This is a genomic window from Rhodovulum sp. BSW8, assembly GCF_003314725.1.
Taxonomy (GTDB): Bacteria; Pseudomonadota; Alphaproteobacteria; order Rhodobacterales; family Rhodobacteraceae; genus Rhodovulum; species Rhodovulum visakhapatnamense.
In genome coordinates this window covers 1-54,144 of sequence record NZ_QNVX01000007.1, presented here as the reverse complement: position 1 = coordinate 54,144, position 54,144 = coordinate 1, and the positions used below count along the sequence as shown (strand labels likewise).

The 54,144-nt window shown below is 67.5% G+C and carries 58 protein-coding genes and 2 pseudogenes (1 of these 60 only partly in view); 26 read left to right on the top strand and 34 right to left on the bottom strand.

The window, feature by feature from the left end; translation table 11 throughout:
• The 5 genes and pseudogenes from leuD to DSD19_RS06025 all read right to left on the bottom strand — a co-directional run.
• Window positions 1–95: the 5' end (the start) of a 3-isopropylmalate dehydratase small subunit gene (gene leuD / locus DSD19_RS06045; RefSeq protein ID WP_075784421.1), read on the bottom strand. Its footprint begins 511 nt before the window's first position; only the first 95 of its 606 coding nucleotides appear in the window; it begins with the start codon at window positions 93–95; its stop codon lies beyond the left edge, outside the window.
• Between the two features lie 59 nt (window positions 96–154).
• Window positions 155–688, bottom strand: coding sequence for an HdeD family acid-resistance protein (locus DSD19_RS06040; protein WP_113668919.1), 534 nt, complete (start codon window positions 686–688; stop codon window positions 155–157).
• A 147-nt stretch (window positions 689–835) separates the two neighbouring features.
• Window positions 836–2,251 (bottom strand): 3-isopropylmalate dehydratase large subunit, encoded by a 1,416-nt coding sequence (gene leuC, locus DSD19_RS06035; protein ID WP_113668918.1) that lies wholly within the window; start codon window positions 2,249–2,251, stop codon window positions 836–838.
• Between the two features lie 56 nt (window positions 2,252–2,307).
• Window positions 2,308–2,487, bottom strand: coding sequence for a hypothetical protein (locus DSD19_RS21670; protein WP_165828057.1), 180 nt, complete (start codon window positions 2,485–2,487; stop codon window positions 2,308–2,310).
• 297 nt (window positions 2,488–2,784) lie between these two features.
• Window positions 2,785–3,155, bottom strand: a pseudogene (locus DSD19_RS06025) (IS5/IS1182 family transposase); the annotation flags it as partial.
• Between the two features lie 179 nt (window positions 3,156–3,334).
• On the opposite strand from DSD19_RS06025, the gene DSD19_RS06020 reads away from it, so the two are divergent.
• From DSD19_RS06020 to DSD19_RS05980, 9 genes are all read left to right on the top strand, one after another.
• Window positions 3,335–4,660 (top strand): mechanosensitive ion channel family protein, encoded by a 1,326-nt coding sequence (locus DSD19_RS06020; RefSeq protein WP_113668917.1) that lies wholly within the window; start codon window positions 3,335–3,337, stop codon window positions 4,658–4,660.
• Between the two features lie 32 nt (window positions 4,661–4,692).
• Window positions 4,693–5,283: a heme-binding protein gene (locus DSD19_RS06015; RefSeq protein WP_113668916.1), complete on the top strand. Its 591-nt coding sequence runs from the start codon at window positions 4,693–4,695 to the stop codon at window positions 5,281–5,283.
• A gap of 158 nt (window positions 5,284–5,441) precedes the next feature.
• Complete coding sequence (gene rsfS / locus DSD19_RS06010) at window positions 5,442–5,810, top strand: ribosome silencing factor (protein ID WP_113668990.1); 369 nt, start codon at window positions 5,442–5,444, stop codon at window positions 5,808–5,810.
• Complete coding sequence (gene rlmH, locus DSD19_RS06005) at window positions 5,810–6,280, top strand: 23S rRNA (pseudouridine(1915)-N(3))-methyltransferase RlmH (protein ID WP_113668989.1); 471 nt, start codon at window positions 5,810–5,812, stop codon at window positions 6,278–6,280. The genes rsfS and rlmH overlap by 1 nt, the downstream gene beginning before the upstream one ends.
• A 199-nt stretch (window positions 6,281–6,479) precedes the next feature.
• Window positions 6,480–8,000, top strand: coding sequence for a 2,3-bisphosphoglycerate-independent phosphoglycerate mutase (gene gpmI / locus DSD19_RS06000; RefSeq protein WP_113668915.1), 1,521 nt, complete (start codon window positions 6,480–6,482; stop codon window positions 7,998–8,000).
• A gap of 10 nt (window positions 8,001–8,010) precedes the next feature.
• On the top strand, window positions 8,011–9,180 hold the full coding sequence (locus DSD19_RS05995) for a murein hydrolase activator EnvC (protein WP_243627741.1): 1,170 nt from the start codon (window positions 8,011–8,013) through the stop codon (window positions 9,178–9,180).
• Window positions 9,181–9,195: 15 nt separating this feature from the next.
• Window positions 9,196–10,545, top strand: a complete 1,350-nt coding sequence (locus DSD19_RS05990; protein ID WP_075784429.1) for a S41 family peptidase — start codon at window positions 9,196–9,198, stop codon at window positions 10,543–10,545.
• A 44-nt stretch (window positions 10,546–10,589) separates the two neighbouring features.
• Complete coding sequence (locus DSD19_RS05985) at window positions 10,590–11,093, top strand: RNA pyrophosphohydrolase (protein ID WP_075784430.1); 504 nt, start codon at window positions 10,590–10,592, stop codon at window positions 11,091–11,093.
• A 187-nt stretch (window positions 11,094–11,280) separates the two neighbouring features.
• Window positions 11,281–11,541, top strand: coding sequence for a YjhX family toxin (locus DSD19_RS05980; protein ID WP_113668914.1), 261 nt, complete (start codon window positions 11,281–11,283; stop codon window positions 11,539–11,541).
• A 21-nt stretch (window positions 11,542–11,562) separates the two neighbouring features.
• Here DSD19_RS05980 and DSD19_RS05975 read toward each other — a convergent pair whose 3' ends face one another.
• From DSD19_RS05975 to DSD19_RS05935, 9 genes are read right to left on the bottom strand one after another with little or no spacing between them, the layout of a single operon-like run.
• Window positions 11,563–12,018, bottom strand: coding sequence for a thioesterase family protein (locus DSD19_RS05975; RefSeq protein WP_113668913.1), 456 nt, complete (start codon window positions 12,016–12,018; stop codon window positions 11,563–11,565).
• A gap of 14 nt (window positions 12,019–12,032) precedes the next feature.
• Complete coding sequence (locus tag DSD19_RS05970) at window positions 12,033–12,782, bottom strand: SDR family oxidoreductase (RefSeq protein WP_113668912.1); 750 nt, start codon at window positions 12,780–12,782, stop codon at window positions 12,033–12,035.
• Between the two features lie 27 nt (window positions 12,783–12,809).
• Complete coding sequence (locus DSD19_RS05965; RefSeq protein WP_113668911.1) at window positions 12,810–14,264, bottom strand: aldehyde dehydrogenase family protein; 1,455 nt, start codon at window positions 14,262–14,264, stop codon at window positions 12,810–12,812.
• 13 nt (window positions 14,265–14,277) lie between these two features.
• Complete coding sequence (locus tag DSD19_RS05960) at window positions 14,278–14,952, bottom strand: ABC transporter ATP-binding protein (protein WP_075784435.1); 675 nt, start codon at window positions 14,950–14,952, stop codon at window positions 14,278–14,280.
• A complete protein-coding gene (locus DSD19_RS05955) occupies window positions 14,952–15,701 on the bottom strand; it encodes an ABC transporter ATP-binding protein (protein WP_112316549.1) in 750 nt (249 codons plus the stop codon). Before DSD19_RS05955 ends, DSD19_RS05960 begins: the two co-directional genes overlap by 1 nt.
• Entirely contained in the window at window positions 15,698–16,699 is a 1,002-nt protein-coding gene (locus DSD19_RS05950) for a branched-chain amino acid ABC transporter permease (protein ID WP_207802423.1), read from the bottom strand. The genes DSD19_RS05955 and DSD19_RS05950 overlap by 4 nt, the downstream gene beginning before the upstream one ends.
• A 12-nt stretch (window positions 16,700–16,711) precedes the next feature.
• Window positions 16,712–17,617: a branched-chain amino acid ABC transporter permease gene (locus DSD19_RS05945; RefSeq protein ID WP_075784437.1), complete on the bottom strand. Its 906-nt coding sequence runs from the start codon at window positions 17,615–17,617 to the stop codon at window positions 16,712–16,714.
• Between the two features lie 59 nt (window positions 17,618–17,676).
• The gene (locus tag DSD19_RS05940; protein WP_113668910.1) at window positions 17,677–18,963 is read right to left on the bottom strand and encodes an ABC transporter substrate-binding protein; all 1,287 of its coding nucleotides are present in this window, start codon (window positions 18,961–18,963) and stop codon (window positions 17,677–17,679) included.
• Window positions 18,964–18,991: 28 nt separating this feature from the next.
• Window positions 18,992–19,957 carry a cyclase family protein gene (locus DSD19_RS05935; protein WP_113668909.1) on the bottom strand — a complete coding sequence of 322 codons (966 nt, stop codon included), beginning with the start codon at window positions 19,955–19,957 and terminating at the stop codon, window positions 18,992–18,994.
• Between the two features lie 190 nt (window positions 19,958–20,147).
• On the opposite strand from DSD19_RS05935, the gene DSD19_RS05930 reads away from it, so the two are divergent.
• Both DSD19_RS05930 and DSD19_RS05925 read left to right on the top strand, forming a co-directional pair.
• Complete coding sequence (locus DSD19_RS05930; protein WP_075784440.1) at window positions 20,148–21,272, top strand: zinc-binding dehydrogenase; 1,125 nt, start codon at window positions 20,148–20,150, stop codon at window positions 21,270–21,272.
• 36 nt (window positions 21,273–21,308) lie between these two features.
• Entirely contained in the window at window positions 21,309–22,235 is a 927-nt protein-coding gene (locus DSD19_RS05925) for a LysR family transcriptional regulator (RefSeq protein ID WP_113668908.1), read from the top strand.
• 7 nt (window positions 22,236–22,242) lie between these two features.
• On the opposite strand, the gene DSD19_RS05920 is transcribed toward DSD19_RS05925, so the two are convergent.
• From DSD19_RS05920 to dapA, 6 genes are all read right to left on the bottom strand, one after another.
• Entirely contained in the window at window positions 22,243–23,763 is a 1,521-nt protein-coding gene (locus DSD19_RS05920) for an AMP-binding protein (RefSeq protein ID WP_113668907.1), read from the bottom strand.
• A complete protein-coding gene (locus DSD19_RS05915) occupies window positions 23,760–24,176 on the bottom strand; it encodes a DUF3830 family protein (protein WP_075784443.1) in 417 nt (138 codons plus the stop codon). Before DSD19_RS05915 ends, DSD19_RS05920 begins: the two co-directional genes overlap by 4 nt.
• An 11-nt stretch (window positions 24,177–24,187) precedes the next feature.
• Entirely contained in the window at window positions 24,188–25,474 is a 1,287-nt protein-coding gene (locus DSD19_RS05910) for a TRAP transporter large permease (protein ID WP_113668906.1), read from the bottom strand.
• Window positions 25,474–25,989, bottom strand: coding sequence for a TRAP transporter small permease (locus tag DSD19_RS05905; RefSeq protein ID WP_113668905.1), 516 nt, complete (start codon window positions 25,987–25,989; stop codon window positions 25,474–25,476). Before DSD19_RS05905 ends, DSD19_RS05910 begins: the two co-directional genes overlap by 1 nt.
• 80 nt (window positions 25,990–26,069) lie before the next feature.
• Window positions 26,070–27,044: a TRAP transporter substrate-binding protein gene (locus DSD19_RS05900; RefSeq protein ID WP_113668904.1), complete on the bottom strand. Its 975-nt coding sequence runs from the start codon at window positions 27,042–27,044 to the stop codon at window positions 26,070–26,072.
• Between the two features lie 61 nt (window positions 27,045–27,105).
• Entirely contained in the window at window positions 27,106–27,987 is an 882-nt protein-coding gene (gene dapA, locus DSD19_RS05895; RefSeq protein ID WP_113668903.1) for a 4-hydroxy-tetrahydrodipicolinate synthase, read from the bottom strand.
• 118 nt (window positions 27,988–28,105) lie between these two features.
• On the opposite strand from dapA, the gene DSD19_RS05890 reads away from it, so the two are divergent.
• The 4 genes from DSD19_RS05890 (at window position 28,106) to DSD19_RS05875 (ending at window position 30,822) form a co-directional block, all read left to right on the top strand.
• Window positions 28,106–28,471: a hypothetical protein gene (locus DSD19_RS05890; RefSeq protein ID WP_113668902.1), complete on the top strand. Its 366-nt coding sequence runs from the start codon at window positions 28,106–28,108 to the stop codon at window positions 28,469–28,471.
• 67 nt (window positions 28,472–28,538) lie between these two features.
• A complete protein-coding gene (locus tag DSD19_RS05885) occupies window positions 28,539–29,681 on the top strand; it encodes an acyl-CoA dehydrogenase family protein (protein ID WP_113668901.1) in 1,143 nt (380 codons plus the stop codon).
• On the top strand, window positions 29,678–30,121 hold the full coding sequence (locus tag DSD19_RS05880; RefSeq protein ID WP_113668900.1) for a MaoC family dehydratase: 444 nt from the start codon (window positions 29,678–29,680) through the stop codon (window positions 30,119–30,121). Before DSD19_RS05885 ends, DSD19_RS05880 begins: the two co-directional genes overlap by 4 nt.
• Before the next feature lie 2 nt (window positions 30,122–30,123).
• Window positions 30,124–30,822: a GntR family transcriptional regulator gene (locus DSD19_RS05875; protein ID WP_113668899.1), complete on the top strand. Its 699-nt coding sequence runs from the start codon at window positions 30,124–30,126 to the stop codon at window positions 30,820–30,822.
• Between the two features lie 33 nt (window positions 30,823–30,855).
• Here the strand turns inward: DSD19_RS05875 and hydA are convergent, their stop codons facing one another.
• The 4 genes from hydA to DSD19_RS05855 form a co-directional block, all read right to left on the bottom strand.
• The gene (gene hydA / locus DSD19_RS05870; RefSeq protein ID WP_113668898.1) at window positions 30,856–32,268 is read right to left on the bottom strand and encodes a dihydropyrimidinase; all 1,413 of its coding nucleotides are present in this window, start codon (window positions 32,266–32,268) and stop codon (window positions 30,856–30,858) included.
• A gap of 79 nt (window positions 32,269–32,347) precedes the next feature.
• Complete coding sequence (locus DSD19_RS05865) at window positions 32,348–33,313, bottom strand: TRAP transporter substrate-binding protein (RefSeq protein ID WP_113668897.1); 966 nt, start codon at window positions 33,311–33,313, stop codon at window positions 32,348–32,350.
• A 41-nt stretch (window positions 33,314–33,354) separates the two neighbouring features.
• Window positions 33,355–34,635: a TRAP transporter large permease gene (locus DSD19_RS05860; RefSeq protein ID WP_075784454.1), complete on the bottom strand. Its 1,281-nt coding sequence runs from the start codon at window positions 34,633–34,635 to the stop codon at window positions 33,355–33,357.
• Window positions 34,632–35,153 (bottom strand): TRAP transporter small permease, encoded by a 522-nt coding sequence (locus DSD19_RS05855; RefSeq protein ID WP_075784455.1) that lies wholly within the window; start codon window positions 35,151–35,153, stop codon window positions 34,632–34,634. The genes DSD19_RS05860 and DSD19_RS05855 overlap by 4 nt, the downstream gene beginning before the upstream one ends.
• Window positions 35,154–35,401: 248 nt before the next feature.
• Between DSD19_RS05855 and DSD19_RS05850 the strand changes: the two genes are divergently transcribed.
• A complete protein-coding gene (locus DSD19_RS05850; protein WP_113668896.1) occupies window positions 35,402–36,199 on the top strand; it encodes an HpcH/HpaI aldolase/citrate lyase family protein in 798 nt (265 codons plus the stop codon).
• On the opposite strand, the gene DSD19_RS05845 is transcribed toward DSD19_RS05850, so the two are convergent.
• Genes DSD19_RS05845 through DSD19_RS05810 form a run of 8 tightly spaced genes read right to left on the bottom strand, consistent with a single transcriptional unit; the run spans window position 36,194 to window position 42,512 of the window.
• Window positions 36,194–37,120 (bottom strand): LysR family transcriptional regulator, encoded by a 927-nt coding sequence (locus tag DSD19_RS05845; protein ID WP_243627737.1) that lies wholly within the window; start codon window positions 37,118–37,120, stop codon window positions 36,194–36,196. The genes DSD19_RS05850 and DSD19_RS05845 overlap by 6 nt on opposite strands.
• 29 nt (window positions 37,121–37,149) lie before the next feature.
• Complete coding sequence (locus tag DSD19_RS05840; protein WP_075784457.1) at window positions 37,150–37,440, bottom strand: DUF4286 family protein; 291 nt, start codon at window positions 37,438–37,440, stop codon at window positions 37,150–37,152.
• Complete coding sequence (locus DSD19_RS05835; protein WP_113668894.1) at window positions 37,433–38,359, bottom strand: dihydrodipicolinate synthase family protein; 927 nt, start codon at window positions 38,357–38,359, stop codon at window positions 37,433–37,435. Before DSD19_RS05835 ends, DSD19_RS05840 begins: the two co-directional genes overlap by 8 nt.
• Window positions 38,359–39,288: a dihydrodipicolinate synthase family protein gene (locus tag DSD19_RS05830; RefSeq protein ID WP_113668893.1), complete on the bottom strand. Its 930-nt coding sequence runs from the start codon at window positions 39,286–39,288 to the stop codon at window positions 38,359–38,361. Before DSD19_RS05830 ends, DSD19_RS05835 begins: the two co-directional genes overlap by 1 nt.
• The gene (locus tag DSD19_RS05825) at window positions 39,285–39,719 is read right to left on the bottom strand and encodes a MaoC/PaaZ C-terminal domain-containing protein (RefSeq protein ID WP_113668892.1); all 435 of its coding nucleotides are present in this window, start codon (window positions 39,717–39,719) and stop codon (window positions 39,285–39,287) included. Before DSD19_RS05825 ends, DSD19_RS05830 begins: the two co-directional genes overlap by 4 nt.
• Window positions 39,720–39,725: 6 nt before the next feature.
• Window positions 39,726–40,115 carry a MaoC/PaaZ C-terminal domain-containing protein gene (locus DSD19_RS05820; RefSeq protein ID WP_075784461.1) on the bottom strand — a complete coding sequence of 130 codons (390 nt, stop codon included), beginning with the start codon at window positions 40,113–40,115 and terminating at the stop codon, window positions 39,726–39,728.
• 16 nt (window positions 40,116–40,131) lie between these two features.
• A complete protein-coding gene (locus DSD19_RS05815; protein ID WP_113668891.1) occupies window positions 40,132–41,292 on the bottom strand; it encodes an acyl-CoA dehydrogenase family protein in 1,161 nt (386 codons plus the stop codon).
• Window positions 41,293–41,297: 5 nt separating this feature from the next.
• On the bottom strand, window positions 41,298–42,512 hold the full coding sequence (locus tag DSD19_RS05810; RefSeq protein ID WP_243627735.1) for a CaiB/BaiF CoA-transferase family protein: 1,215 nt from the start codon (window positions 42,510–42,512) through the stop codon (window positions 41,298–41,300).
• A 222-nt stretch (window positions 42,513–42,734) separates the two neighbouring features.
• Here DSD19_RS05810 and DSD19_RS05805 point away from each other — a divergent pair, with 222 nt between their 5' ends.
• The 6 genes and pseudogenes from DSD19_RS05805 to DSD19_RS05780 all read left to right on the top strand — a co-directional run bounded on the left by DSD19_RS05805 (window position 42,735) and on the right by DSD19_RS05780 (window position 46,630).
• The gene (locus DSD19_RS05805) at window positions 42,735–43,379 is read left to right on the top strand and encodes an aspartate/glutamate racemase family protein (RefSeq protein ID WP_243627733.1); all 645 of its coding nucleotides are present in this window, start codon (window positions 42,735–42,737) and stop codon (window positions 43,377–43,379) included.
• 531 nt (window positions 43,380–43,910) lie between these two features.
• Window positions 43,911–44,153, top strand: coding sequence for a hypothetical protein (locus DSD19_RS05800; RefSeq protein ID WP_113668888.1), 243 nt, complete (start codon window positions 43,911–43,913; stop codon window positions 44,151–44,153).
• Window positions 44,154–44,455: 302 nt separating this feature from the next.
• Window positions 44,456–44,920: pseudogene (locus tag DSD19_RS05795) on the top strand (heavy metal translocating P-type ATPase); the annotation flags it as partial.
• A gap of 132 nt (window positions 44,921–45,052) precedes the next feature.
• Entirely contained in the window at window positions 45,053–45,946 is an 894-nt protein-coding gene (locus DSD19_RS05790) for an SPFH domain-containing protein (protein ID WP_075784467.1), read from the top strand.
• Complete coding sequence (locus DSD19_RS05785; protein WP_081382040.1) at window positions 45,946–46,212, top strand: hypothetical protein; 267 nt, start codon at window positions 45,946–45,948, stop codon at window positions 46,210–46,212. Before DSD19_RS05790 ends, DSD19_RS05785 begins: the two co-directional genes overlap by 1 nt.
• Window positions 46,202–46,630, top strand: a complete 429-nt coding sequence (locus tag DSD19_RS05780; RefSeq protein WP_075784469.1) for an NUDIX hydrolase — start codon at window positions 46,202–46,204, stop codon at window positions 46,628–46,630. The genes DSD19_RS05785 and DSD19_RS05780 overlap by 11 nt, the downstream gene beginning before the upstream one ends.
• 27 nt (window positions 46,631–46,657) lie before the next feature.
• Here DSD19_RS05780 and pyrF read toward each other — a convergent pair whose 3' ends face one another.
• Window positions 46,658–47,374, bottom strand: coding sequence for an orotidine-5'-phosphate decarboxylase (pyrF, locus tag DSD19_RS05775; RefSeq protein WP_113668886.1), 717 nt, complete (start codon window positions 47,372–47,374; stop codon window positions 46,658–46,660).
• 200 nt (window positions 47,375–47,574) lie between these two features.
• On the opposite strand from pyrF, the gene clpB reads away from it, so the two are divergent.
• Entirely contained in the window at window positions 47,575–50,190 is a 2,616-nt protein-coding gene (gene clpB / locus DSD19_RS05770) for an ATP-dependent chaperone ClpB (RefSeq protein ID WP_113668885.1), read from the top strand.
• A gap of 60 nt (window positions 50,191–50,250) precedes the next feature.
• Here clpB and DSD19_RS05765 read toward each other — a convergent pair whose 3' ends face one another.
• Complete coding sequence (locus tag DSD19_RS05765) at window positions 50,251–50,694, bottom strand: DUF302 domain-containing protein (protein ID WP_113668884.1); 444 nt, start codon at window positions 50,692–50,694, stop codon at window positions 50,251–50,253.
• A gap of 112 nt (window positions 50,695–50,806) precedes the next feature.
• Between DSD19_RS05765 and DSD19_RS05760 the strand changes: the two genes are divergently transcribed.
• The 3 genes from DSD19_RS05760 (at window position 50,807) to msrQ (ending at window position 53,885) form a co-directional block, all read left to right on the top strand.
• On the top strand, window positions 50,807–52,306 hold the full coding sequence (locus DSD19_RS05760; protein WP_113668883.1) for an FMN-binding glutamate synthase family protein: 1,500 nt from the start codon (window positions 50,807–50,809) through the stop codon (window positions 52,304–52,306).
• A gap of 65 nt (window positions 52,307–52,371) precedes the next feature.
• Window positions 52,372–53,277: a protein-methionine-sulfoxide reductase catalytic subunit MsrP gene (gene msrP / locus DSD19_RS05755; RefSeq protein ID WP_113668882.1), complete on the top strand. Its 906-nt coding sequence runs from the start codon at window positions 52,372–52,374 to the stop codon at window positions 53,275–53,277.
• Window positions 53,277–53,885 (top strand): protein-methionine-sulfoxide reductase heme-binding subunit MsrQ, encoded by a 609-nt coding sequence (gene msrQ / locus DSD19_RS05750; protein WP_113668881.1) that lies wholly within the window; start codon window positions 53,277–53,279, stop codon window positions 53,883–53,885. Before msrP ends, msrQ begins: the two co-directional genes overlap by 1 nt.
• The last annotated feature ends 259 nt before the right edge of the window (window positions 53,886–54,144 follow it).

The following is a 54,144-nucleotide window of genomic DNA, read 5'->3' as shown; positions in this document are numbered from 1 at the left end:
GTCTTGAGGAACTGCTTGGGGATGATCATGTCAGTGTCGATATTGACCAGATCAAGCGGCGCGGCGATGCCGGTGAGTTTCTCGAACTTTTCCATTCGTCTCAGATCTCCTAGCGCCGTCCGCGCCGCCCCCGGGGTCCGGTCAGGCGGTCGCGTCAGGCAGGTGTTTCAACGTGGCGGGGCCGCCGCGCGGCGATCCCGAAGGCCATCAGCCCGATCCCGTCCAGAACCAGCTCGAGCCCCACCAGCAGCCCCAGAAGCGTGGTGGCCGCGGCGAAGAAGTTCGAGAAGATCAAGGCCCCGATCAGGATGGATGCCGCCCCGGTCAGAAGCAGCAGCCAGAACAGGTTGGTGTCGCGGAAGGTGAAGGACAGCAGCAGGCGCATGCCGCCCATCACGACGAAGAGAAGCCCCAGAAGCAGCGTCATCCATGCCGCGCCGACCAGCGGGTTGATCAGGATCGACAGACCCGCCAGCAGGAACAGAATGCCGACGAAGCCGTTGAGCCAGCGGTGACTGTCGGGTCCGCCCCGCATCACCGTGATCATCTGGATCAGACCGGCGATCAGAAAGACGATGCCGACGATCTGGGTGGCCGCGATGGTGGCGGCGAAGGGGTTGGCCAGCGCCACGATGCCGCCGATCAGCAGCACAAAGCCGATCAGCGTGTAGATGAGCCAGTTTCTCATGGGAACCTCCTCGATGTGAGAGTTTGTCTCCACATCAACGGTCCGGGCGAGCGATGGGTTCCCGCGCACGGACCCCGCCCGACGGCCGCAAGGGCCGCCTGTCGAAGGGGAGGGGTCCGGCCCGTCATTGTCTTCCGCGCCTCCGGCTCAGACCGCTTCGGCCAGCAGGTCGCGCACGTCGGTCAGGTGCCCCGTGACCGCCGCCGCTGCCGCCATGACCGGGCTCATCAGATGGGTACGCCCGCCCCGGCCCATGCGACCCTCGAAGTTGCGGTTCGAGGTGGCCGCACAGCGTTCGCCCGGCGCCAGCTGGTCGGGGTTCATGCCAAGGCACATGGAACAGCCCGCAAGCCGCCATTCGAAGCCCGCCTCGGTAAAGACCTTGTCGAGCCCCTCTTCCTCGGCCTGCGCCCGCACGAGGCCCGAACCCGGCACGACCATGCCGCGCACACCCGGCGCCAGTGTCTTGCCCTTCAGGATCTCGGCCGCGGCGCGCAGGTCCTCGATCCGGCCGTTGGTGCAGGACCCGATGAAGACCGCATCGACCTTGATCTCGGTCAGGGCCGTGCCCGGCTTCAGCCCCATATAGTCGAGCGACCGGCGCGCGGCCTCGGCCTTGCCTCCCTGGAAGTCCTCGGGCGCGGGCACGGTGCCGGTGATCGGCAGTACGTCCTCGGGCGAGGTGCCCCAGGTCACCACGGGGGCGATATCCTCGGCGCGGATCGTCACGACCTTGTCCCAATGGGCGTCGTCGTCGGATTTGAGCGTCTTCCACCAGGTCAGTGCGGCTTCCCATTGCGCGCCCTTCGGCGCATGGGGGCGGCCCTTCACATACTCGAAGGTGGTCTCGTCGGGCGCGATCAGACCGGCGCGCGCGCCGCCCTCGATCGCCATGTTGCAGACCGTCATCCGGCCTTCCATCGACAGCGCGCGGATCGCCTCGCCGCAATATTCGATGACATAGCCGGTGCCGCCCGCGGTGCCGGTCTTGCCGATCACCGCAAGGGTGATGTCCTTGGCCGTGACGCCCGGCATCAGCTTGCCGGTGATCTCGACCTTCATGTTCTTCGATTTCTTCTGGATCAGCGTCTGGGTCGCCAGAACGTGTTCGACCTCGGAAGTGCCGATGCCGTGCGCCAGCGCCCCGAAGGCGCCATGGGTCGCGGTGTGGCTGTCGCCGCAGACCACGGTCATGCCGGGCAGGGTCCATCCCTGTTCGGGGCCGACGATATGGACGATCCCCTGACGGACATCCGAGACCGGGTAGTAGACCACGCCGAAATCGCGCGCGTTCTTGTCGAGCGCCTCGACCTGGATGCGGCTTTCCTCGTTGTCGATCTTCGTCTCCCGCCCTTCGGTGGTGGGCACGTTGTGATCGGGCACGGCGATGGTCTTTTCGGGCGCGCGCACGGTGCGGCCCGTCATCCGCAGCCCTTCGAAGGCTTGCGGGCTCGTCACCTCGTGCACGAGATGGCGGTCGATATAGAGAAGGCAGGTGCCGTCCTCGGCCTGGTCGACCAGGTGGGCATCCCACAGCTTGTCATAGAGGGTCTTGCCGGTCATGGAATTCTCCGCGGCTATGTCACTTGGCAAATGGAGAAACGGGTGCTGACGCCGCCTCAAAGGCGGGCGAGCACCGATCGGGTCGCGCCGAAGAATCGCCAGGGCAGGCGCGCGCGGTCGTCCATGTCGAAGACACGTTTCATGCCGTTGGGATACTCCTTTGCCCCGCGTCGATCAAGGGCATGCGCTTGCCAAGGCGTCGCTTCGCGGTCTTCATCTCGGCGGACCTGGGGCATCATCGCCCATATATGGGGTAAGAACCCAAGAGCTATTGATTTACGTAAGGGAATCCATCATCGTTCTTCTGTCATCCAGAGAGGTGATCCGATGGCTCCGAAGACAGTGAACAAGAGCGCGAAGACCGGGCAGTTCGTCTCGAATGCCAAGGTCAAGTCCGCTCCCGCGACAACCTATAAGCAAACCGTGGCGCCGAAAGGCAAGAAGGGCAAAAACTAGTCCTGGATCAAACGGTTTCGCTCGGCGTTGGTGAGCAAATCTGGGATCGGGTGAAGGATCCCCTTTCCCGCCACGTTTCAGACGACGGCCTCGATCTCGGCCCTGCCGAGGGCCGGGGCGTGGTTCATGATGGCGATGCGGATGGGGATCTCGACGGTCTGGCGATCGGGATCTCGGGGCATGATCCGTTCGCCAAGAGTGATCCGGTTCATCTGCGCCTCGACGCGACTTCGGATGTGGTCGCCCGACCATCGCTTCCAGAGTGCCTTGCCGGAGCGCTGTGTCGCTCGAAGGATCTCGTTGCAACTGATGGCGGCCGGGCAATCCGGTTTCCAGGCGCGCCCGTTCCGGCGGATCGGGACGATCAGAGCAGCGCCCCGTTCAAGGCCCGTTCAAGGATCGCGGCATGGCAGCGGCGCGTGTCATAGGCGCCATCTGCCGTGACTGTGGCGTCTCTTCGTCTGGCCAGAATGCAAGCCTCAGGAGTCCATCAGGGAATCCGCCTCACCGATATGTGCAACAACGCCGTTTCGCTCTCTTCGGGGTGAGGCATTCCACGGGCGACCCGACTGCATGAGGCGTTTGGTTTTCTGTCCTCCTGACCTAATCTTGGGAAAAGGAGGCCCGATGGAGAGCGATCCGACTCCGATCCTGCAGGAGCTGCAGGCCCTGGCCGAGCAGGGCAGGGGGTTCTTGCAAAGCCTCACCCGGCCGGGCTGGCGGCTTTACCAGATCGGCATCCTGCTGGCGCTGTTTGCGCTGGCGCAGCTGGGCGCCTGGGCGCTTTACGGGCGGCTTTACGGCTGGCTTCGAGAGCGCGAGGGCTGGCCGATGTGGCGGTTTCGCACCGCGCTGATCCTGCTGCGGCGGTTGCGGATCATCCTGCTGGTCGTGCTTGCCTGGGTCACGGTCTGGGCAATGCGCGAAGTGACCTGGCCCTCGCGCAGCTATCTGGTGGCCATCGGCGCGACTCTGGCCACGGCCTGGCTGTTCGTGGGCCTCGCCGCGCGGCTGGTGCGCAACCCGTTCCTGCGCCGGCTCGTGACCTGGGGGCTCTGGGTCTATGTCACGCTCTACATCGTCGATCTGACCGACGAGGCGGCCGCGTTGCTCGAGTCGGTCCGGCTTGGCATGGGCGATCTGCAGCTTTCGGCGCTGACCCTGCTGAAAGCCGCGGTGGTGACCGGTGTGCTTTTCACCGGCGCCCGGCTGATCGCCACCACCTCGGCGGCCCGCATCCGGCGCGACGACGACATCTCGCCCTCGATGCGGGTGCTGATCGTCAAGCTGCTGCAGCTTTGCCTTTACGGCGCTGCGGTCTTTCTGGGGCTGAAGCTGGCCGGGTTCGATCTGACCGGGCTGGCGGTGCTGTCGGGCGCCATCGGCGTTGGCCTGGGCTTCGGGTTGCAGAAGGTGGTCTCGAACCTCGTTTCGGGGGTCATCATCCTGCTCGACAAGTCGGTCAAGCCGGGCGACGTGATCTCGCTGGGCGACACGTTCGGCTGGATCAACGCGCTGGGCGCGCGCTATGTCTCGGTCGTCACCCGCGAGGGCAAGGAGTACCTCATCCCGAACGAGGATCTGATCACCAGCCAGGTGGTCAACTGGTCCCATTCGAACGAATTCGTCCGCCTCGACATCTTCTTTGGCACCGCCTATTCGGACGACCCGCACCGGGTGCGCCGGCTGGCGATCGAGGCGGCGGCCAGCGTACCCCGGGTGCTGGGCGACAAGCCGCCGGTCTGCCATATCGTGGGCTTCGGCGACAGTTCGGTCGACTACATCCTGCGGTTCTGGATCGTCGATCCCAGCGAAGGCCTGACCAATGTCCGGGGCGCGGTCTTCCTGGCGCTTTGGGATGCGTTCCGGGCCAATGACATCACCATTCCCTTCCCGCAGCGCGAGGTGAAGATCCTGCCCGGCAGCCGCCTCGCCGCCGCCCCGCCCGACTGACCGATCCCCGTCCGCCAAAGGAGCCCCGTCCGATGCGCCGCCCTGTTCTCTTGTCCGGTCTTGTCCTTGCCGCGGCCCTGTCCGCACCCCTTGTCCGCGCCGACAGCTATCGCGGCTATCCCGAGGTGCCCTATCGGGTCGAGCGCCAGATGGGCGCCGTCGAACTGCGGCACTATCCGGCCCGCACCATCGCCGAGGTCATCGTCGACGGGTCGCGCTTTGCCGCCATCAATCGCGGCTTCAGCGAGCTGGCCCATTACATCTTCGGCGAGAATGCCGCAGGCGAGAAGATCGCGATGACCGTGCCGGTGGGGCAGACCCGGACCGATCTGGGCTGGGCGATCCGCTTCACCATGCCCGAGGGCACGGCGCCCGAGACCTTGCCCAAGCCCGAGGAATCCTGGGTCCGGCTGCGGCGGCTGCCGCCCGAAACCCTTCTGGTGCTGCGCTTTTCGGGCCGCGCCACGGCCGAGCGGCTGAACGCTGCCGGGCGCGATCTGGTGGCCGAGGGCAAGGCCCGGGGCCTGCGCCTGACCGGACCCGCCCGGCTGATGTTCTACGACGATCCGTTCACCATGCCCTGGAACCGGCGCAACGAGGTCGGCTACCGGGTGCTGCCGTGACGCCGCCCTGCCTGTACTCTGCATTGAGGTTTTAACCTCGCGATGCTAGATATGTCTCATGCCCAGCGCCGGGGTCCCGACGGCGCGCCGCGTAGGAGGACGATGTCCTGTCTCACAATCTTGAGGTGGCCTTTGACGGGGCCGCACCAATGGCAGCGATGACCGCGCTGCATCCGGATGTGTCGAGCGAAGAGCTCCTCGATCGCATCCTCACCTCCCTGGACGACGACAAGGCCGAAGACGTGGTCAGGATCGACCTGCGCGGCAAGTCCAGCGTGGCCGATTACATGGTCATCTGCTCGGGGCGCTCGACCCGGCAGGTTTCGGCCATCGCCGAAAAGCTCAAGGACCGCCTCAAGGAGGATCTGGGCCGAAGCTGCAAGATCGAGGGCAAGGACCAGGGCGACTGGGTGCTGATCGACGTGGGCGACATCATCGTGCATGTCTTCCGGCCCGAGGTGCGCGAGTTCTACCAGCTCGAGAAGATGTGGATGCCCGCTGGCGCGATGAGCACCGCCCGCGCCTGATGCGCGTCCATGTCTGCGCCGTGGGGCGCCTGCGCAAGGGCCCCGAGCGCGACCTGATCGAGGATTACACCGCCCGGTTCGACCGGACCGGCCGGGGTCTCGGGCTTGGCCCGCTGACCTTCGCCGAGGTCGAGGACCGCAAGGGCGGCGGCCCGGCCGCCGAGGCGGCGCTTCTGGACCGCGCTCTGCCGCAGGGCGCTGCGATCTGCGCCCTCGACGAACGTGGCCAGACCCTCGCCTCGCCCGATTTCGCCGCTCTTCTGGCGCGCTGGCGCGATGCCGGCCGGGGGGATGCGGCCTTCCTGATCGGCGGCGCCGACGGGCTCGATCCCGCGCTGGTCGCCCGGGCCGACGCGGTGCTGTCCTTCGGGCCGATGGTCTGGCCCCATATGCTGGCCCGTGCCATGCTCAGCGAACAACTCTATCGCGCCGCCAGCATCCTTGCCGGTCTGCCCTATCACCGCGTCTGATCTTCTTCTTGGCCCAAATACCCCCTTCCCGCGCCCGCAGGGCGCGGCCAGTGACCACCTGGCCCGCAGGGCCGCCATTCTGTCGCATTTGCATCTCTCCCCCGGTCCGTCCGTGTGACAGGGTGCCATCGACGGCCGCTGTTGTCCTCTCGCCCCGTGGCTTCTAGAAGGGGCGCAACTGCAGTAGGGTGCTTTTGCCATGACCACACCGAAACCCGTCGTTCTGTGCATTCTCGATGGCTGGGGCATCGGCCCCACCCATGACGACAATGCCCCGCTGCTCGCCGAGACGCCCAATTTCGACCGGCTGATCCAGACCTGCCCCAATGCGATCCTGACCACCTTCGGGCCCGATGTCGGCTTGCCGACGGGGCAGATGGGCAATTCCGAGGTCGGCCATACCAATATCGGCGCAGGCCGGGTGGTGGCGATGGATCTGGGCCAGATCGACCTGTCGATCGAGGATGGCAGCTTCTTCCGGCAACCCGCCCTGACCGGCTTCATCGACAAGATGAAGGCCTCGGGCGGTACGGCGCATCTGCTGGGGCTCGTGTCCGATGGCGGCGTCCATGGCCATATCGCCCATATCCTCGCCGCAGCCCGCTGCATCGCCGAGGCAGGCGTCCCGGTTGCCATCCATGCCCTCACCGACGGTCGCGACGTGCCGCCGCAATCGGCCGACCGCTTCATCCCCGAACTTGCAGAGGGCCTGCCCGAGGGCGTGCGCATCGCCACCGTGATCGGGCGCTATTATGCGATGGACCGCGACAATCGCTGGGAACGGGTCAAGCTCGCCTATCACGCCATGGCCAACGGGCTGGGCGAAGAAGTCGCCAGCGCCGAAGAGGCCGTGCAGAAGGCCTATGACCGGGGCGAGACCGACGAGTTCATCCACCCGTCGGTGGTCGCGGCCCATGACGGCATCAAGGACGGCGACGGGCTCTTCTGTCTCAATTTCCGGGCCGACCGCGCCCGCGAGATCCTGCGCGCCTTCGCCCAGCCCGATTTCGACAGTTTCGACACCGGGACCCGGCCGCAACTCGCAGCGTTGCTGGGGATGGTCGAGTATTCGGTCGAGCATAACGCCTGGATGGACACGGTCTTTCCCAAGCGCAAGCTCGTCAACACCCTGGGCGAATGGGTCGCCAAGCAGGGGCTGACCCAGTTCCGGCTGGCCGAGACCGAGAAATATCCCCATGTCACCTTCTTCCTGAACGGCGGCAAGGAAGCGCCCGAAAAGGGCGAGGACCGCTTCATGCCCCCGAGCCCCAAGGTCGCGACCTATGACCTGGCGCCCGAGATGTCGGCCGAGGCGGTCGGCGACAAGCTGGTCGAGGCCATCGGCAAGGGCTATGACCTGATCGTCGTGAACTTCGCCAATCCCGACATGGTCGGCCATACCGGCATTCTTTCGGCGGCGATGAAGGCCTGCGAGGCGGTCGACCGCAATCTCGGCCGGGCGCTCGAGGCGCTGGCGGCGGCGGGCGGCGCGATGATCGTCACCGCCGATCACGGCAATTGCGAGACCCTGATCGACCCGGCGACCGGCGGCCCGCATACCGCGCATACCCTGAACCCGGTGCCGGTGATCCTGGTCGGCGGGCCCGAGGGCGCGCGGCTTCGCAACGGGCGGCTGGCCGATCTGGCGCCGACCCTGCTGGAACTGATGAACCTGCCGAAACCGCCCGAGATGACGGGCGAAACCCTGATCGAAGCGTGAGACAGGCGGCGTGAGACAGGCAGGCGGCCCGTTTCTCGCCCTTCTGATCGCGGGGACCGCGCTGGCGGCCCTGTCAGTCCCGCTCTGGTCTGCCCCGGCCCTGGCCCAGACCGCCGATCCGGCCGACACCGCCGAGGCCGCGGCCGCCGCGCTGCGCGACGCCGCAAACCGGCTGCAGGCCGCGGGAGGTGCCCGCGACCGGGTCGCCGCGCTGACCGAAACCGTGCGCGCCTATGAACAGGGCCTTGCCGCCCTTCGCGAAGGGCTGCGGCGCGCCGCGGTTCGGGAACAGACCATCGCCGCCGTGCTCGATGCCCGGCGCGAGGAGATCGCCCAGCTTGTGGGCGTGCTCTCCAGCATCGAACGCAATCCCGAGGCGCTGGTTCTGCTGCACCCGACCGGGCCGCTTGGCGCCGCACGGGCAGGCATGATGCTGGGCGAGGTGACCCCGGCGCTGCAGGCCGAGGCCGAGTCGCTGCGCGGCCAGCTGGACGAGATCGCGTTGATCCGGGCGTTGCAGGAAAGCGCGGCCGACGATCTGGCGGCGGGGCTTTCGGGCGTACAGACCGCGCGCACCGAACTGAGCCAGGCCATCGCCGACCGCCGCGACCTGCCGCAGCGCTTTTCGGCCGACCCCGACCGTCTGGCCCATCTCGCCGACAGCAGCGAGACGCTCGACGGCTTTGCCGCGGGGCTGTCCCAGGTCGGCGGCACCGCCCCCGAAGACAGTGCCCCGCCCGCCTTCGAGGCGCTGGAAGGCCAGCTGCCGCTGCCGGTCGAGGGGACCCTGCTGCGAGGCTTCGACGAGCCCGACGCGGCCGGGATCGTCCGGCCGGGCCTGGTGCTGGCGACCCGGCCGCTGGCGCTGGTGACGACGCCCGTCGCGGCCACGATCCGCTATCGCGGGCCGCTGCTCGACTACGGAAATGTGATGGTGCTGGAACCGGCCGAAGGATATCTGCTGGTGCTTGCCGGGATGGCGCAGGTTTATGGTGCCGAGGGTCAGGTGCTTGCCGCCGGCGCGCCGGTCGGTCTCATGGGCGGCGCCGATCCCAACACGGCCGCGTTTCTGGACGCGGCGGCAGAAGGCGGTGGCAATGACCTTCCGGAAACGCTTTATATGGAACTGAGACAGGGCGGCAGCCCCGTGGACCCTGCGCCGTGGTTCGCGCGACAGTAAGGATTGAGGACGCCGATGAAGAAATTCGTGGTTGCCGCATTGGGCGGTGTGGTTGCCGGAACGCTCGTGGCCACCCAGGTGGCCGGGCCGCTTCTGGCCGATGAGGCCAAGTCGAACAGCTCGGTCTACGAACAGCTCGATCTCTTCGGCGACGTGTTCGAGCGGATCCGGTCGCAATATGTCGAGGAGGTCGACTCGACCAAGCTGATCGAGGCCGCGATCAACGGCATGCTGACCTCGCTCGATCCGCATTCCAGCTATCTGCCGCCGAAGGATTTCGACGACATGCAGGTGCAGACCCGCGGCGAATTCGGCGGGCTCGGGATCGAGGTCACCCAGGAAGAGGGCTTCGTCAAGGTCGTCTCGCCGATCGACGGCACCCCGGCCGACGAGGCGGGCATCGAGTCGGGCGACTTCATCACCCATGTGAATGGCGAAAGCGTGCTGGGCCTGACGCTGGACGAGGCGGTCGAGATGATGCGCGGCCCGGTCGGCAGCGAGATCGTCATCACAGTCGTGCGCAAGGGCGTCGACGAGCCCTTCGACGTCACCATCACCCGCGACACGATCAAGCTGACGGCGGTGCGCTCGCGGATCGAGGGCAGCACGGTCGTGCTGCGCGTCACCACATTCAACGACCAGACCTATGCCAATCTCGAGGAAGAGTGGAACAAGTCGGTGGAGGAGCTTGGCGGGGTCGAGAACGTGACCGGCGTGGTGCTCGATCTGCGCAACAACCCGGGCGGGCTTCTGCCGCAGGCGATCAAGGTGTCGGACGCCTTCCTCGACGCGGGCGAGATCGTCTCGACCCGGGGCCGCAACCCGCAGGACAGCGACCGCTACAACGCGACCAAGGGCGATCTGACCGGCGGGCTGCCGATGGTGGTGCTGATCAATGGCGGCTCGGCCTCGGCCTCGGAAATCGTCGCGGGCGCGCTGAAGGACCATCGCCGCGCCATCGTGGTCGGCACCCGCAGCTTCGGCAAGGGGTCGGTCCAGACGGTGATGCCGCTGAAGGGCGAGGGCGCGATGCGGCTGACGACGGCGCGCTATTACACCCCCTCGGGCCGCTCGATCCAGGCGCTGGGCGTCGCGCCCGACATCGTGGTCGAACAGCCGCCGCGCAAGCCCGTCACCGAGGAAACCGAGGATCAGCCTGCCAGCGCCGCAGCGCGGACCCGGTCCGAGGCCGATCTGCGCGGGGCGCTCGACAATGACAGCATGACCGAGGACGAGCGCAAGCAGGCCGAGGAAGAACTGGCCAAGGCCGAGGCCGCCGCCAAGCTGCGCGAAGAGGATTACCAGCTGGCCTATGCGGTCGACATCCTCAAGGGCCTCTCGGCGCTCGACCCCGAGCACAAGTGACACGAAAGGAGGGGGCCGGGTCGCACCGGCCCCGAAGGCACGACATGAGTCCCGAAGAGATCGAGAAACTTCCCTATCGCCGCGGTGTCGGCGCGATGCTGGTCAATGGCGCGGGCAAGGTCTTTGTCGGCCAGCGCAAGGACTGGGCCGAACCCGCCTGGCAGATGCCGCAGGGCGGAATCGACAAGGGCGAAGACCCCGAAGAGGCGCTGCTGCGCGAGCTTTGGGAAGAGACCGGGGTAACCGCCGATCTGGTCGAGATCCTCGCCCGGACCGCCGACTGGGTCGATTACGACCTGCCGCCCGAATTGCTGGGCCGGGTCTGGAAGGGCAAGTATCGCGGGCAGAAACAGCTTTGGTATCTGCTGCGCTATCTGGGCCGCGACGATCAGGTGAACATCGAAACCGAGCATCCCGAGTTTTCGGCCTGGACCTGGCTCGACCCCGACGCGCTTGTCGATCACATCGTGCCGTTCAAGCGGACGCTGTACGAACGGGTGGTGGGCGAGCTTGTGCCGCGCATTCCGTCGCAGGCGGGGGCCGTCTGACCCCTTTCGCTTGACCGGGGCGCGGCCCGCGCCCAGATTGGTGCCGACCGTCCGCGTTCCGCGGGCGAGCGGAGCCTTGATGCTGGAGCTTGTGTAAGGACGCCCTCTGATCGTCGGAGGGCCTGGGATCGACCCGGAGGGCCAAGAGCCCTCGCGGGCCTTTCGTTTGCCTTGCACAGGAACTTCCATGAACATCTCGAAACGCGAACAGCGCGTGCTGCACGTGCTGGCTCAGGGTGGGCGCATCGTGCATGACCGCCCCGCTGCGGGCGGCAAGATCGTGGCCATCACCTGCTTTACCCGCGACGGGCTGGTCCTGTCGGATTGCGACCTCGACGTTTTCGGCCGGCTGCGACGCCGCCGCCTGATCGAGTCGCGCAATGGCGGCCCCTATCGCATCTCGCATCGCGGGCGGCTGAGCGTCCGGGCCCAGCCCGACAACCGCTAGACCGGGTCCGGGCCGCCGGGGTCATTGCCCCGCCGGCCCGGGCCGCACCAGGGTTTCAAGCGCCGCGCGCAGAGGGGCGGCCAGCGGGCTGGGGCGCCTCGTGGCGGAATCGACATAGACATGCACGAACACGCCCTCGGCCGCTGCGCTGTCCTCGTCGTTGCGGAACAGCCCGATCTCGTAGCGGACCGAGCTTCGGCCCAGATGCGCGACCCGTATCCCCGCCGTCACCCGGTCGGGAAAGGCCATCTCGGCGTGATAGCGGCAGCCGGTTTCGACCACGAGCCCGATCTGGGCGCCGCCCCGGATATCCAGCACCCCCGCCTCGATCAGCCAGCCGTTCACCGCCGTGTCGAACAGCGCGTAATGCACCACGTTGTTCATGTGGCCGTAGATGTCGTTGTCTTCCCAGCGCGTCGTCAGGCTGCGGAAGGCCGCGAAATCGGCGCGGCGGGCAGGGGCTGGTCGGTCGGCCATGGGGCGCGGTCCTCTCAGATCGTGCGGCCGCCATCGACCTCGAGGATCACCCCGGTGATGAAATCGGCCTCGTCCGATCCCAGATAAAGCGCTGCATTGGCCACGTCACGCGGTTCCGACAGCCGCCTCAGCGGGATCGTCGCGATGAAGCGTTCGCGGTTCTCGGGCGTGTCGGGCACGCCCATGAACTGTTCCAGAAGGCCGGTCACGCCCATCACCGGGGCGATGCCGTTGACCCGGACGCGGTCGGGCGCCAGTTCGACCGCCAGCGAGCGGGTCATCAGGTTCACCGCCCCCTTCGAGGAATTGTACCAGGTCAGCCCGGGCCGGGGCCGGATGCCCGCGGTCGAGCCGACATTCAGCATCACCCCCCCGCCCTGCGTGCGCCAGAGCGGCACGCAGGCCTTGGTCATGTGAAAGATCGACAGCACGTTGATGTCGTAGATCTTGCGGAAGGTGGCCTCGTCGGTCTCCATCAGCGGCTGGTTGCGGTTGGTCCAGCCCGCGTTGTTGACGACGATGTCGAGCCGCCCGAACGCCTCCTGCGTGGCGGCGACCGCGGCCGCGACCTCGTCGCCCTTCGAGACGTCGCAGCCGATGGCCAGCGCGTTCTCGCCCAGCTCGCGGGCCACCGCCCCGGCGCGGTCGCGGTCGATATCGACCACCGCCACCCGGGCGCCCTCGCGGATATAGGTCTCGGCGATGCCGCGCCCGAAGCCCGAGGCCGCGCCCGTCACCAGTGTCGCCTTGCCGTCCAGTCTCATTCCGGTCTCTCCGTTCCTCGATTGGCCTCAGCCATGGTGCGTCACGATGGTCTTGAGGGTGGTGAAATCGTGCAGCGCGGCAAAGCCCTTCTCGCGGCCATGGCCGGATTTGCGCCGGCCGCCGAAAGGCAGCTCGACCCCGCCGCCCGCCCCATAGCCGTTGACGAAGACCTGGCCGCAGCGCATCGCCTTTGCCACCCGCTGCTGGCGCGCGCCGTCGCGGGTCCAGACCGAGGCGACCAGCCCGTACTCGGTGCCGTTCGCGATGGCGATGGCCTCGGCCTCGTCCTCGAAGGGAATGACGCACAGCACAGGGCCGAAGACCTCTTCCTGCGCGATCCGCGAGCCCGGGTCGCAGGGCCCGAAGACCGCAGGCGCGACATAGAACCCGCCGTCGGGGGTCCCGGCCCGGATGCCGCCCCGGGCGATCAAGGGCGCCCCGGCATTGGCGATGTATCCCTCGACCCGGGCCTTCTGCCGGGCCGAGATCAGCGGGCCCAGCACCGCCTCCTCGCCCGAGTCGGACGCCTCGATGGCCTCGAAGCGCGCCTTCAGTCCGGCCATGACCGCGTCGAACACCCCGCGCTGTACCAAGGCCCGGCTGCCCGCGGAACAGGTCTGGCCGCCATTCTGGATCACCGCGGTCACAAGGACCGGCAGCGCGGCCTCTAGATCGGCATCGTCGAACACGATCTGCGGGGACTTGCCGCCCAGTTCCAGCGTGCAGCCGATGAAGTTGCGCGCGGCCTCGGTCTGGATCAGCACGCCCACCTCGGGCGAGCCGGTGAACGAGATGAAGTCGATGCCGGGGTGGCGCGACAACGCCGCCCCCGCGGTTTCGCCACGCCCCGTCACGATGTTCAGCGCGCCCGGCGGAAAGCCCGCCTCGACCGCCAGCGCCCCGATCCGGAGCGCGGTCAGGCAGGCCTCCTCGGCGGGTTTCAGGACCGCGGCATTGCCGGTCGCAAGCGCAGGCGCCACGGACCGGCCGAACATCTGCGCGGGATAGTTCCAGGGGATGATATGGCCGGTCACCCCATGCGGTTCGCGATGCAGCTCGACATTGCAGTCCTTGAGAAAGGGAATGATCTCGCCATGCAGCTTGTCGGCCGCACCGCCGTAATATTCGAAATAGCGCGCGGTCACGGCCATGTCGGCGCGGGCTTGGCGGATCGGCTTGCCGTTGTCGCGGCTTTCGAGCCGGGCCAGCGCCTCGGCCTCGTCCTCGATCCGGCGGGCGAGGCGCAGCAGAAGCCGCCCGCGCTCGGCCGCGGTCAGGCGGGACCAGTCGCCGCCTTCGAAGGCGGCGCGGGCGGCGGCGACGGCTGCGTCGACATCCTCGGGGCCGCTATCGGCGATCCGGGCAAAGGGCAGGCCGTCGATGGGCGAGATCACGTCCATCGAGGCGCCCGAGACGGCGGGCTGCCAGACATTTCCGATCAGGTTGGCGGGCTCGGGCAGCGGCAGGTCGGTTCGGGTCATGGGGGCCTCTCGGTCAGGCGGGAATGGCATTGGGGTCCGGGGCGGCGACCTCGCCCCGTTCGATCAACAGCGTGCGGTCGGCGAAGCCGCGCAGCAGCGCGGGATTCGATTCGGTGATCAGCAGAGTCACCGTCCGGTCGGCATCGCGCAGCGCGCGCAGCGCGTCGGCGTAGCGCAGCGCAAGCGCCGGGGCGAGGCCCTGGAAGGGTTCGTCCAGCATCACCAGCCGGGTGCCCAGCATCAGCGCCCGGCCCAGCGCCACCATCTTGCCCTGACCGCCCGAGACATTGCCCGCGGGCCGGTCGGCCATCTCTTTCAGCTCGGGCAGGATCGAATGGACCCGATCAAGCCTGCGCTGCGTCTCGGCCCGGTCGAGCCGGGCGTTCTGCGCGGGCAGCAGCAGGTTTTCCTCGACCGTGAAGGCCGAGAACAGCCGCCGGTCCTCGGGCGCGTAGCCGATGCCAAGCCCCGGGCGGCGCGCGGGATGCATCGGCCCCAGCGGATGGCCATCAAGAAGGATCTCGCCGGTCACGTCGGTAAAGCCCATGACGGACCGCAAAAGCGTCGTCTTTCCCGCCCCGTTCCGCCCGATCAGCGCGACGGTCTCGGCCTCGCCGATCCGGAAATTCAGCCCGCGCAGGATCGGGATCTTGCCGATCGCGGCATCGACAGTGCGAAATTCCAGCATCAGACGGCCTCCCCGATGACGTCGCGGATCACGTCGGGATGGTCCAGGATCTCGCGCGGGGTGCCGCGCAGCTGCACATTGCCCGCGTTCCAGACCGCGACCTCTTCGGCATGACGTTCGACGATGCCCATGTCGTGTTCGACGAAGACCGAGGTCACTTTCCGTTCGGCCAGGGCCTCGACCAGGATCTCCATGATCCGGTGCTTTTCCGACGAGGCGACGCCCGAGGTCGGCTCGTCCATCAGCAGAAGCCGGGGCCGCAGTGCCAGCGCGACGGCGATGTCGACCAGCTTGCGCTGGCCCTCGGGCAGCTCGACCACCGGGCGATGCGCGGCATCGGCGCATTTCACCATTTCCAGCAGGTGCATCATCTCGTCCCTCTCGGGGATGCGGTGCAGGTCCATGAACGGGTTGCGCAGCCGGTCGCGGGCGGCGACCGCGATCAGCAGGTTTTCCAGCGCGGTATGTTCGGTGAACAGCTGCGGGATCTGGAAGGCGCGGGCCACGCCCTTCCGCACGATGGCACGCGGCGGCAAGGGGGTGACGTCCTCGCCCTCGAACAGGACCTGGCCGGAACTTGGCTTGATCCAGCCGGTGCAGATGTTCAGGAAGGTGGTCTTGCCCGCGCCGTTCGGCCCGATGATGGCGAGGTTGCGCCCCGCCGTGATGGTCAGCGACACGTCATTGGCCGCGATCACGCCGCCGAAGCGGATCACGAGGTTGCGGGTTTCCAGCAGCGGCGCGGTCATTTGCGCGCCTCCCCGCGATGGGCAAGCGTCTCGATCATGCCGATCACGCCGCGCGGCGCGAAGAGGATGATGACCAGAAGGAAGGCACCCAGCAGCATCTGCCAGACATCGCCCGCATAGGCCGAGGCATAGGTGCGGACCAGTTCGTAGATCAGCGCGCCGACAAAGGCGCCGCGCACCGACCCGGCGCCGCCCAGAACGGCGATGAAGACCATCTCGCCCGAGCGGATCCACCAGGCGTATTCGGGCGTGACGACGCCCTGCGTCACCCCCATCAACGCGCCGCCGATTCCGCAAAGCGCGGCCGACACGAGATACCCCCACAACAGCGCCCGGCGCGGCGAGACGCCCAGATATTCCAGCCGGGTCTCGTTGGTCTTGAGGGTCTGGAAGATCTGACCCGCGGGCGAGGCCAGCCAGCGGATCGTGGCCCAGCCCAGGCCCAGCACCAGTGTCAGCGTGAGGTAGAACAGCACCAGCTCGAAGCTGGCGCGGTCGAGGTCCATCCCCAGTACGGTCGGGCGCGGCAGGCGGATGCCGTCGGCGCCCCCGGTGATGTGGTAGAACTTCTCGAGGAAGGACCAGAAGATCATCGAGAAGGCGAGGTTCAGCATGCCGAAGAAGATACCGCGATAGCGCACCACGAAGAGCCCGACGCAAACCCCGGCCACGACCGCGCCCAGAAGACCCGCCAGCAGCACCAGGGCCAGGTCGGCGCCGGGCAGGGCGGTCATCAGGAAGGCTCCGGCATAGGCGGCGACGGCGAAGTACAGCGCATGACCGAAGGACACCTGGCCCGCGCGCAAGAGCACGCTGACCCCGGCGACGGCCAGCCCCTTGGCCAGCGCCAGATTGACCAGAAGCTGCATCCCCGGCGCGCCGAGCGGCACCAGCGCCAGCAGCGCGAGGCCCGCCAGCGGCAGGACGGTTCCGGCCATCGAAGGCCCGCCCGCGGGGCGGCCCTGGCGGGATTTGTCCGGTTCTGTCGCATGGGTCATTGCCGGGTCTCCTCAGATCTTGCGGGCGGACGAGCTGCCGAAGAGGCCCTGCGGCCGCACCGACAGCACCGCGACCATGATCGCATAGGGCACGAGCGTTGCCGCCTCGGGCCAGACATAGACGGCGAAGGACCGCCCCAGCCCGATCATCAGCGCGCAAAGCGCCGCGCCCTCGATCTGGCCGAGCCCGGCGGTCGCGACGACGGCGAAGGACAGCACGATCATGTCGGCGCCCATCCCCGGCAGGATCGAGGTGGTGGGCGAGGCCAGCGCGCCGCCCAGCCCGGCCAGCGCCGCGCCGACGATGAAGGTGAACAGGAAGACCTTGTCGGCGTCGATGCCGATCGACTGCGCCGCCTCGCGGTCTTCGGTGGTGGCGAGGATCAGCTTGCCGATGATGGTGTGGCGCAGGAAAAAGCGCATCCCCAGCAGCAGCGCCGCCGCGACCGCGGGCAGCAGGATCAGCTGATAGACGGTATAGGTCACGCCCAGCACGGTGACGTTGCCCAAAGCCTGCAGCGCCGTCGCCTCGAAATAGGGCCGCGTGCCCCAGACCAGCCGCTGGACGTCCTCGAGGATCATGAAGACCGCGAAGGTGACCAGCAGTTGCAGCACCTCGGGCTTGTCGTAGATCCGGCGCAGCAGCAGCCATTCGATGGGCCCGCCCAAAAGCAGCCCGACCAGCACCGCCGAGACCAGCATCAGCGGAAAGGCCAGAATCGGCGCCAGCCCCATCGCCAGCGCCCAGCCCGACAGCGACACGGTGGCATAGGCGCCGATGGCGTAGAGCGAGCCATGGGCGATGTTCAGGATGCGCATCACCCCGAAGATCAGGGTCAGCCCCAGCGCCACGATGAAGACAAGCGCGGCATAGGCAATGCCGTCGAAGAGCGCGAGAAGGAAAAGCGTCGGCGTCATGTCGGGTTCCGGTTGGGCAAATGCCGGACGGGCGGGGGTGCCCGTCCGGCCGTCCGGGCTCAGTCGGCGTAGGTGGCGACGCCGACCTGATCGAGGAAGCTCGCATCGAGCCCGCCGATCCAGTCGACCGAGACCTCGCCCACCGGCGCGGTGATGTCGGCGCCGTCGAAGATCATGATGTTCTCCAGCGTCGCGAAGGGGTGGTCCCCGGTCTGCACGCTGGTCGCCATCAGCTGCGCCTCGATCCCCTGATGATCCTCGCGGATCGTCACCGGACGGCCGAGCCCCTGGAATTCGAGCCCGGCCATGGCGGCCAGCACCTGATCCTCGTCGGGCCAGTCGCCGCCATTGGCGGCGATCGCCTTTTCATAGACCGCCTGCAGCGCGGCGAAGGCCTGCGCGGTATGGAACACCGGATAGACCGAAATCTCGCCGGTCTTTTCCTCGTAGCGCGCCATGAAATCCTTGAACGCGTCGTCGTCGCGGCGTTCGGGATGGCGGAAATAGTGATCGCCGCGCGCCCCCACGATATGGCCCGAGGGCAGGCTTGACCCCAGCCGTTCCAGCGAGGATTCGGCCAGCGGCAGCACGAAGGTCGAGCTGTTCATCAGACCGCGCTGGGCCGCCTGCTGCACGAAGGTGTCGAGATCGCCGCCCCAGTTGGTCGACAGGATCACGTCGGGCCTCAGCGCCTGCAGCCGCGAAATCTCGGTCGAGAAGTCGGGCGAGCCGAATTTCGGGAAGAACTCGCCCACCACCTTGACGTCAGGCTTCATCGCCATCAGCGCGGTGCGGAAGATGTCCCAGCTGTCGCGGCCCCAGGCATAGTCCTGGTTGACGACGGCGATGGTCTTGAAATCGGGATGGGTCTTCAGCAGGTAGATCACCGCGGCCAGCATTTCCGGCGTGGCGTTGGCCTGGGTGCGGAAGACGTATTTGTAGCTGTGTTCCTCGAAGATCTTCTGGGTGCCGCAATCCCACATGAAGTTGATGACCTTCAGATCCTCGGCCAGCGGCGCCAGGGTCTGGCAGTTGCCCGAGGAAATCGCCGCGAACATCACGTCGGCGCCGCCCGATTCCGCGAGCCTGCGGTATTCCGAGGTCAGCGTCTCGGCGCCCGCGCCCTCGTCGATGAAGCTGACCTCGACCGGCACACCGCCGATCCCACCCTGGGCGTTGATCGTCTCGACGAGGATCTCGGCCGCGTTCTTCGCGGGGACGCCGAAGACCGAGGCGGGCCCGGTCAGGAATGTGGTCATGCCGACCTTCAGCGACGCCGGTTTGTCGGCGGCCGCGGCGGTCAGCGGCATCGCGGCGCAAAGCGCCGTCAGCAGCCAGGTCTTCATCCGGTTTTCCTCCCTGTTTTCCGGTTCTCTAGCGGATCGCGATGGGGTTGATGATCATCTGCACCGCCCCCTTGATCCGGGCCTGTCCCATCACGAACAGAAACTCGTGCACCCCGTCCCGGGCCAGCGCGCGGGTGTCCATGTTTTCAAGGATATAGATGCCGTGCCGGGGCTGAAGGATCTGGTGGGCGCGAAACGCCATGCCCTCTTCCTCGGCGGGCACCACCTCCATGCCCCAGGTATCGGCGCCGACCGCCATCACCCCGAGCCCGGCCAGGTATTCGGCGCCGCTGACGCCAAGCCCCGGCTCGGCCGCGCCAAAGCGGTCCGGGTCGGGCGCCGCGCCGTCCAGCAGGTTCATCCAGTTCGAGTTGAAGAGCACGATATCGCCTTCGCGGATCTCGACGCCCTGCGCCTCGGCCGCCGCTTTCACGTCGTCTTCGGTATAGGCGGTGCCTTCCGCGACCATGTCGGTGCCGAAATGCGCGGCCATGTCCAGCATCACGCCGCGCCCGACCAGACCCGGCAGCTTTTCAAGCCCCAGTTCGGTCAGGCCCGAGGCCTTGGCGAAATCGGGCACGGTGCGGCCGCCGTAATAGGTGTGGTCGATCCCGGCATGGCCAAGCCCGTCGATCTGCGGACCGATCCCGAGCCAGCCCATGAAGATGTCGTCGTTATAGGTGAACCGGTTCTCACCCAGCCCATGGGTTTCCGTCTGGTTGGGCTGCAGCACCGTCACCGACAGGCTGCGCGGCGGAAAGGCGGGCGTGTCCGATCCGACGATCATCCCGAGGCTGTAGACCTTGCCCTCGGTCACAAGCCCGGCGGCGTCGCGTACCCGTTCGGGCGTCATCAGGTTGGCCGCGCCCAGTTCGTCCTCGGGGCCCCAGGGCGTCGCGGCCCAGTCGGGCGCCGTGTCGTCGGCAAGGGCCGCGCTTCCCGCCGCCAGCGCAGCGCAGAAGGACGCGGCACGAAGTGTCGCTTGGCAGTTCATCTCTTCCTCCCCAAGAGTGAAACTGCGCCGAGCCTAGGAGAGGGTCATCGCGCTGACCAATAGCTTGCCGCGCTTTCCGTTATAGCTTTTGCCTATGACCCGGCTAATATCGCTTTGCGCGCCGGGCGGGGACGATAGGCTCGGCATGGGACAAGGCCGGATCAACCGGCGGACCTGGGAGGAGCTTTCCATGAAGATCGAGGCTGCCGTGCTGGAGCGCGGCGGGATAGAGAAGGATTTCGAGGCGGCAGAGGCGCTTGCGGTGCGCCAGCTCGATCTGGAGGCGCCCGGTCCGGGCGAGGTGCTGATCCGGGTCGCGGCGGCCGGGGTCTGCCATTCGGACCTGTCGGTGATCAACGGCACCCGGCCGCGCCCGGTGCCGATGGTGCTGGGCCACGAGGCGTCGGGCCATGTCGAGGCGGTGGGCGCGGGCGTCACCGATCTGGTGCCCGGCGATCACGTCGTCTGCATCTTTGCGCCCGGCTGCGGCAGCTGTACCCCCTGCGCCGAGGGGCGCCCGGCGCTGTGCACCCGCGCGGCCAAACATCACGGCGTGGGCGAGCTGATGACCGGGCATCGGCGGCTGTCGATGGACGGGCAACCGGTGCATCATCATGTGGGCGTCTCGGCCTTCGCCACACATGCGGTGCTGGCGCGGCCCTCGCTGGTCAAGGTCGAGGCCGACATCCCGCCGCATATCTCGGCGCTGTTCTCCTGCGCGATGCTGACCGGCGCGGGGGCGGTCTTCAACACCGCCCGCGTCATGCCCGGCAGCAAGGTCGCGGTGGTGGGCCTGGGCGGGGTCGGACTGTCGGCGATCCTTGGCGCGGCCGCGGCGGGCGCGGGCGAGATCGTGGCCATCGACCCCTTCCCCGCCAAGCGCGAGGCGGCGCTGGCGATGGGCGCGACCCATGCGGTGGCGGCCGATGACGATACCGTGGCGGCCGTGCGCGATCTGACGGGCGGCGGCGTCGACGTGGCGCTGGAGCTGGCCGGTTCGGTCCGGGCGCTCGAAACCGCCTATGACGTCACTTGCCGGGGCGGCACCACCGTCACCGCGGGCCTGCCCCATCCCGACGCGCGAATGCCGCTCAACGCCTTGAAACTGGTGGCGGAAGAGCGCTCGCTCAAGGGCAGCTACATCGGGTCCTGCGTGCCGCAGCGCGACCTGCCGCGGATGTTCGCGCTGCATGCGCTGGGGCGCCTGCCGGTCGAGAAGATGCTGACCCACCGGCTGAAGCTCGGGCAGATCAACCTGGCGATGGACCAGCTCGACCGGGGCACAGCGATCCGGCAGGTGATCGAGTTCGACTGACCGGGCGCTGTCGCGGCGCAACAGGGAGGACGAGGCTTGGACATCCGGCAGCTGCGCTATTTTCTGGCGATCTCCGAGGCGCGGTCGATTTCGGCGGCGTCCCAGGCCATTGGCGTGGCCCAGCCCTCGCTGTCGCAGCATGTCCGCCGGATGGAGGACGAGCTGGGCGTGCAGCTGGTCGAACGCTCGCCGCGCGGCACGATCCTGACCGAGGAAGGGCGGGTGCTGGCCGAACATGCGCGCCACATCTGCGCCAGCGTCGACCGCTGCGTCGCCGACATGCACGAGTTGACCGGCGTCCTGCGCGGCCGGGTCAGTTTCGGGATGCCGCCGTCGGTCTCGATGGTGATGTCGGTGCCGCTGGCCGAAACCGTGCGCCACGACATGCCCGAGGTGCGGCTGAGGACGGTCGAGGCGATGAGCGGCTATATCAAGACCTGGGTGCAGGACGGCACGGTGGATATCGGCTTTCTCTATGACCTCGAGGGGGTCGAGCATTTCCGCCACACCCATGTGCTGCAGGAGGATCTGTATTTCCACTCCTCGCCCGATGCCTGGCCGCTCGACACGCCCGCGGGCACGCCGGTGCCGCTGCGCGCGCTGGAAAGGCTTGACATGGTGCTGACCTCGAACGGGCTGCGCCATCTGATCGAGAAATACTGCGTGGCCAACCGGGTCACGCTGAATGTCGTGGTCGAGATGGATGCGATGACCCAGATCAAGGAGCTGGTGGCGCGCGGCTCTGGCTATACCATCCTCGCGCCCGCTGCGGCGCAGGATTTCGTGGCCCGGGGCGAATTGCTGCGCACGCCCATCGTCGAGCCGCGCATGACCCGGCCGGTCTATCTGGTGACCAACCCGGCCCGGGCGATGACCCGGGCCTGCCGCGCGGTGGGCCAGCTGACGCTGGATGTCTCGCGCGAACTGGTGCGGCGCGGCATCTGGGAAGGGCTGACGATCTGAGGTCCGGTCAGGCGTCGGGATCGGGGACCGCGCCCAGGTCGGGCGGTTCCAGAGCGGCGCGGAGCGCCTTGCGGCGGATCTTGCCGAAGCCGTCGCGGGGGAGGGTCAGGCGCAGCTCGAACCGCTTCGGCACCTCGGCGGGCGCCAGATGCGCGGCGCAGAAATCGTGCAGCTCGGCCGGATCTGGCGTCGTGCCCGGGGCGGGCACGATGCAGGCCACCACGCGCTGGCCCCAGTCGCGGTCAGAGACGCCCACCACCACCGCGTCGGCCACCTGCGGATGGCGCAGCAATTCGGCCTCGACCACCTCGGGATGGACCTTGATCCCGCCGGTATTGATGATGTCGTCCGACCGGCCCGCGAGATAAAGATAGCCCTCGTCGTCGAGCCAGCCCATGTCGCCGATGCTTTGAAACCCGTCCTCGTCGCGGCGGGGTTCGGGCGCGTCGGGGCCCAGATAGCGACTGCGGCCGGAAAGGTCCTCGGGCCGCATGAAGATCTCGCCGCGCTCGCGCGGACCCAGCCGCGCGCCGTCCAGCCCGTAGATCCGGATCTCTGTCTCGAAGCCGCGCCCGACCGACCCCTTGCGGTTCAGCCATTCGGCGCCGGTGATGACGGTCTGGCCGGTATTCTCGCCCGAGCCATACATCTCGAAGACGCGGTCAGGTCCCAGCCGGTCGATCCAGGCGGCCTTGAGCCAGGCCGGGCAGGGCGCGCCGGTGTGATAGAAGGCATGCAGGCTGTCGAGCGTCGCGCCGGTGGCGTCGAGCCGGTCGAGCATCCGCACCATCATCGTCGGCACCACCATGGCAAAGCCGACTTGAAAGCGGTCGATGGCAAGCAGCGCCCGGTCGGCGTCGAACTTTTCCATCAGGACCAGGCGGTTGCCCTCGAAAAGCCCGTTCTGCGCCCAGGTCTGGGGTGCGTTATGGGCCAGTGCCCCCGCCACCAGCTGCACCTGATCGGCGTGGAACCCCAGCGCGGGCGCGACCCGGCCCCAGCTGGCGCCGGGAATGCGCGTGTAGGGCCGGTCGTCGGCCATCATCTTGGGCAGCCCGGTCGAACCGCCCGAGAGCACGATCTTGCCCGGGCACGAGACCGCGTCCGCGACCGGGGTCGCGGGGGCGAAAGCCGCCTGGCGTTCCAGCCCGGCGCGGTGCAGATCGCCCGAGCCCGGGGTCTCGGCGATCCAGATCCGGGCGCCGATCCGGGCCTTCAGCGCGGCGGCAAGCTCGGGCGCCAGATGCGGGTCGGCGACCAGGGTCGTCGCCCCCAGCCGCCAGACCGCCAGCGATGTGGCCAGATGGGTGGGCGTGTTCGCGAGCCCGATTCCCACCACATCGCCTTGAACGACCCCGCGTGCCGCCAGCACATGGGCGATACGGTCGACGGCCACGTCAAGCCTGTCCCAGCCAATCGCCTCTTCCTGCCCGTCGGCGGCCAGAAACCGGACAGCCTCGGCTGCGCCGCGCAGGCGCGCGAGCTGGCGCAGGCGCGCGCCGAAGGTGATGGGCCGGGGGGGTGTCACGCGTCGATCTCTTCGAACAGGATGTCCTGGGCGCCCTCATACAGCACCTTGGGTCCGAGGTCCGCCAGTTTGTCGGTATTCGAGGTCAGGGTGATGAAATGGTTGCCCGCAAGCTGGCCGAGCTTCGAGGCGAAATGGACGCCGCCATAGGCCAGCAGGATCTCGGTCTCGCTGATCCCGCCGGGATAGAGGATGATCTGGCCGGGGGCGGGATAGCTGGTGTGGTTCTCGTAGCCGAGGCCGAAATCGGTCTCGCCCAGCGGAATCCAGACGCCCTCGCCCGACCAGCGGACATGCACGACCTGGCCCTTGAACGGCATCTTGGCGCGGAACGCGGCCACGGTTTGGGGGGCTGCGTCTTCGAAACGGGCGTCGAATTCGATCCCGGCGATGGTGACCTTGAGTTTCGTCATGGCAGTATCCTTCAGTCGATGAGGCCGGCAAGGCGCGGCAGGAAAAGCGGAAGATCTGGGATCAGCGTCACCGCGACCAGCACGGCGAAGAGCCCGGCCAGCGGCAGCGCGAGTTTGCGGGCAACCGACAGCACCGGCCGCCCGGCCACGCTGGAGGCCACGAACAGCGAGACGCCATAAGGCGGCGTCACCGTGCCGATGGCGCAGTTGAGGATGATCAGCAGCGAGAAGTGGATCGGGTCCACCCCCATCTGGGCGGCGATGGGCGACAGCACCGGCACGATGATCAGGATCGCGGCGATGGTCTCGAGGAACATGCCGACGAACAGGAACAGCAGGTTCGCGATCAAGAGGAACATCAGCGTCGAGGAGGACACGCTGGCGATCCAGTTGCCGAGAAGCTGGGGCACGTTCGCGTTGGCGATGAGCCAGGAAAAGACGCTGGCGGTGCCGATGATCAGCATCACGGCGGCCGACAGCGACACGGTCCTCAGGATCAGGTCGGGCAGGCGCTTGAGGTCGAGATCGCGGTAGAGGAAGGCGCCGACCAGCAGCCCGTAAAAGCCCGAGACGGCGGCGGCCTCGGTGGGCGTGAAGACGCCGCCCAGAATGCCGCCCAGGATCAGCACCGGCATCCCCGCCGCGGGCAGCGCGGCCCAGCCGGTGCGGATCAGCCGGGCGAAGGTGAAGGGCTCGGTCTCGCGATAGGCGGGGCCCCCCTTCCGGGCATGGAAATAGGCGATGACCATCAGGATCGCGATGCACATCAGCCCCGGCACCACGCCCGACAGGAACAGCGCCCCGATCGAGACATTCGACACGACGGCGAGGATCACCATGGTCAGGCTGGGCGGGATGACCTGGGCGATGGACCCGGCCGAGGCGATGATCGCGGCGCCGAAATCGACGTCGTAGCCCCGGCGGCGCAGCTGCGGCTGCATGATCGCCGAAATCGCCGCCGTGTCGGCCGAGCCCGAGCCCGAGATCGCCGCAAGCCCGGCGGCGGCCAGGCACGAGACCTGCAACAGGCTGCCGATAACCCAGCCGATGACGGCCGAGGCGAACTCGACGATCCGGCGCGAGATCCCGCCCGCATCCATGATCACGCCCGCGAAGACGAAGAACGGGATCGACATCAGCGTGAAGGTGTTCAGCCCGGCAAAGACCCGCTGGCTGACGATGGCGACCGGCACGTCGGTCGTGGTGACCAGCGCGATCACCGCCGAGGCGCCGAGCACGAAGACCACCGGCACCCCCGCCAGCAGCAACAGAACGAAGGCGGCGGCAATGACCAGCATCAGATCGCCTCCTCTTCCTGCCCGGCCGAGGGCGGCGGGAACGGGTCGTCCCAGCGCTGGATCACCGAAAGGAACAGCTCGAGCGCGATATAGGCCGCGCCGACCGGCAGGCAGAGATACATGTACATCATCGGCACCCGAAGCGAGGGCGAGGTCTGGAATTCGCCCATGCGGATCAGCGGCTGGCTGCCCCAGGCGAGAACCGCAAGGAAGGCGGCCGAGACCAGGGCGATGAAGACCAGAGCGGCCCGCGCCCAGGGCCGCGAGAACCGGGCCGGGATCATGTCGATGGCGACATGCTGGCCGCGCGCCATGGCGACGCCCGCTCCCAGCAGCACCAGCCAGATCTGGCAGAAGGTCGCGACCTCGGAGGCCTGCGCGATGGAATAGTTGAACACGTAGCGTCCGGCGACCTGCACCAGCACGGCGGCCATCATTACGGAAAACAGCAGGATCACCACGCCCGAAACCAGCCGGCGCAAGAGAAGCAGGACTTTTTCGATCAGCGTCAGCATGGCGAGCCCCCTTTGGCGGTTACAGATAGGAAAGCCCCGGCCGCGGAGTGTCCGCAGCCGGGATGTCAGGAAGGGGCGGGTTATTCGACCGCCTGCAGAAGCTCGAACAACTCTTTCTGCGCCGGCGTCGTGACATATTCGGCCTGGATCGGCGCGGCGGCGGCGCGGAAGGCGGCGGCGTCGGGATGGGTGATGGTCACGCCCGCCGCCTCGAGATCCTTGACGCGCGCGATATCGCTCTCGCGATAGGTCTGGCGCTGGAACTGGCCCGCGCCCTTGCCGGCCTCGTCCAGCGCGGTCTGCACGTCGGCGGGCAGCGCCTGATAGGCGGCCTCGCCCATGATCACCGGCGCCACCAGTTCGAGCCAGCCGATCATCGCCCAGTCCGGCGACACCTCGTAGAACTTCTTGGCAAAGTAGTTGGTGTTGGCGGCCTCGGCCCCGTCGACCACGCCGGTTTCCAGCGCGCCGTAAAGCTCGGTATAGGCCAGCGGCGTCGGGTTCGCTCCGAAGGCCTTGAAGGTGTCCACATGGGCCGGGTTCTGCATGGTGCGGATCTTCAGGCCCGCCAGGTCGTCCATGGTCTCGATCGGCGTCTTGGTCATGATGTGACGGGTGCCGGCCGAGAAGAAGGTGATCAGGTGGAACCCCTTCTCGCCGAGGATCTCCTGCGCCTTGGCGATCACCGCCGGGTCGCTCAGCGCGCGGTCCATCTGCTCGGCATCCTGGAACAGGAAGGGCAGGCTGAACACCGTCAGGTCGGGTACGAAGTTCGCCAGCGTCTCGTTCGAGGTCACGGCGATGCCCACGGTGCCCATCTGGGTGCCCTGGATGCTTTCCATCTCGTCGCCGAGCTGGGCATTGTCGAAGACCTGGATGGTGGCCGTGCCGCCGGTTTTGTCTTCGAGGATCTCGGCCATCTTGCGCATGCCGACGCCATAGGGCTCTTCGGCATTGGCGTTGTGGCTGGCCTTCAGGGTGATGTCCTGCGCGAAGGCCGGCAGCGCGGCCGAGGCGCCGAGCGCGAGGCAAAGGGCAAGGTTCGTCAGTTTCATCAGGCGTTTCCTTTGGTTGTCTCTCTGTTGGGGCGAAGGTCCGCGACCGGACCGGGGGCGTTCAGGCTGTCGCCAGCAGCCCGAGATCGTCGAGAATGCGGCGCAACTCGTCCTGCCGCGCCTGCGGCAGCGGCAGCCGCGGTGGGCGCGGGTCGCCCATCGGCCGGCCGATCATCTTCATCGCCGCCTTGGTGGCCGAGACATAGAGATCGCCCGCCAGCGCGTTGATCAGCGGCAGGCATTTCACGTAGATCTCGCGGCCCTTGGCGGCATCGCCGTCGAGGGTTTCGGTGAACATCTGGGCCGAGAGGCGCGGCGAGATATTGGCCATGACCGAGCTGTAGCCCTCGGCCCCGCAGCGGTAGCTTTCCCAGGGGTAATAGCCCGCGAAGACGGTCAGCCGGTCGCCGCACAGCTCGGTCAGTTCGGTCACCCGATGAACGTTCTTCGAGGTGTCCTTGATGGCGACGATATTGTCGATCTCCGACAGCCGCGCGACCAGCGGCGCGGTCAGATCGACATTGGCGGTGAACGGGTTGTTGTACAGCATGACCGGAATCGAGAGCGCCTCGGCCACCCGGCGGAAATGAGTGAACAGCTCGTCCTCGGTCGGTGAGGAATAGTAGGGCGGGACCAGCATCACCCCGTCGGCGCCCAGGGCTTCGGCATCCCGCGACAGCGCGATTGCCTCGTCGGTCCATTCGGCGGCGGTGCCGATCAGCACCGGCACCCGGCCCGCGGCCTGGCCGATCACCGCCTCGGCGACCTGCCCGCGTTCCTCGCGGGTCAGCGACAGGAATTCGCCGGTCGAGCCCAGCGGCACCAGCCCGTGCGCGCCCTCGGCGATCTGCCAGTCGGTATAGCCGCGCATGGCGGGCAGGTTGATCCGGCCCTCGTCGTCAAAGGCCGTGACGCAGACCGTGTAGCTTCCCCTGAATCTCATCCCGAGTCCTATTTTAGATCGCAAACTGTTTCTTGAAGAATTGATCTGATCATGTATCCGGTCAACATCCGGCCCCGCTCCGGGCGCCGGCCGACCCCGTCCCGACAGGAGATCGCCCATGCCCTTCATCGAAGTCTTCGACCGCGAACCCGTGCAGGAAACACGGGCACTTGCCACCTCCCTGATGACCGATGGTCTCTGCGCAGCATTCGGAATCAAGCCGGAAATCGTCACTGTCTATTATTTTTCGACGCCCGAAAATTCCTACGGACATGCCGGAAAATATGGCAAAAGTGCTGAAGTCTTCCGCATTTTTGCAAAGGTGCATGCCTTCCCCAGGGCGGCCGAGGCCAAGGCCGAGGCGGCGCGCGCCCTGACCGGCGCGCTTTGCCGCGCCTATGGCGCGCAACCCAAGGACGTCATCGTCTACTTCTTCGACCGCGATCCGGGCGATGCCTTCCATGGCGGTGTCGCTTCGGCTTGACCCGGGCCTGTCGGCACGGAATGCTTGTGATCAGATTTATACGGATAGACTCCAAAGGAGATCGCTCTTGGATCAGTTCTTCACCGAAGAGCAGCGCATGGTGCGCGACACCGCGCGCAAGCTCAGCGATCAGGTGATCGCCCCCGCCGCCGCCTCCATCGACCGCGACGATGTCTTCCCCCGCGCCATCTACGAGACCCTTGCCGAGCAGGGGCTGTTCGGCGTCGCCCTGCCCGAAGAGGCGGGGGGTGTCGGGCTCGACGCCATGGCCGCCTGCATCGTGATGGAGGAAATCGCGCGCGGCTCGGGCGCGGTCGGCAATGCCTTCGCGATTCCGGTCGAGGCGGCGCTGTTCCTGAACCATCATGGCAGCGAAGAGACCCGCAAATGGATCCCCGGCATCGTCGAGGGCCGGGTCATTCCCGCCACCGCCGTCACCGAACCCGATTGCGGCTCGGACGTCGCCGCGATGAAGACCACGGCCCGGCGCGACGGCGACGACTATGTCATCAAGGGCACCAAGGCCTGGGTCACCTTCGGCGAGATCGCCGATGTCGTCATGGTCTTCGCCAAGACCGATCCCGAGGCCGGGCATCGCGGCATTTCCTGCATCCTGGTCGAGACCGACCGTCCCGGCGTGCATCGCGGCAAGTCCGAGGATTTGCTGGGGATGCATGGCCTTGCCGATTGCATGCTCAGCTTCGACGAGGTGCGGGTGCCGGTCGCGAACCGCATCGGGCCCGAGCATGGCGCCTTCAAGATGGCGATGGAGAATTTCAACTTCTCGCGGCTGATGATGTCCTCGATGGCGCTGGGCATGACCCAGGCCGCGATGGAGGATGCCGTCGCCTATGCCAATGACCGGCGCCAGTTCGGCAAGCCGATCTTCGATTTCCAGGCGATCCAGTTCATGATCGCCGACATGTCAAAGGACATCGCCGCCGCCCGCCTGCTGATCCATCACGCGGCAAAGCTCTACGATGCGGGCCATCCGATCGCGCTGGAGGCCGCGCAGGCCAAGCTGTTCACCACCGACATGGCGCAGGTCCATATCTCGAACGCGCTGCAGATCCATGGCGGCAACGGCTATTCCCGCGAGTTCCGGATCGAGCGGCTGTTCCGCGACGTGCGGCTCAGCCAGATCTACGAGGGTACCAACCAGATCCAGCGCATGATCATCGCACGCCAGGTGCAGAAAGCCTACGCATGAGCCTTTATTTCGAAGACGTCGAGGTCGGGGCGCGGTTCACCACCGCGTCCCATGTGATCACCGAAGCGGACATCGCCGATTTCTGCCGGCTGACGCGGGACCGTCACCCGCTGCATACCGACGAGGCCTATGCCAGGCAGGCCGGGTTCGACGGCATCATCGCCCATGGGCTCTACGGGCTGGCGTTGATGGAGGGGCTGAAGACCGAGTTGCAGCTTTACGAGGACAGCTCCATCGCCTCGCTCGGCTGGAACCATGTCCGCTTCGTCCATCCGATGGTGGTGGGCGACGAGGTGCATGTGGAAATGGAGTTTACCGCCAAGCGCGAAAGCCGGACGCGGCCCGCCGGTGTGATCACCGAGACCGTGTGGCTGCTGTTTCCCGACCGTTCGCCCGGGATTTCCGCCGAGCATGTCTCGTTGATCCGCAAGCGAAACTGACTATGGTCGCGCCCAGCCCGGCCCCGCGCAAGGACAGCAAACTGGAACCCGCCGCCAATTCCGTTGACCAGGCCACCCGCCAGATCCGCGAGGCGATCCTCGCGGGCCGCTTCGCGCCGGGCGAACGGCTGAAGGTGGCCGAGCTGGCGGCCTCGCTGGGCTTCTCGACCATGCCGCTGCGCGAGGCGCTTCGAAAGCTCGAGGGCGAGGGGCTGGTCGAGATCGAGCCCAATCGCGGCGCCACGGTGCGCAGGCTCGACCGCGCCTATATCTCGGATCTGTTCGAGCTGAATACCGAGCTGCGGATCTTCGCGCTCAGGCGTGGGATGCGCAACCTGACGCTTGAGCGGCTGAAGGAACTCGAGGCCCTGGCCGAAACCTATGCCGCGCATCTGGCAGCGGGCGCCGAGGTCGAGGCGCTGGAGATCAACCGCCGCTTCAACGCCCGGCTGGTCGAGTTCGGCGGCAATCGCGAGGCGCTGCGGATGTTCCTGCGCGGCTGGGAGCTGATCTTCGCCTTCCGCCGCAGCTTCGGCTACGGGCCGGGGCGGCAGGCGGTGCTGGCCGAGGAAATGACGCTGATGGTCGAGGCGCTCAGGCGGCAGGATCTGCTGGCGGCCGAGGCGATCCTGCGGATGCAGAACGCGGCGATGATGGAAGATCTCGCCGCGCGGGTCGATCCGGATGGCAGCCGGGCCTGAACCCCGCCGCCATCGGCTCTTTTCCTGCCCGGCTCAGCCGGGAAAGGCTTTGCCGCTGATCTTGCGGGGCAGGTACTGGCCATCTGCGGCGCTGCCGGTCACTTCGCCATCGGCGGCGACAGTCTTGCCGCGCAGGATCGTCCGGACCGGCCAGCCCTTCACCGCCATCCCCTCATAGGGGGTGTAGTCGCAGCCGTGATGCATCTTGGCCTGGGTGATGGTGGTCTCGATCTCGGGGTCCCACAGCGCGATGTCGGCGTCGGCGCCGATGGCGATGGTGCCCTTCTTCGGATAGAGCCCGTAGAGCTTGGCCGGATTGGTCGCGGTCAGCGCCACGAAGCGTTCGGCCGAAATCCGCCCCTTCGAGACGCCTTCGGAAAACAGCACCGGCAGCCGCGCGGCGACCCCCGGAATGCCGTTCGGCACCCATTTGAACGAGGTCCGCGCGCCCTTCACGTCCTTGCCTGCCGGGTCTTCATAGCGGAACGGGCAGTGATCGGACGAGAAGATGTCGAAGGTGCCGTCCCGCAGCCCTTCCCAGATCGCGGCCTGGCTGTCGGTGTCGCGCGGCGGCGGCGAGCAGACATATTTGGCGCCCGAGAAATCCATGTTCAGGCCCTTCAGGTCGTCCCGGGTCAGGGCGATGTATTGCGGGCAGGTCTCGGCAAAGATCTTGCGGCCGCGCCGCTTGGCCCACTGGATCTGTTCCATCGGCTCGCGGCCCGAGACATGGACGATCACGATCGGCACATCGGTCAGCTCGGCATGGCTGATGGCGCGGTGGGTGGCCTCGCGCTCGGCCACGGCGGAATGCGAGATCGCGTGGTAATAGGGCGCGGTCTTGCCGGCCTCTTCCAGCTTGCGGGTCATGAACTTGATGGCGTCATGGCCCTCGGCATGGACCATCACCAGCGCCTTCTCGCGCCGGGCGGTATCGAACACCTCCAGCAGCTCGGCATCGTTCAGGATCAGGTCGTCATAGGTCATGAAGACCTTGAACGAGGTGTAGCCGTCCTTGATCAGCGCGGGCAGCTCCTGGCCCAGCACCTGCGGCGTCGGGTCGGTGATGATCAGGTGGAAGGACACGTCGACATGGCACTTGCCCTCGGCCGACGCGTGATAGGCCTGCACCGCCTCGCGGAGCGTCTGGCCCTTCTGCTGCAGCGCAAAGGGCAGGACGGTGGTGTTGCCGCCCGCCGCGGCTGACCGGGTGCCGGTCTCGAAATCGTCGGCCATGACCACGCCGCCGCCCTGGGGCTGGGCCAGATGAACATGGGCGTCGATGCCGCCGGGCATCGCCCAGAGACCGGTCGCGTCGATTTCCTCGGCGGCCGCGCCGACCTTTTCGGCGATCTCGACGATGCGGCCGTCGCGGATGCCGATATCGGCGACATAGCGGTCGGCGGCGGTGACGATCTGGGCGTTTCTGATGGCTAGATCAAGCATGATTGGGGTCGGCTTTCATCTCTGAACGGAAACCGCGGCCCTTGCTTGGGGCCGCGGCCTTGGACCTTGCGGGTCGGGTTTATTTGGCGGTCAGCGCCTCGAAAAGCTTCTTCTGGCCGGGGGTCGTCAGTTCGCTTTCGTAAAGCGGCAGCGACGCCTTGCGGAACGGTTCGACATCGGGCCGGGTGATGGTCACGCCCTCGGCCTTGAAGCTGTCGATCAGCGGCTGTTCCTGATCCTCGACATATTGCCGTTCCCACCGGGCGGCTTCCTGGCCCGCTTCCATCAGCGCGGTCTGGATGGTCTCGGGCAGCGCGTCATAGGCGGCCTTCTGCATCACCACCGGGGCGGTCATGTTCAGCCAGCCCACCAGCGCGAAATCGGGCGCGACTTCGTAGAACTTCATGCCGTCATATCCGGTCGAGGCGGCCTCGGCCCCGTCCACGACGCCCGATTGCAGCGCGCCGTACAGTTCCGAATAGGCCATCGGCGTCGGGTTGGCGCCATAGGCGCGCCAGGCCTCGACATGGACCGGGTTCTGCATGGTGCGGATCTTCAGCCCCTTGACGTCGTCGATGGTCTCGACCGGCTGCGAGGTCATCAGGTGGCGGATGCCCGACGAAAACACGCCCAGAAGCTGGAAGCCCGAGCCGTCCGCGCTGTCCTCCATCAGGTCCCAGTTGGCATCGACCTTCTCGCCCAGCGCCGAGATCGACGGGAAGAGGAACGGCATGTCGAAGACGCGGAAATCCTCGATATAGTTCGACAGAAGCGAGTTCGAGGTCATCGACATGTCGAGCGAGCCCAGCATCACGCCCTCGATCAGCTGCGCCTCGTCGCCAAGCTGGCCGCCCGGGTAGATTTCCAGCGTGGCGGCGCCGTCGGTCTTTTCTTCCAGCAGCTCGCGCATCTTCTGCAGGCCCTTGTCCTGCACCTCGTCGGCGGCGTTGGTATGGGCCACCTTGAAGGTGTAGTCGGCCGCCAGGGCGGGCGCGGCCGTCAATGCGGCAACGACCGCGAGGGAGGACAGGACTCTGTTGGACATCCGGAGGGTTCCTTTTCTTGGTTAAAGAGCGAACGGCCCGGTCATTTCATCATGACCGACGGCAGCCAGAGCGAGACGGCCGGAACGAAGGTGACCAGCACCAGCGCCACCAGCATGCACAGGAACGGCAGCCAGATCCGGCGCGAGACCTGCTCGATCCGCCGCCCGGCCACGGAGGAGGCGACGTAAAGGCAGATCCCGTAGGGTGGCGTGATCAGCCCGATCGAGAGATTAAGCGCGGTGATGATGCCGAACTGCACCGGGTCGATGCCATAGCTGCGGGCGATGGGCAGCAGCACCGGCAGCAGGATCAGCACCGCCGAGATGCTTTCCATGAACATGCCGACGACCAGCAGCAGCAGGTTGACGATCAGCAGGAAGGCGATCGGGTTCTCGGTGATCCCGGTCAGCCAGGCGCTCAGCATCGCCGGAAAGCCCTGGGTCGCGATGATCCAGGTGAAGACCGAAGCGGTCGAGATGATGATCAGGACCGTGGCCGACAGGCTGATCGCCTTCAGCAGGATCCGCGGCAGGTCGCGCGGTTTCAGTTCCCTGTAGATGAACATGGTCACGATCAGCGTGGAGAACAGCGCCACGCAGGCGGCCTCGGTCGCGGTGAAGACGCCGCCGACGATGCCGCCGATGATCACCACTGGCACCAGGAGGCCCGGCGCCGCGTCGAGGAAGGTGCGGCCGAGACGCTGAAACGTGAAGGCCTCGCCGTCGCGATAGGCCGGGCCGCCGCGGCGGGCGAACAGCCAGGCGCCCAGCATCAGCCCGGCCATGACGATCAGCCCCGGGACGATGCCGCCCAGGAACATCGCGCCGATCGACTGGTTGGCGGTGACCGCGATCACGATCATCACGATCGAGGGCGGGATGATCGAGGCCAGCGAGCCCGAGGCGGCGATGATCGCCGCCGCCAGGTCGATGTCGTAGCGGCGCTTCTTCATCTCGGGCACCATCACCGCGCTGATCGCGGCGGTATCGGCCGAGCCCGAGCCCGAAATTGCCGCCAGCCCGGTGCCGGTGACGACCGAGACCATGTAAAGACTGCCGGTGATCCAGCCGACCAGCGCGCCTGCCAGCGCGACGAAGCGCCGGGCGATGCCGCCGGCCTCCATCAGCAGCCCCGAGGCCACGAAGAACGGAATGGCCATCAGCGTGAACGAGCTGATACCGCCATAGACGCGCTGGGCGACGATCGAGATCGGGGCGGTCGTGGTCAGTTCGATCGCAACGAGCGCCGCGATGCCGAGCGCAAGCACGATCGGAATGCCCGAGATCAGCAGCAGCAGAAACCCTCCGACGGCCCAGATCATATGCCGTTCTCCTCTGGGGGCTCGGCGCCGGGGCGCAGGATGCGCGGAATGCTGGACAGGGCGAATTCGAGAAGGAAGTAGCCAAAGCCCACCGGCAGCGCCGAATAGGGAATGGCCAGCGGAATCCTCAGCGCCGGAGACTTGACCATCATCCCGATGGCGACCATCGACAGCGATCCGACCACCACGACGCCGAGAAACCACGCCCCAAGCGCGAAGGCCGCGATGTTGAAGACCCTTTGGACGGCCAGCGGCGCCTTCAGGATCAGGACATCGACGCCCACATGCTGGTTGTGGCGCATCGCGATGCCCGCCCCCAGCAGCGCCAGCCAGATCTGCGCGAACGTCGCGGTCTCTTCGCTCCAGGCAATGGAATAGTTGAAGACATAGCGTCCGACGATCTGGATCAGGACGGCCAGCGCCATATAGGCCAGAAGCAGAATTGCGGCGCCGTCCACCGCTCTGCGGAGCGTCCAGAGCATCAGAGACAGGCCCTTCCAGACCGTGCTCGAAGCCATTCTCGAAGCCACTGGCGACACGTCATGCTCGGCCGAGCGGTCTGGCACCGGCACACCTCCTGTCCATCAATCCGGGCGGAAAATCCCGCCGTGCGTTGTCCTGTTGCGTGAGGTTATCCGCAAAGACGGGGGGCGAAAGGAAGAGGGCTATTATGAAAGTGGAGGGAACTATTTAATCCGGTGTTTTCGCGAATACTCCGCTTGAAAACAGGGTAACCTGCCAGGAGGCAAAACAAAAGTCGAACAGGATGCAAGCAGCGTTGCCGCTGCGGAGGGTATTTTCTGTGCAAAGTGAAGGCGCCATCGGCCCGGAGATTGGGCTGGCTTTCTGCCTTTTGGGACGTGCCGAGGCGATCTTGCTCGCCAAAGGTGCAGGATTCGATTTCGCGGTCATGGATATGGAGCATGGGCCCATCGGTCTGGCCGATCTGGGGCAGGCGGCGGCGGCCGGGCTGGCGGCCGGGGTTCCGGTCTATGCGCGGGTCACCGGGCCCGGCTCGCCCGATCTTGCGCGGACGCTCGATTGCGGCGCGGCCGGGGTGATCGTGCCCCATGTCGACAGCGCCGATCAGGCCCGCGCGGTGGTCCGCGCCTGCCGCTTTGCGCCGGTCGGACGGCGGGCGCTGCCGGGTCCGTTGCCGGTCGCCGGGTATCTGCCGCTGCCGGCTGCAGATCTGGTGGCGCGCGCGGACAACGGGCAGGTGATCGCGATGATCGAAAGCGCCGAGGCGCTGGCGGCGGTCGAGGAGATCGCGGCGGTGCCGGGGCTCGACGCGCTGATCATCGGCACCAACGATCTGGCCGACGGCATCGGGCTGCGCGGGCAGGTGGGCCATCCCGACCTTCTGGCCGCCTTCCGTCGCATCGCGGCGGCGGCACAGGCCCGCGGCCTGGGTTTCGGAGCCATGGGGCTGCCGCCCGCACTGGTGCAAAGCCACGCGGTTGCGCTGGGCGCGCGGCTGGTGGTCGCGACGAACGAAACCAATCTGATCGTCGAAGGCGGGGCGTCGGTTCTGGCCGGGTTGCGTCGTCGCGCGGCGTCATGAGGCGTCGCGTTCGGCCTCGGCCCGGACCTCGGCGATCTGGGCCTGAACCCGGTCGGCGAAAGCGGTGATCAGGCGCCGGGTCTGGCGCGAGGTGGTCTTGGTGCGCGAGGTTGCGGCCGACAGCTCGAAGCTGAGCGCGGGCGCGTAGGCGCGCACCACCAGCCCAGGCCGCAGCACGGTCTGGGCGGACAGCTCGTCGATCAGGGTCACGCCGCAGCCTTCGCGCACGATCCGCGCGGCTGCGTTCATGAACCGGGTCTCGACCGCGGGGCTGTAGACATGGCCACTGGCGCGGAAGCTGTCTGCGATCATCAGCCCGATCCGGTTCGACACCTGCGGGCCGACCATCTGCCGCCCGATCAGGTCGCGCGGCGTCACTGCCTCGAGCCGGGCCAGCGGGTCGTCGGCGGGGCACAGGCAGACCGCGCGCAACTCGGCCAGGGCTTCGTAATCGAGCGCCTGGCGTTCATAGGCCGCGATCACGAAGGCGACATCGGCCAGCCCGTTCTCGACCACCTGCAAGACGCTGTCGAGCGGCCGGGTTTCCAGCGAGATCTGCACCTTGGGGTACTGCCCGGCATAATCGGCGATGACCCGGGGCAGCACCGCCTCGGACAGCTCGGCGGTCGAGGCGATGCGGATCCGGCCGATCCGCCCGCGCCTGAGATCGGCGGCGCGCTGGTTCACAGCGTCGCGCAGCAGGAACAGGGGTTCGGCCTCTTCCAGCAGGATCAGCGCCTCTTCGGTCGGCACCAGCCGGTTCGAGACCCGCTCGAACAGCGGAAAGCCCAGCACCGTCTCGATATGGCGGATGGTGTTCGAGACCGAAGGCTGCGACATGCCCAGTCGTTCGGCGGCGCCGACGGTGGTGCGGTACTGCACCACCGCGCGCAGGATCTCGAGCTGTCGCAGGTTCAGCATGGGGCGAACGCTTCCTCTTGGGGACGCGCTCAGCTTTTCGTCAGGCGGACCCGCCGGAAATTGCGGATCTTGTCGGTGAACGGTCCGAAGCCCTTGATAGCCGCGAATTCCGGCGTTTCATAGGCTTCCGGGCCGGTGATCGTGTAGATCGCCACATGGGCCGGGCCGCCCTCCAGACATTTCTCGCGCCGGGCGTCCAGCCAGCCGGGGCAGGCCAGGATGTCGGGCAGGTGGGTGTTGTTGTACCAGTCGTCGAAGGCGGCCTCGTCCTCGGGGTCGATATCGACGAAGACCATGTGCGTCTGATGGGTCTCAGGCATCCAGATTTTCCAGACAGGGGGCAAGCGCTGCGGCCAAGCGATCGGTTTCGGCCGGGTCGATGGGTGGCGTCGGCGCGCGGCAGGCCGGGCTGTCGATCCGACCGAGCCGTGCGAGGCAGGCCTTGAGCCGGGCGGCGGCCAGATGGCCCGGGCGCGCATAGACGAGCCTGGCCAACGCGAACAGCTTGCGGTGGATCGTCAGCGCGGCGTCGGTCTCGCCCGCACGGACATGGGTGTCCAGCGCCACGATCAGGTCCGGGACCACGGCGGCGAGGCTGACGGCGGACCCGTCGCTGCCCAACTGGAAGCAGGCAAAGAGGTGTTCGTCGCCCGAGGCCATCACCGCCACATCGGGTCGAAGCGCGCGGGTCTGGCGCAGCGTGTCCTCATAGGCGCGGGTTTCCCAAGAGCCTTCCTTGATGCCGACGACCGCCTCGATCTCCAGAAGCGCGGCCAGCGTGTCGGGCGCGTAATGCAGCCCGCCCGAGCCGACCGAGCCCTGAAACAGGTAGACCGGCCCCTCGGCGGCCTCGGCGATTCCCTTGTGATGGGCGACGATGGCGCGCGGATCGGCGCCAAGCGCCCAGGAGAAGGGGGCGAAGACCATGATCCCGTCGGCCCCGGCCGCCCGCGCGGCCCGGGCGTCGGCGGCGGCCTCGGCGGTCGATTCGGCACTGACCGCCGCCAGCACCCGTTTGGCCGGGGCGATGGCCTTGGCATGGCGCACCACGGTCGCGGCCTCGTCGCGGCTGAGGAAGATGCCTTCGCCCGCATGGCCGTTCAGCAAGAGCCCGTCGAGCCCCCCGGTCGCCAGCACGGCCGCGAAATGCGCATCGAGGCTGTCGAGATCCAGCGCGCCATCCGCGCGCATCGGGCAGATGGTGGCGGCATAGATCCCGCCATGGGGATGCGCGGCCATCACAGCACCTCCGCCTGGATCAGCGCCGCGCGGAGGCCCTCGACGATGGCCTCGGATTGCGGCAAGAGCGGCAGGCGCGGGGTTGCGCATTTGATGATGCCCATCATTTTCAATCCGTCCTTCATCCGGGTGTGCATGTCGACGACCGGGGCGGGGCCGTAGATCGCGCGCACCACCGGGTAAAGCCGGTCGTTGACCGCGCGCATCCGCGCCAGGTCCTGCGCCTCGGAGGCCTGCCACAGCTCGGCCAGCAGGCCCGGCGTCAGCGAAGCGAGCCCCGACAGGATGCCGTCGCCGCCCAGCGCAAGCTGCGCGAAGAACCAATGGAAGTTCGAGGGCAGGATCGCGACATCGGGCGCCGCGGCCTTCACCGCACGGCGGTTTTCGTCATAGGCGAGCATCGTGGCCGAGCCTTCCTTGATCGCGACGATCTCGGGGATCTGGGCGATCTCGGCCAGCGCCTCGGTCGAATAGCCGAAGCCCGAGGCAATCGGGAACTGGAAGACCGACATCGGCATCGCCAGCTCGCGGGCGAGCTTTTCCATGAAGGCCACGGGGGCCCTGGTCGAGGCGTTGCCGCCGCCCAGCGCCTCGGGCGGGAAGATCACGGCGACGTCGGCCCCCGCCTCGCGGGCGGCCTCGGCCTGTTTGACGGCCTCGGGATAGCCGGTGGGCACCACGCCCGCCAGCAGCAGCCGGTCCTTGCCGATATGATCGCGGGTGGTGCGGATCACCTCGTCGCGTTCGGCCTCGGTCAGCGCGGTCGCCTCGCCGGCATGGCCGTTGACGAAGACGCAATCGGTGGTCTCGGGCCGGGCGCAATGGTCGAGGACGGCCGCATAGCCCTCCCAGTCGATGGCACCCGTCTCGTCGAAGGGCAGAACGGTCGCGACCGTGATGCCGCGCAGATCCTTGCCGGTCAGGCTCATGTCGTCACTTTCTTTCGGGGGAATTTCAGGGTCGCGTCGGCCTTGAGGACCTCGGTGCCGTCCTCGTTGCGGGCCGAGGCCTGCCAGTCGACGGTACGGTTTTCCTCGTCCTTGGCGCTGATCCAGATCTCGAAGGTCAGGGTGTCGCCGTAGCGCACCGCGCCGGTGAACCAGAAGCTGTCGCGGATCGACACGCCCAGCGTACCCACCAGTTCGGCGGTCAGGACCGAGGTGCAGATGCCCGCGACCAGGATGCCCGGCGCGAGACGCTCGCCGAAGCGGGTGCCCGAGGCATAGTCCTCGTCGACATGGACCGGGCCGAAATCGCCGGTGGCGGCGATATACATCGCCCCGTCGGCCTCGGTCACGGTCTTGCTGACGCTGATGCGGTCGCCGACGCTCAGCTCGTCCATCTGACGGATGTCATACATGAGGGCTCAGCCCTCCCTGAGGACGAGCGTCGCCTCGCCCGAGACGACGGTCTGTCCACCGATCTCGCCCTTCAGCTGGCAGACCAGGGACTTGCCCTCGGCACCGCCGCTGGTCGCGGTGGCCGCGAAAGTCTCACCCAAGGTTATCGTGCGGTGGAAGGACATCGAGATGTTGCCGATCCGGTACTCCGGACCCGCCAGCCGCGCCAGCGCGGTCGAGAACAGCGCCCCCGCCGCCAGCTCGAACACCGCCATGTCGGGCAGGCCCAGCGCCTGCGCCTTGACGCGGTCCACATGGGCCGGACCCAGATTGCCCGAGATGCCGGTGAAGAACCCCTGGTCGGCCACGGTCAGGGTCTTGCGGAAGGTGACCGACTGGCCCCGTTCGATACTCATGAAAACCTCCGGTCCGTCAGAGGGTCAGGCCGCGCTTGATCACCGAGCGGGCGATCAGCATGCGGTGGATTTCCGAGGTGCCGTCATAGATCCGGGTCACCCGCGCATCGCGATAGATGCGTTCCAGCGGCAACTCCTTGGTAAAGCCGTAGCCGCCGAAGACCTGGATGCCCCGGTCGGCGACCCGGCCCAGCATTTCGGACGCCTGCACCTTGACCATCGAGACCTTGTCGCGCGGGTCCATCCCCTGGTCGATCTCCCAGGCGGTGTTCAGCACCATCATCCGGGTCGCGAAGATTTCCATCGCGCTGTCGGCGATCATCTGCTGGACCATCTGGAACTCGCCGATCGGCTGGCCGAACTGGTTCCGCGTGGCGGCATGCCCGCGCATCATTTCCAGAACGCGCGAGGCCATGCCGACCGCCCGCGCCCCGATATGGCCAAGGCGGATGCCGCCGACATTGGCCATCATCACCTTGAAGCCCTCGCCCACCTCGCCGAGGATCTGGTCCTTCGGGATGCGCACGTCGTCGAAGGTCATCTCGGCATGGCCATAGCCGCGATGGCCCATCATCGGCTGGTTGCGGGTGACCGTGAAGCCGGGCATGTCCTTGTCGACGATCAGCAGAGTGATGCCGCCCCGCGCGCGCTTCTCGGGGTCGGTTACCGCCATGACGATGATGTAATCGGCAATGTCGCCGTCCGAGATGAAATGCTTGGTGCCGTTCAGCACCCAGTGATCGCCCTCCGGCACCGCCCTGGTCCTGATCGCGGCGGCGTCGGACCCCGCGCCCGGTTCGGTGATCGCCATGGCGCAGATCTTCTCGCCCCTGACGGTGGGATAAAGATACTTGTCGCGCAGATCGCCCTTGAACTGTTCGAGCATCGGATAGACCTGCCCGAAGACCCGCCGGATCAGCGCGTCCGAGGTCTGGCCCAGCTGTTCCTCGACCAGACACATGTCGAGAACCCCGAGCCCGCCGCCGCCGACCTCTTCGGACATGTTCAGCGCGTAAAAGCCCAGCGCCTGCGCCTCGGCCCGGACGGCGGCCAGCTTTTCGGGCGGGATCTGCGCATTGGCCTCGGTTTCCTGCTCCAGCGGCTGGACCTTCTCGCGCACGAAGCGGCCCACCGCCTCGGTCACCATCTTCATCTCGTCGGAAATCGTGAAATCCATGTCTCTTACCCCCGCATCCGGTCGGTCTGCGCCACGGCACCGGCTGCAAGGAGCGCGTCGATCTCGTCAGCGCCAAGGCCCGCCTCGGCCAGCACCTCGCGGCTGTGTTCGCCCAGCGCGGGCGGCGTCATCCGGACGGGCGGAGTTTCGCCGTCATAGCGGACCGGATGGGCCAGCATCACCATGGGCGAGCCGCCCCGGGTCTCGGCCTCGACGAAGGCGCCCAGATGTTTGACCTGCGGGTTCTCGGGCAGGGCGTCGTAATCCTCGACCGGGGTGTGCCAGACGCCCGCCGCCTCCAGCAGCGGCAGCGCCTCGGCCATGGTCAGGCGGGCCATGCCCCGCTGCACCAGCGTCGCGATCTCGCCGCGCCTGGAAAAGCCGTCCTCCTCGGTGAAGGCGGCCAGCTCGGGCAGGTTCAGCGGTTCTGCCAGATCGGCGGGTTTGCACATCGAGATCATGACATGGCCGTCGCTGACCGCGTAGATCCCGTAGGGCGCCGGGCTGAACCAGTTGGCCAGCCCCGCCTCGCCGCGCGGACCCTTGCGGTTCGCGCCGTTCATCCAGGCGGTGATCGACTCGCCCTGCAGGTCGAGCGCGGCCTGCAGCATGTTGACCTCGACCTTGCGGGCGGTGCCTGTGCGCTCGCGCTCGAACAGGGCCGCGACGATGCCGCCCGCGGTCAGCGCGGCGGCATGGTGGTCGATCGGCACGGTGCCGATGGCGACCGGCCCGCCTTCGAGGCTGCCGGTATGGGCGGCAAGCCCCGACATCGCCTGCAACAGCACGTCCTGGCCGGGGAGCTTCGCATAGGGGCCGTCGGCGCCGTAACCGGTGGTCGCGGCATAGATGATGCGGGGATTGATCCGGCGCAGCTCGGCCTCGCCCAGCCCGAGCTTCTCCATCGTGCCGGGGCGGAAGTTCTCCATCACCACATCGGCGGTCGCGATCAGTCTCCTGACCGCCTCAAGGGCCGCTGGCGCCTTGAGGTCCAGCGCGAGAGAGCGCTTGTTGCGGCCGGTCGTCATGTGGTTGACGCTGGTATCGTCGACAAAGCGGTTGGCGACGGCCCAGTTGCGCTGGAACACGCCGCCGATGGGCTCGATGGCGATCACATCGGCGCCCATGTCGGCCAGATGCTGCGCCGCGGCGGGGCCCGACAGGAAATGGTTGAAGCTGAGAATCCGAATGCCGTCGAGCGCGCCCATGTTAGTCCTCATCTGAAGGTCCCGCCTAACGTAGCGCCCGGCCGGGCCGGGCAGGAATATGCGTCGCTATCTTATTTTTCGCAGAGGTAATTTGTTTGTCCTATAGTTGGGCCTATAGTTGGGCCTTTAGTCGCGCCTGTGTTCGGGCCCATTGTCCGACCTGTCGGCGATGGCCTTCCGGCCTGCCGCAACCCAAGACGTGACGTGCAGAGCCCGCCGCGGCATGGTTGCGCCATGACAGAGATTCGTCTGATGAACCCCAACAGCGCCCCGGAGGTGACCGCGTCCATGTGCGAAATCGCGGCGCGCGCCCTGCCGGTGGCGCCGATCGGCTGGACCGCGCCTGCGGGACCGCCGCTGATCGTGACGCCCGAGGCGCTGGCCCGTGCCGCCGAAGGGATCGCGGCGGCCGAGGTCCCGGGGCGGCCCGACGCGGTGATCGTCGCGGCCTTCGGCGATCCGGGTGCCGAGGCGCTGGCCGCCCGTCTGGCCTGTCCGGTGCTTGGCATCGGCGCGGCGGCGGCCCGCGCGGCCGCCCGGTCGGGCCTGCCCTTCGCGGTCGCGACCACCACGCCGGGGCTCGAGGCCCAGATCGACGCGCTGATGCGGCGCCATGCGGACGGTGCCCCCTATCTCGGCTGCCGCTTCGCGGCGGGCGATCCGGTGGCGCTGATGCGGTCCGAGGCGGCGCTCGACGCGGGCCTGCTGGCCGCCATCGCCGAGGCGCAGGTGGCGGGCGCCGCGCAGGTCGTCATCGGCGGCGGCCCGCTGGGGGCTGCGGCGGAACGGCTGCGCGACCGGTCGCCGGTGCCGCTTCTGAACCCGGTGCTCTGTGCCGCCGAGGAGGTCGCCGCGCTTTTCGAGGTGCAACATGTCTGAGGTCGAGAGTTTCGCCGCCGCCCTGATCGCCGCGCATCGGAGCGGGCCGCGCGTCGCCGAGGCGCCTTGGGCGTTGACGCGGGCCGAGGTGCTGGCGGTGCAAAGCCGCGTCTCCGGGGCGCTCGGCTTGGTCGCGGGGTTCAAGGTCGGGCGTCTGCCCGAAGCGCCGCCGGTGCTGGCGCCGATCCCTGCTTGGCATCGGGGGCCGGATGACGGCCGCCGAGTGGTGTGCGTCCGGCTGGGGGGCGAGCTTGAACCGGGGTTCGAGCAGATCCGCGCGCTGTCGGAGGCGGGCCTGCCGGCCGAGCCCGCCCCCCATTTCCGCCCCCCATTTCCGCCCCCCATTTCCGCCGCCGTGCCGTCTTCGAACTGGTCGAGACCCGACTTGCGGGCGCCGCGGCCGACCGGCCTGACCTCAAACTCGCCGATCTTCAGATCACCGCCGGGCCGGCGCCGGGCTCGGGAGACTAGGCCTGGGACGGCCGCGATTTCGGCCCGCTGTCGGCGCAGTTCCGGGCCGACGCCGACACCGTGCTTGACGGCGAAACCGAAGCGCCCGGCGGTTCGGCGCTGGCCAATCCCGACCTGCTGCTGCGCCATCTGGGCCGCCTTCGCGGCGGTTTGCAGCCGGGACAGACGATGATCGCCGGGGCAGTCTGCAGGCTGCCCTGGTTCGAACCGGGCACGGATCTGCCGGCCGAGATCGCGGAACTTGGACAGGTCGCGGTCAGTCTGGTCCGAGCGCCAGCGTCGGCCATTCGAAAGGCGGTGTGACGGGGCGGCCAAGGCCAGCAGATGGCTCTCGCTGCCGGCCGGGCCGATCAGCTGCAGCCCGATCGGCATGGGGCGGGTCTGCAGCACCGGGTAGGCCAGCGAGGGCAGTCCGGCGGCATTGACCCAGCCGGACTAGACGGCATGCCCGGGCGGCCCGACCCGCTGGCCGTCGATCTCGGGCGCATGGATGTCCGAGGCGGGCATCACGATCGCGTCATGGCGCCAAAGCCCGTGCGCGGCCTCGCGCAGCGCATATACGGTGTGGAGCGCCTCCCAAACTGCTGTCGCGGGCCGCGCGGTACAACCCGCGTGCCGCCAGCGCCATCGCCGGAAAGCCGGGGATCGAGCCCCGGGCGGGTCTTCCGCCCGAAGACAAGCCGGTCGCCGTGGCCGAGATGGCAGCGCAAGGCTGGGTCGCGATGATCGGCGACGGTATCAGCGACGCGCCCGCCCTGAAACGCGCAAGCGTCGGCATCGCGATGGGCGCGGGGACCGATGTCGCGCTGGAAACGGCCGATGCCGCGCTGTCGCAGAACCGCGTGACCGATGCGCCCGCGACGATCCGGCTGTCGCGGGCGGCGATGCGGACGATCCGTCAGAACGTGGCGCTGGCGCGGGAGGTGAAGGCGCTTTTCCTTATGACCTCGGTCACCGGCGGGACCGGGCTCTGGATGGCGGTTCTGGCCGATACCGGCGCGACCGCGCTGGTCACCGCCAACGCGCTGCGTCTGCTGGCCCGTGACCCGCGCCGCAGCCCCCGGACGTAGGGTCCGGTCCCGCGGCGGGTCTGCTGCGGGCGGGCTTAACGGTTTCTTCACGGAATTGCGCTCAGGGTCCCGGGACTTCCGTTCCGCGGTCGGGCGGGGCATAGTGCCGGCGCTTTGCGAAAGGACCTGTGAATGACCCTGCCAGACCTGATTTCGGCCCTTGTCGGCGGCAACCTCGTGGTGTTGCTGCTGGCCGGTCTCATCCTTCTCAGCGTGTATCTCGGGGTGCGGATCGTGCCGCAATCCGAAAAGCACGTCGTCGAACGCTTCGGGCGGCTGCGCTCGGTCCTGGGGGCGGGCATCAACTTCATCGTGCCGTTCCTCGACCGGGTGGCCCACAAGATCTCGATCCTCGAACGGCAGCTTCCCAATGCCAGCCAGGATGCGATCACCGCCGACAACGTGCTGGTGCAGGTCGAAACCAGCGTCTTCTACCGCATTCTGGAACCGGAAAAGACCGTCTACCGGATCCGCGATGTCGACGCGGCCATCGCCACCACCGTGGCGGGCATCGTGCGGGCCGAGATCGGCAAGATGGAACTTGACCAGGTGCAGTCGAACCGGTCCGACCTGATCGCCACCATCAAGGAAAGCGTCGAGGACGCGGTCGAGAACTGGGGGATCGAGGTGACGCGCGCCGAGATCCTCGATGTCAATCTCGATGCCGCGACGCGCGAGGCGATGCTGCAGCAGCTGAATGCCGAGCGCGCGCGCCGGGCCCAGGTCACCGAGGCGGAGGGCAAGAAGCGCGCGGTCGAGCTGCAGGCCGATGCGCAGCTTTACGCCGCCCGCCAGGCCGCCGAGGCGCGGCGCGTTTCGGCCGATGCCGAGGCCTATGCGACCGGGGTGGTGGCCAAGGCCATCGCCGAGAACGGGCTGGAGGCCGCGCAATATCAGGTGGCGCTGAAACAGGTCGAAGCGCTGACCAAGGTCGGCGAGGGCGCGGGCAAGCAGACGATCATCGTGCCGGCCCATGCGCTGGATGCTTTCACCGATGCGTTCAAGATGCTGAAGGGACGCGGGTGATGCTGGAAACCTGGTGGGTCTGGCTGGCGGCGGCGGCGGCTTTGGGTTTCCTCGAGCTTGTCGCGCCGGCCCAGGCCTTTCTGGGTTTCGCGGTCGGGGCCGCCGCCGTGGGCGGCGCGCTTTGGCTGGGGCTGGCGGTGGCCTGGCCCTGGCTTTTCCTGATCTGCGCGGTGGTGTCGGGCCTTGCCTGGCTGGTGCTGCGGCAGGTGCTGGGCGTGCGGCGCGGACAGGTCAAGGTCTGGCGCGACGACATCAATGAAAACTGATCCGTTCGACGGGGCCAAGCTTGCGCTTCTGACCGGGCGCGGGCTCGTGTCGATCCTTCGGGATGACGTGCCGCATATTTCCTGGCCGGGGCATTGGGATTTCCCGGGCGGGGCGCGCGAGGGCCGGGAAAGCCCGGCTGACTGCGCGCTGCGCGAGACCCGCGAGGAACTGGGGCTTGTGCTCGATCCGGCGCGGCTGGTCTGGCAGCAGGTCTATCGCAACGGGCGCGGCCGACCGGTCTGGTTCTTCGTGGCCCGGCTCGAGGCCGCCGAGATCGCCCGCATCCGCTTCGGCGACGAGGGGCAGGGCTGGGCGGTGATGCCGGTCGCCGATTATCTGGCCCATCCCAAGGGGATCGGCCAGCTCAAGGATCGTCTTTCGGACTATCTGGCCGCGCGCCCCGGCGACGCGGACTGACCCCGGCCCGGATCCAGGCGTTCGGATTTAGGCGTTCGGGTGCCGGGCCTGCGGCGAGGCCAGCTCGGCCTGGATCGCCAGAGCCGCGGCGCGCGGGTCCTCGGCCTGCCAGACCGGCCGTCCGACCACCACGTGATCGGCGCCCGCGGCGATGGCCTGGGCGGGTGTGGCCACCCGTTTCTGATCGCCAAGGGCGGCGCCCGCGGGTCGCACGCCCGGGGTGACGATCAGCCGACCGTCCGCCTCGGGCAGGGCGCGGATCAGTTCGGCTTCCTGCGGGCTGGCGATCACCCCGTCCGCCCCGGCCTCGAAGGCGCGGGCGGCGCGGTCGACGACAAGGTCCGCGACATCGCCCGCCCGGATCAGGCTCGCATCCAGATCGGCGCGGTCAAGCGAGGTCAGGATCGTCACCGCCAGGATCTTGGTCTGCGACCCGGCCGCCCCCTCGCGGGCCGCGCGCACCACATGGGGGTCGCCATGGACGGTCAGGAAATCCAGATCGAAGCGGGCAAGCCCCCGGACCGCGGCCTCGACCGTGGCGCCGATGTCGAAGAGCTTCATGTCGAGGAAGATCCGCTTGCCGTGCTCGTCCTTCAACTCGCGCGCCAGCGCCAGTCCGCCGCCCGTGAGCATCCCAAGCCCGATCTTGTAGAACGCCGCCGCATCGCCGATCCGTTGGGCAAGCGTCAGCCCGGCATGAGCATCGGGGACGTCTAGGGCGACGATCAGGCGGTCATCGGTCATGGGGGCGCTCCTTGGCGGACGGGGATCGGGTCGCGCCGGGTTCTACGGGGCGGGAGCCGCCCAGTCCAGCGCGACAAAGCGCAGGCGCGGCCTTGCAACCGCAGGGAGCTGCTCCCAAATTGCCAGGCAAGGCCCGCGAAGGAGGATGCGCTGCGGAGCAGGCATCCCGGAGGCGGGCGCTTCTAGGAAAGGAGATGCCGATGAACCTCGAGAAGTTCACGGAACGGTCGCGCGGCTTTCTGCAAGCCGCCCAGACCATCGCGATGCGGGAAAGCCACCAGCGGCTGGCGCCCGAACACCTTCTGAAAGCGCTGATGGACGATGAGGAGGGCATGGCCTCGAACCTCATCCGCCGGGCGGGCGGTGCGCCCGACCGGGTGCTGGAGGCGGTCGAGGCCGCGCTTGGCAAGATGCCCAAGGTGTCTGGCGGCGGCGGACAGACCTACATGGATCAGGCCACCGGCAAGGTGCTGGACGAGGCCGAGACGCTGGCCAAGAAGGCGGGCGACAGCTTCGTGCCGGTCGAACGGATCCTGATGGCGCTGTGCATGGTGCCCTCGAAGGCCAAGGAGGCGCTCGATGCGGGGGCGGTCACGGCGCAGAACCTCAATGCCGCGATCAACGACATCCGCAAGGGTCGCACCGCCGATACGGCCAGCGCCGAGGACGGCTATGAGGCGCTGAAGAAATACGCGCGCGATCTGACCGAGATGGCCGAAGAGGGCAGGATCGACCCGATCATCGGCCGCGACGAGGAGATTCGCCGCGCGATGCAGGTGTTGAGCCGCCGGACCAAGAACAACCCGGTCCTGATCGGGGAACCCGGCGTCGGCAAGACCGCGATCGCCGAGGGCCTCGCGCTTCGGATCGTCAATGGCGACGTGCCCGAAAGCCTGAAGAACAAGCGGCTGATGGCGCTCGACATGGGGTCGCTGATCGCGGGCGCGAAATATCGCGGCGAGTTCGAGGAGCGGCTGAAAGCCATCCTGAACGAGATTTCGGCCGCGGCGGGCGAGGTGATCCTGTTCATCGACGAGATGCACACGCTGGTCGGCGCGGGTAAATCCGAAGGCGCGATGGATGCCGCGAACCTGATCAAGCCCGCGCTGGCGCGGGGCGAGCTGCACTGCATCGGGGCGACCACGCTTGATGAATACCGCAAGCATGTCGAGAAGGACGCGGCGCTGGCGCGGCGGTTCCAGCCGGTCTTTGTCGACGAGCCGACGGTCGAGGACACGATCTCGATCCTGCGCGGCATCAAGGAGAAATACGAACTGCACCACGGCGTCCGGATCTCGGATGCGGCACTGGTGGCGGCGGCGACGCTCAGCCATCGCTACATCACCGACCGGTTCCTGCCCGACAAGGCCATCGACCTTGTCGACGAGGCCGCCAGCCGTCTGCGGATGGAGGTCGACAGCAAGCCCGAGGAACTGGACGCGCTCGACCGCGATATCCTGCAAAAGCAGATCGAGGCCGAGGCACTTCGGAAGGAGGACGACGAGGCTTCGAAGGAGCGGCTTGAGAAGCTGGAAGTGGAACTGGCCGAGATGCAGCAGCAATCGGCCGAGATGACCGCCAAATGGCAGGCCGAACGCGACAAGCTGGATCGCTCGCGCCAGCTCAAGGAACAGCTGGACCGGGCGCGCGCCGAGCTTGACCAGGCCAAGCGCGAGGGCAATCTGGCCCGTGCCGGGGAGCTCAGCTACGGCATCATCCCGCAGCTTGAAAAGGCGCTGTCCGAGGCCGAGAGCCGCGAGGATGACGTGATGGTCGCCGAGGCGGTGCGCCCCGAGCAGATCGCCCAGGTGGTCGAACGCTGGACCGGGATCCCGACCTCTAAGATGCTGGAGGGAGAACGCGACAAGCTTCTGCGCATGGAGGACGAGCTTGGCCGCCGGGTGATCGGCCAGAAAGAGGCGGTGAAGGCCGTTGCCAATGCGGTGCGGCGGGCGCGGGCCGGGCTGAACGACGAGAACCGGCCGCTGGGCTCGTTCCTCTTCCTCGGGCCCACGGGCGTCGGCAAGACCGAGCTGACCAAGGCGGTGGCGGAGTATCTTTTCGACGACGATCAGGCGATGGTCCGGATCGACATGTCGGAATTCATGGAGAAACACGCCGTCGCCCGGCTGATCGGGGCTCCGCCCGGCTATGTCGGCTATGACGAGGGCGGCGTGCTGACCGAGGCTGTCCGGCGCAGGCCCTATCAGGTGATCCTGTTCGACGAGGTCGAGAAGGCGCATCCGGACGTCTTCAACGTGCTGTTGCAGGTGCTTGACGACGGGGTGCTGACCGACGGGCAGGGGCGCACGGTCGACTTCAAGCAGACGCTGATCGTGCTGACCTCGAATCTCGGAAGCCAGGCGCTGAGCCAGCTGCCCGACGGGTCCGATGCAGAGGCCGCGCGGCGCGAGGTGATGGAGGCGGTGCGCGCCCATTTCCGGCCGGAATTCCTGAACCGGCTGGACGAGACGGTGATCTTCCACCGGCTGACCCGCGAGGACATGGACGGCATCGTGACGATCCAGCTCAAGCGGCTGCAGAAACGGCTGGATCAGCGCGGCATCGTGCTCGATCTCGACGACGGCGCGCGGAAATGGCTGGCCGATGCGGGTTATGACCCGGTCTATGGCGCGCGGCCGCTGAAACGGGTGATCCAGCGCAGCCTGCAGGACCCGCTGGCCGAGGCGCTGCTGGCCGGCGAGATCCGCGACGGCGGCACCATCCGGGTGACGGTGGGGCCGGAAGGGCTGATCATCGGCGACCGGGTGGTCGGATCGAACCGGCCGAAGCCGGAAGACGCCGTCCTGCACTGACCCCGCTTGCCGGAACGGAACGCGCCCGGGCCTGACGGTCCGGGCGTTTTTTCTTTCGGCTCAGTCGAGCCCGACCGCCTCGCGCGCGATGGCGTCCAGCAGCGCCTCGACCTCCTTCATCTCGCCTTCGGGAAAAGTGCGGTACCCGATCGTGGTGTGGTCGGGCGTGTCGGGATATTGCAGCACGAAGATCGCATAGGGGCAAAAGCGGATATTCAGCGGGTCGACCTCCATCACCTTGCGCGACAGGGCGGCCGAACAGAAGGTGTAGACATCGGCCTTCAGAAAGAGCGTCCTGTCCGAGCCGACATCGGCCCGGGTGCGTTCCAGCATCTCGCCGGGATGGCTGACGCTGTCGATCACCAGACCGCGCCCGGTCACCGCGTTTTCCAGCCCGAAGATCACATCGTCGAAGCTTTGGCCGGTGGTGTAGGTGACCGGGTCGGCCGCGGCCGCCGTCGCCCCTGTGGCGGCCAGAATCGCCGCGGTAAGCAATGCCTTCATCTTTTCCTCCCAGGCTTGTCGCGCGCGGGGTTGTGTCCGTTCCGTTGTCCGCGCAGGTTGTCGGGAACCGCGGGTGGCATCGTCCGCCCGCACAGGCACGAACGAGGGCAGGATGGGCTGGGCCTATTACGCATTGCAAGTGCTGGCAGGCGCCTTTGCGCTGGTCATCGGCACGCTTCTGCTGGTCAGCCTTGTGCTTTTTACCATCGACCGTACCCAGACCGGCGACGCGATCCGCCGCAACTATCCGGTGATCGGCCGGTTCCGGAACATCTTCACCAAGCTCGGTGAGTTCTTCCGCCAGTATTTCTTCGCGATGGACCGCGAGGAAATGCCCTTCAACCGGGCGCAGCGCGACTGGGTCGCCCGCGCGGGCGAAGGCAAGAGCAACACCGTGGCCTTCGGCTCGACCCGCAATCTCAGCATTCCGGGCACGCCGATCTTCGTGAACGCGGCCTTCCCGCCGCTCGAGGGCCAGTTCGCCAGCACCGCGCCGATGAAAATCGGCCCCTTCGCCCGCATCCCCTATGTCACCTCGTCCTTCTTCCATATCTCTGGGATGAGCTATGGCGCGATTTCGAGACCTGCCGTGCAGGCGCTGTCGCGGGGCGCGGCCGAGGCGGGGATCTGGCTCAATACCGGCGAGGGCGGGCTGTCGCCCTATCATCTCGAGGGCGGCTGCGACATCGTCTATCAGATCGGCACGGCCAAATACGGGGTGCGCGACGCCCATGGCCATCTGTCGGACGAAAAGCTGGCCGCGCTGGCGGCGATCCCGCAGGTCAAGATGTTCGAGATCAAGCTGAGCCAGGGCGCCAAGCCCGGCAAGGGCGGCATCCTGCCCGCGGCCAAGATCAACGACGAGATCGCGCATATCCGGGGCATCCCGCTGGGCGAGGACAGCTATTCGCCGAACCGCCATGCCGAGGTCGGCAACTGGGAGGACATGCTGGACATGATCGCCCATGTCCGCAAGGTCACCGGCAAGCCCGTGGGCTTCAAGGTGGTGGTCGGCGGCCCCGAACCGTTCGAGCAGCTCTTCAACCTGGTGCGGGACCGGGGCGCGACCTCGGCCCCCGATTTCATCTCGATCGACGGCGGCGAGGGGGGGACCGGCGCCGCGCCGATGCCGCTGATCGACCTGGTCGGCCTGCCGATCCGCGAGGCGCTTTTGATGGTGTCCGACCTGCGCGATGCGGCGGGGCTCCATGACCGGGTGCGGCTCGTGGCCAGCGGCAAGTTGGTGAACCCCGCCGATGTCGCCTGGGCCATCGCGGCGGGTGCCGATTTCGTGGCCTCGGCGCGCGGTTTCATGTTTGCGCTGGGCTGCATCCAGGCGCTGAAATGCAATCGCAACACCTGCCCGACCGGCATCACCACCCACCAGCCGCATCTGCAGAAGGGGCTGGTGGTCGAAGAGAAATACCACCGCGTCGCCCGCTATGCCCAGTCGGTGATTTCCGAGGTCGAGACTATCGCCCATTCGGTCGGCGTATCCGAACCCCGGCAGATGCGCCGCCGCCATGTCCGCCTGGTGCTGCCCGACGGGACCACGCGCCCGATGAACGAGGTCTATCCCCGCTCGGATCAGGTCAACGCACTCGTGAGGTGACGTGGTTTGGCCGCAACCGGGCTCCGGGCTAGGTTTGCCCCGGGGGCCAAGGGAAGGGAACGGTCATGGCAGGGCGTTGGCGCAATCGGCTAAGCTGGTCGGAGGTGACGCCAGAGCGCGTCTGGCTGGATCGCCGTCAGGTGATGGCAGGGCTCGGGGTTGCGGGGCTTGGGGCGGTCGTCGGGATGCGGCCCGCCCGGGCCGAGGCGCTGGTTCCCAACAGCTGGGACGAGATCACCAGCTACAACAACTTCTATGAATTCGGCACCGACAAGGGCGATCCCAGCCGCAAGGCGGGCGCGCTGACCACAGATCCCTGGTCGGTCGAGATCGGCGGACTGGTGGACCGGCCCGGCCGCTACGATCTGGACGACATCCTGGCGAAGGTCAGCATTGAGGACCGGCTTTACCGGCTGCGCTGCGTCGAAGCCTGGTCGATGGTCGTCCCCTGGCAGGGGTTCGAACTGGCCGATCTGCTGGACATGGCCGGGGTGCAGGCTTCGGCGAAATACGTCGCCTTCGAAACGCTCCTCCGCCCCGAAGAGATGCCCGGGCAGCGCGGCCGCATTCTCGACTGGCCCTATGTCGAGGGGCTGCGGCTCGACGAGGCGATGCATCCGCTGACGATCATGGCGACGGGCCTTTACGGCAAGCCGCTGCCGAACCAGAACGGCGCGCCGCTGCGGCTGGTCGTGCCGTGGAAATACGGCTTCAAGTCGATCAAGTCGGTGGTCAGGATCACCCTGACCGACACGCAGCCGCCGACCAGCTGGAACCGCTACGCGCCGCGCGAATACGGGTTCTATGCCAACGTCAATCCGACGGTCGATCATCCGCGCTGGTCTCAGGCCACCGAACGCCGGATCGGCGGCGGCTTCTTCGCGCCGCGGGTCGCGACGCTGATGTTCAACGGCTATGGCGAGGAGGTCGCGGGCCTCTATGCCGGCATGGACCTCGCGGCCGAGTTCTGATGACGCGGGTTCAACGGGTCAATATCGCGCTGGCGCGGCTGCCGACCTGGCCGGTCTATGTCGCGGGTATGCTGCCCGCCGCCTGGGCGGTCTGGCTGGGCGCGACGGGCGGGCTTGGGGTCGAGCCGATCAACGCGCTGGAAAACCGGCTGGGGCTTCTGGCGCTCCAATTCCTGATCGCGGGGCTGGCGGTCACGCCGCTGCGGCGCTGGACCGGGCTCAACCTGATCCGGTTCCGCCGGGCGCTGGGTCTTGTCGCGATGGGGCATCTGGTGCTGCATCTGACGGTATGGCTTGTGCTCGACCTGCGCGACTGGGGCCTCGTCTGGGCCGATATCGTCAAGCGGCCCTATATCACCGTCGGCATGCTGGCATTCGCGCTGCTGTTGCCGCTGGCAGCGACCTCCTCGAACCGGGCGATCCGGTCGCTCGGGCCACTCCGCTGGCGGCGACTGCATCGCCTGGTCTATCTCGCCGTTCCGCTTGGCGGGCTGCATTTCGTGATGCAGGCGAAGGGCTGGCAGGTCGAGCCGCTGGTCTATCTGGCGACGATTCTGGGCCTTCTGGCGCTGCGAGTCGGGGTGACTCGGGCCAGAATCGCGGCCTGACGCCGGGGCAACCAGAAGCTTCTGTGGGCAAGTCTGGGGATAACTCTGCGGCCGAGGCTGGCGAGTCGGCGATGCTCTCTGGGGCTCGGCAACCCGGCCTCATCCATTTGTGTGTTCGTTGGGCGTAAACGCCAGATATTGCGTCAGATTTCGAGGCATCCAAAAAAATGTCATCGAACCGCAAAAAACTGCTTGCGGGCATCGGCGTGGACCCGTAGATAGCCCCTCACCGGCGGCGCTGAGGCGCTGACGGGGCGGC

Bases quoted from the DNA above. Each gene is read 5' to 3' on its own strand.
- DSD19_RS21670 (WP_165828057.1), bottom strand. From the start codon at position 2,487: ATGCCCCAGGTCCGCCGAGATGAAGACCGCGAAGCGACGCCTTGGCAA.
- DSD19_RS05845 (WP_243627737.1), bottom strand. From the start codon at position 37,120: ATGCTGAACCTGCGACAGCTCGAGATCCTGCGCGCGGTGGTGCAGTAC.
- gpmI (WP_113668915.1), top strand. From the start codon at position 6,480: ATGACCACACCGAAACCCGTCGTTCTGTGCATTCTCGATGGCTGGGGC.
- DSD19_RS05950 (WP_207802423.1), bottom strand. From the start codon at position 16,699: ATGACCCATGCGACAGAACCGGACAAATCCCGCCAGGGCCGCCCCGCG.
- DSD19_RS05855 (WP_075784455.1), bottom strand. From the start codon at position 35,153: ATGGCTTCGAGCACGGTCTGGAAGGGCCTGTCTCTGATGCTCTGGACG.
- DSD19_RS05810 (WP_243627735.1), bottom strand. From the start codon at position 42,512: ATGAGGACTAACATGGGCGCGCTCGACGGCATTCGGATTCTCAGCTTC.
- DSD19_RS05970 (WP_113668912.1), bottom strand. From the start codon at position 12,782: ATGAGACTGGACGGCAAGGCGACACTGGTGACGGGCGCGGCCTCGGGC.
- DSD19_RS05930 (WP_075784440.1), top strand. From the start codon at position 20,148: ATGAAGATCGAGGCTGCCGTGCTGGAGCGCGGCGGGATAGAGAAGGAT.
- DSD19_RS05875 (WP_113668899.1), top strand. From the start codon at position 30,124: ATGGTCGCGCCCAGCCCGGCCCCGCGCAAGGACAGCAAACTGGAACCC.
- DSD19_RS05965 (WP_113668911.1), bottom strand. From the start codon at position 14,264: ATGACCCGAACCGACCTGCCGCTGCCCGAGCCCGCCAACCTGATCGGA.
- DSD19_RS05850 (WP_113668896.1), top strand. From the start codon at position 35,402: ATGCAAGCAGCGTTGCCGCTGCGGAGGGTATTTTCTGTGCAAAGTGAA.
- DSD19_RS05780 (WP_075784469.1), top strand. From the start codon at position 46,202: ATGAAAACTGATCCGTTCGACGGGGCCAAGCTTGCGCTTCTGACCGGG.
- DSD19_RS06040 (WP_113668919.1), bottom strand. From the start codon at position 688: ATGAGAAACTGGCTCATCTACACGCTGATCGGCTTTGTGCTGCTGATC.
- DSD19_RS05945 (WP_075784437.1), bottom strand. From the start codon at position 17,617: ATGACGCCGACGCTTTTCCTTCTCGCGCTCTTCGACGGCATTGCCTAT.
- leuC (WP_113668918.1), bottom strand. From the start codon at position 2,251: ATGACCGGCAAGACCCTCTATGACAAGCTGTGGGATGCCCACCTGGTC.
- DSD19_RS05825 (WP_113668892.1), bottom strand. From the start codon at position 39,719: ATGTATGACATCCGTCAGATGGACGAGCTGAGCGTCGGCGACCGCATC.
- pyrF (WP_113668886.1), bottom strand. From the start codon at position 47,374: ATGACCGATGACCGCCTGATCGTCGCCCTAGACGTCCCCGATGCTCAT.
- DSD19_RS06015 (WP_113668916.1), top strand. From the start codon at position 4,693: ATGCGCCGCCCTGTTCTCTTGTCCGGTCTTGTCCTTGCCGCGGCCCTG.
- DSD19_RS05985 (WP_075784430.1), top strand. From the start codon at position 10,590: ATGAGTCCCGAAGAGATCGAGAAACTTCCCTATCGCCGCGGTGTCGGC.
- DSD19_RS05905 (WP_113668905.1), bottom strand. From the start codon at position 25,989: ATGCTGACGCTGATCGAAAAAGTCCTGCTTCTCTTGCGCCGGCTGGTT.
- DSD19_RS05890 (WP_113668902.1), top strand. From the start codon at position 28,106: ATGCCCTTCATCGAAGTCTTCGACCGCGAACCCGTGCAGGAAACACGG.
- dapA (WP_113668903.1), bottom strand. From the start codon at position 27,987: ATGAGATTCAGGGGAAGCTACACGGTCTGCGTCACGGCCTTTGACGAC.
- DSD19_RS05815 (WP_113668891.1), bottom strand. From the start codon at position 41,292: ATGGATTTCACGATTTCCGACGAGATGAAGATGGTGACCGAGGCGGTG.
- DSD19_RS05865 (WP_113668897.1), bottom strand. From the start codon at position 33,313: ATGTCCAACAGAGTCCTGTCCTCCCTCGCGGTCGTTGCCGCATTGACG.
- DSD19_RS05935 (WP_113668909.1), bottom strand. From the start codon at position 19,957: ATGAACTGCCAAGCGACACTTCGTGCCGCGTCCTTCTGCGCTGCGCTG.
- DSD19_RS05955 (WP_112316549.1), bottom strand. From the start codon at position 15,701: ATGACCGCGCCGCTGCTGGAAACCCGCAACCTCGTGATCCGCTTCGGC.
- DSD19_RS06020 (WP_113668917.1), top strand. From the start codon at position 3,335: ATGGAGAGCGATCCGACTCCGATCCTGCAGGAGCTGCAGGCCCTGGCC.
- DSD19_RS05975 (WP_113668913.1), bottom strand. From the start codon at position 12,018: ATGGCCGACCGACCAGCCCCTGCCCGCCGCGCCGATTTCGCGGCCTTC.
- DSD19_RS05940 (WP_113668910.1), bottom strand. From the start codon at position 18,963: ATGAAGACCTGGCTGCTGACGGCGCTTTGCGCCGCGATGCCGCTGACC.
- DSD19_RS05990 (WP_075784429.1), top strand. From the start codon at position 9,196: ATGAAGAAATTCGTGGTTGCCGCATTGGGCGGTGTGGTTGCCGGAACG.
- hydA (WP_113668898.1), bottom strand. From the start codon at position 32,268: ATGCTTGATCTAGCCATCAGAAACGCCCAGATCGTCACCGCCGCCGAC.
- DSD19_RS05840 (WP_075784457.1), bottom strand. From the start codon at position 37,440: ATGCCTGAGACCCATCAGACGCACATGGTCTTCGTCGATATCGACCCC.
- DSD19_RS05830 (WP_113668893.1), bottom strand. From the start codon at position 39,288: ATGAGCCTGACCGGCAAGGATCTGCGCGGCATCACGGTCGCGACCGTT.
- DSD19_RS05980 (WP_113668914.1), top strand. From the start codon at position 11,281: ATGAACATCTCGAAACGCGAACAGCGCGTGCTGCACGTGCTGGCTCAG.
- DSD19_RS05860 (WP_075784454.1), bottom strand. From the start codon at position 34,635: ATGATCTGGGCCGTCGGAGGGTTTCTGCTGCTGCTGATCTCGGGCATT.
- rlmH (WP_113668989.1), top strand. From the start codon at position 5,810: ATGCGCGTCCATGTCTGCGCCGTGGGGCGCCTGCGCAAGGGCCCCGAG.
- DSD19_RS05835 (WP_113668894.1), bottom strand. From the start codon at position 38,359: ATGGCCGCGCATCCCCATGGCGGGATCTATGCCGCCACCATCTGCCCG.
- DSD19_RS05765 (WP_113668884.1), bottom strand. From the start codon at position 50,694: ATGAAGGCATTGCTTACCGCGGCGATTCTGGCCGCCACAGGGGCGACG.
- DSD19_RS05820 (WP_075784461.1), bottom strand. From the start codon at position 40,115: ATGAGTATCGAACGGGGCCAGTCGGTCACCTTCCGCAAGACCCTGACC.
- DSD19_RS05880 (WP_113668900.1), top strand. From the start codon at position 29,678: ATGAGCCTTTATTTCGAAGACGTCGAGGTCGGGGCGCGGTTCACCACC.
- DSD19_RS05960 (WP_075784435.1), bottom strand. From the start codon at position 14,952: ATGCTGGAATTTCGCACTGTCGATGCCGCGATCGGCAAGATCCCGATC.
- DSD19_RS05805 (WP_243627733.1), top strand. From the start codon at position 42,735: ATGACAGAGATTCGTCTGATGAACCCCAACAGCGCCCCGGAGGTGACC.
- DSD19_RS05760 (WP_113668883.1), top strand. From the start codon at position 50,807: ATGGGCTGGGCCTATTACGCATTGCAAGTGCTGGCAGGCGCCTTTGCG.
- clpB (WP_113668885.1), top strand. From the start codon at position 47,575: ATGAACCTCGAGAAGTTCACGGAACGGTCGCGCGGCTTTCTGCAAGCC.
- DSD19_RS05910 (WP_113668906.1), bottom strand. From the start codon at position 25,474: ATGCTGGTCATTGCCGCCGCCTTCGTTCTGTTGCTGCTGGCGGGGGTG.
- msrQ (WP_113668881.1), top strand. From the start codon at position 53,277: ATGACGCGGGTTCAACGGGTCAATATCGCGCTGGCGCGGCTGCCGACC.
- msrP (WP_113668882.1), top strand. From the start codon at position 52,372: ATGGCAGGGCGTTGGCGCAATCGGCTAAGCTGGTCGGAGGTGACGCCA.
- DSD19_RS05900 (WP_113668904.1), bottom strand. From the start codon at position 27,044: ATGAAACTGACGAACCTTGCCCTTTGCCTCGCGCTCGGCGCCTCGGCC.
- DSD19_RS05790 (WP_075784467.1), top strand. From the start codon at position 45,053: ATGACCCTGCCAGACCTGATTTCGGCCCTTGTCGGCGGCAACCTCGTG.
- DSD19_RS05785 (WP_081382040.1), top strand. From the start codon at position 45,946: ATGCTGGAAACCTGGTGGGTCTGGCTGGCGGCGGCGGCGGCTTTGGGT.
- DSD19_RS05915 (WP_075784443.1), bottom strand. From the start codon at position 24,176: ATGACGAAACTCAAGGTCACCATCGCCGGGATCGAATTCGACGCCCGT.
- rsfS (WP_113668990.1), top strand. From the start codon at position 5,442: ATGACCGCGCTGCATCCGGATGTGTCGAGCGAAGAGCTCCTCGATCGC.